The sequence below is a fragment of the Cryobacterium sp. PH31-O1 genome, assembly GCF_030063455.1.
GTDB lineage: Bacteria > Actinomycetota > Actinomycetes > Actinomycetales > Microbacteriaceae > Cryobacterium.
Window position 1 is genome coordinate 1 of the sequence record NZ_JASITB010000005.1, and the last position, 56,490, is coordinate 56,490.

Below are 56,490 nucleotides of genomic sequence, written 5' to 3' on the forward strand. Positions count from 1 at the left end.
GGGCGGAGTGGAGTGGGGCGGGGCGGAGTGGAGTGGGGCGGGGCGGGGCGGGATTGGGTGGGGCGGGACTAGCCCTGTACCAGGCGCTCATACCAGGCCAGCGCTGACTGGTCGGTGAGGCTCGCTACCTGATCGACAATGACGCGCTTGCGGCCGGCATCGTCGTCGGCAGCATGCCAATCCTCGCGAAAGCCGGGGTCGAGGTGTTCGTCGCCGGACTGGTGCAGGGTCTCGGCGAGCAGGGTGAGCACCTGCCGCTGCTGCACGTAGATGGGCTTGCGGGTGTTGCGGGTCATGACGAACGCGGCGACGATGCCCTTGAGCACCGAGATTTCGGCCTGAATCTCGCGCGGCACGATCACATTGGCGCCGAAGCGCAGCATGTTCGCGCCGGGGTGTGCCTCTTTGGTGGCGTGCACGGCGGCACCGCTGAACCGGCCGATGAGCTGGCTCGTGAGGTTCTTGAGGTGGCCCTGGTCGCGGCGCCCGGCGGTCCAGGAGTCCATCCAGACATCGAGCGAGTCGAGCCGGTTGAACGCGCTCGCCAGGTCGTCGGCGCTGGTCTCGTCGCCGATCCACTCAGACATGGTGGCCAAGAGTTCGTCATGATTGGTGCGGCTGCTCAGGGCCGCCACGTCGACATAACCGTTGACGATGGCGTCTTCGAAGTCGTGCACACTGTACGCGATGTCGTCGGAGAGGTCCATCACCTGGGCTTCGATGCAGAGCTGACGGTCCGGGGCACCCTCGCGCAGCCACTCGAACGCGGCCATATCGTCCTGATAGAAGCCGAACTTTGCCCGCCCGCTCGGGTCGTAGACCGAGGAGCATTCCGGCCAGGGATACTTGCAGCTCGCGTCAAGGCTCGCCCGGGTGAGGTTGAGGCCATAGCTGTGACCGTCAGGCCCGAAAACTTTGGGTTCGAGCCGGGTGAGCAGCCGCAGGGTCTGGGCATTACCCTCGAACCCGCCGATGTCCTCTGACCACAGGCTGAGCGCTTTCTCCCCGTTGTGACCGAACGGCGGATGCCCGATGTCGTGCGCCAGGCAGGCCGTGTCGACGATATCTGGGTCGACGTTGAGCCTCGACGCGATCTCGCGCCCGACCTGGGCAACCTCGAGCGAGTGGGTCAGCCGGTTGCGGGCGAAATCGAGCCCCGCCGTTGGGCTGAGCACCTGTGTTTTCGCTGCGAGGCGCCGTAGGGCGCTGGAATGCAGCAGGCGCGCCCGGTCGCGGGCGAAGTCGCTGCGCCGAGAATAGTGCTCTTCGGGAAGCCAGCGGGCCTCATCGGTCTCGCTGTATCCGGTTTTGTTAGCCACCGCTGGTGTCCCCTTCGCCCTCGGTCAAATTAAGTCGTTGCGCGCCGATGAGCTCCTGGGACTCGAGCCAGTGCTCGGGCAGCGACGGCTTCTTTGGAGTTCCGGCACGGCCGCGCGGCCCCTCGACGTCGGCGCCCGGGTAGGGCAGTGAGGCATCGAGCGTGCCGAGCAGGTCATCGAGTTGCGCCAGGGATTGCACCATGGCCAGGCTCGCGCGCAAATCACCTCCCACCGGGTATCCCTTGAAATACCAAGCGACATGCTTGCGGATGTCCCGGCAGGCCCGATCTTCGCTGTCGAAGTATTCGGTGAGCAGTTCGGCATGGCGGCGGAACGCGTTGATGACTTGGCCAAGGCCAGGCTCGGCTTTTAGCTGTTGGCCCCGGAACGCTGCGGCGAGGTCGCCGAACAGCCAGGGGCGGCCGAGGCATCCGCGGCCGACGACGACACCGTCGCAGCCGGTCTCGCGCACCATGCGCAGGGCGTCGTCGGCTGACCAGATGTCGCCGTTGCCGAGCACTGGAACGTCGATGATAGCGTTCTTGAGCTTGTCGATGGCGGACCAGTCCGCGTGGCCGGAGTAGAACTCGGCTGCCGTGCGACCGTGCAGGGCGATGGATGCGACACCGGCCCCGGCAGCCGCCTTGCCAGCTTCGATATACGTGAGGTGGTCGGCGTCGATGCCCTTGCGCATTTTCACGGTGAGCGGCACGGCGCCGGCCGCGCTCACGGCGGCCTCGACAATCTGACGGAATAGTCCGATCTTCCACGGCAGAGCCGCTCCCCCGCCCTTACGGGTGACTTTGGGCACCGGGCAGCCGAAATTGAGATCGATGTGATCGGCGCGGTCCTCGGCGACGAGCATCGTGACGGCCTCGGAGACCGTTTTCGGGTCGACTCCGTAAAGCTGAATGGATCGGGTGGTTTCGCTCTCGTGGTGGGTGATCAGCCGCATCGTCTCGGTGTTGCGCTCCACAAGCGCACGCGAGGTGATCATTTCGCTCACGAACAGTCCGGCACCGTATTCGCGGCACAGCCGACGGAACGCGGTGTTGGTGATACCGGCCATCGGCGCGAGCACCACGGGAACGTCGAGGGTAAGCGGGCCGATCGTCAACGGCGCGATGGTGGGCTGCGCGAGCGTATCAACGGTGGGAATGGGGGAAGTCATGTTGCGTCAATTCTCCCAGAAAGCGAGGGATCCGCTAATCGGCTTGGGCAAGACCGCAGACGGCGCACAAAAGCGCAGCTGCCCGGCCGGTTGAGTAGGCCGCGCGACAGCTGCGCTTTTGACGGCAGAAGTCGATTCAGCTGCAGCAACCGCCACCGCAGCAGGAGCCGGCGGCCTCGTCGGTTGCCGCGGCGGCACCGAGAAGTTCGATGGTGGGACGGCCGGCAGCATCGGTGAAGACGGGCGGGGTGGTAATGGTGTCGCTCATGGGTGTTCTCCTGATCAATAGGGTGAAGCGGATGCGGCCAGCTGGTACGCAGCTAGGCTACGCGAGTTCGTGGGGTACCGCTGCTACGCGGCGCTGTTGTCGTTCGCCGAACCGTCGGCCAAGCGGTCGGCCGTGCGGTCGGCACGGACCTGGTTGAGCGCCTGGGCAAACGTCGTCGGATCCTGCGCGCCCGAGATGCCATACCGACCGTCGATGACGAAGAAGGGAACGCCCTGAATGCCGTACGCACCGGCCTGGGCGACATCGGCCTTGACCGCTGAAAGGTGCTCATGCTCGGTCAGAGACCGCACAACGTCGTCGCGATCAAGCCCGATCTCGGCAGCCAGATCGGCAAGGTCTTGGATACGACCAACATGCCGACCGTCGATGAAGTAGGCCTTGAGCAGGCGTTCCTTCATGTCGAGCTGGCGGCCGTGGGCCTTGGCATAGTGCAGCAGTTCGTGCGAGATGACGGTGTTGGTCTGGTGCACCGAGTCGTAGTCGTAGTCGAGGCCGACACTGGCAGCAATCGCGGTGACGTTTTCGAGCATTTTCTGCACCTCGTCGACGGGCATGCCTTTGCGTTCGCTCAGGTAGTCGACGGCGTTGCCGACGTAGTCGACCGGGGTGTCGGGTGAGAGTTCGAAGCTGTGATATTCGACCTCGACAGTGCCGTCGAACAGTTCAACGCCGGCTTCGAATTTGCGTTTTCCGATGTAACACCAGGGGCACTGCACGTCAGACCAAATATCGACCTTGATCGGGTCGGCGCTGGTCAGGGTGCTCGTCGTGGGAGCTGTTTTTGAGGTTGTATTTGTGTCAGTCACACTCACGCCAACAGCGCGGTGGACCGTGATATTCCTTGCTGGGGACGCACTCAGGCAGTGGGAGTGTCGACGGCTCCTCCGTAGCGCCGGTTGCGCGACGCGTACAGTTCGACGGCGTGCCAGAGGTCGACCCTCGTGAAATCCGGCCACAGGGTGTCGAGAAAGACCATCTCGGCGTAGGCGCTCTGCCAGAGCAGAAAGTTGCTCGTGCGCTGCTCCCCCGAACTGCGCACGAACAGGTCCACGTCGGGCAGCTCCGGCACATAGAGCTGCCGAGCGATGGCCTTCTCGGTGATGCCAGAGGGCTTCAGCCTGCCGGCGGCGACGTCCTCGGCCAGCGCGCGCACGGCATCCGCTATTTCGGTGCGCCCGCCGTAGTTCACGCACATGGTCAGGGTGAGCACGTCGTTGCCGGCGGTGAGTTTCTCGGCGAATTGCAGTTCGTTGATGACGGATGCCCACAGCTTGGGTTTGCGCCCGGCCCACTTGATGCGCACGCCCCAGTCGTTGAGCTGGTCGCGGCGGCGATGCAGCACATCGCGGTTGAAGCCCATGAGAAAACGTACCTCGTCGGGCGAACGCTTCCAGTTCTCGGTGGAGAAGGCGTAGACGCTAAGGTGTTTGACCCCGATCTGGATGGCGCCGGCGACGACGTCGAGCAGGGCGGCTTCGCCGGCTTTGTGCCCCTCGACCCGGGTGAGACCCTGGCCGTTCGCCCAGCGGCCGTTGCCGTCCATGACCACGGCGACATGCTCGGGAACGACCTTGCGTGGCAGCTCTGGCGGGTACAGTCCGGTCCAGTCGAGCGGTTTGAATGGGACGGAATCGCGGTGCGTGAACGGTGCGTGCGCGGAGCCTTTGTGGCCGAACAAACCGGCCATCATCGGGCGACGTGTTCCAGCGAGCGAAGCCCGCGGCCCAAATGCCACTGCGTGTAGGCGGCCACGACGCCGGCCGCCTGGCTCTGGGTGCGTTCGGGGCTTGCGCTCGCGTGCTCCCAATCGCCGGTGAGCAGCGCGCTCAGCAGGCCGATCGTGGCCGCATCGAGGCGGGGCGAACCCGGCGCGGCGCAGGAATCACAGACGATCCCACCCAGCTGCACGACCATCGCGCTGTGCGGGCCACCGTCGCTGGACTGCGTGGCACCGCACCGGGCGCAGTCCTGAAAGCTCGGCGCCCAGCCGGCCATCGACACGGCGCGCAGCAGGTAGGAGTTGAGGGTGAGATGGGAACCGTGTTCCTGGCGGGACAGCGACCGCAGCGCGCCGACCAGCAGCAGGTATTGCTGCAGCGACCCCTCGGATTCGGTGAGCTTGTCGGCGGTTTCCACCATGACGCTCGCCGCGGTGTAGCTGCCATAATCGGCGGTGATCAGGGCGCCGTAGGAGCCAAGCGACTCGGCCTGCGTGATGATGTCGAGGTTGCGGCCCTCGTAGAGCTGAACGTCGGCGACCATGAAAGGCTCCAGCCGGGCGCCGAATTTGGAGCCGGTGCGGCGTACGCCCTTGGCGACGGCGCGCACCTTGCCGTGCGCTCTGGTGAGCATGGTGACGATGCGGTCGGCTTCGCCCAGCTTGTGGGTACGCAGCACAACGGCTTCATCTCGGTAGACAGGCACAGGTAATTATCCCACCTCGCCGCCGGGAGTGCGGTCACGGCGCGACCGCCGTCCGAACGATTGCCGCGACTCGCTGAAATTTTGTCACGAGTAGCCTTTGGCTCTGGTTTTTCGGCCCGGACGGGGGGAGACTTAGTCGCACGTAGTTCCCGTGGTATGGAGGTTTTCATGAAACCGGTCCAGGGCAGTTTGCCCGACATTATGCCCGTGCTGTCGCGTGGCAAGCACCGCACTCCCAAGAGCGGCGGCTGCTTCATGGAGTTCGCCTCCTACCTCGCCGGCGAGTCCTGGAGCGACCACCCCGCCTGCACCCATCCGGTGCTGGCGTCGCTGGCGCGCATGGTCAACGACTGCAGTTCCGACGACTCGAGGTCGCGACTCGCCCTGCTGATTCCGTCGGTGATCGGTCTGACCGGTTCCGACAAACGGATCGAGGTAATGATCGCCCTGCGTACCAGCTGCGAAGCGCTTCCGGTGGCGAGTCTGGAACGCCAGCGTGCGCTCGCCGTGGGGGTACTGACCTGCGAGCGGAACGCATCCGCTCTTGATCCGGCTCTGGCCGCGCGAGTACGCCCGCTCATTCGGGCTGCCCTCGATCAGGCACCCGATGCCGAACGCTGGGCCCGCGACTTCATCGGCAGCGTGCATTCCTGGTCACATACCAAGTTCACGCCGCGCACCGCCGACACGATCATTCGCGTCGGCGTGCAAGGCATCGGCGAGGCCTGCATCGCCGACCCTGACGCCCGGCTGTATACCCTGCTTGAGCGTGCCATCGACGACTGTCGCTCACTGCTCGGTGCGCGCACGACAGATCGAACCGTGCACCAGCATGCGCTGGCCTGACCGCCCTGGCCTCACACCAACGCTGGCCTGACACCACCCCTGACCGCACCCGGATGGTGCAGCGAAAGCCCAGACTCAGTGATGAGGCTGGGCTTTCGTGTGTGATCGACTGGTGCGAGCGGATGCGCGCTGCCTAGATGGCGGCCAGTTCCAGGTCGCCGACCTCGGCGCGGATGCCGCGGTTGACCGCGGAAACGACCGATTTGAGCGATGCGGTGGAGATGTCCGCGTCGATGCCGACGCCCCAGTAGCGCTTACCGTTCACGTCGAGCTCGACGTACGCGGCCGCTTGCGCGTCTCCGCCGGCCGAGAGAGCGTGCTCCACATAGTCGTACAGGGTGATCGCGATGCCGCGTTCGGCCATGACACCGAGGAATGCGTTGATCGGGCCGTTGCCGGAACCGGTGGCTGGCGTCACGGCGTCGCCGTCGCGCAGTTCGACGGCGAGGTCGACCGTTCCGGTCAGGTCGCTCGACGTGCGGGTGGAGTGCAGTTCGAATCGACCCCATTTGGCTTCGGGGTTCTTGATCGTGGCCGGCAGGTACTCGTCGTTGAAGATGTCCCAGATCTGCTCGCTCGTCACTTCACCGCCCTCGGCATCGGTTTTCGCCTGCACCACGCCGGAGAACTCGATCTGCAGCTTGCGCGGCAGGTCGAGGGCGTGGTCGGTCTTGAGCAGATAGGCCACGCCGCCCTTGCCTGACTGCGAGTTGACGCGGATCACCGCTTCGTAGCTGCGGCCGAGGTCCTTCGGGTCGATCGGCAGGTAGGGAACCGCCCAGACCAGATCGTCGACGGTGCAGCCCTGCTTGGCGGCGTCGGCGTCCATGGCTTCGAAGCCCTTTTTAATGGCGTCCTGATGCGAGCCGCTGAACGCGGTGAAGACCAGGTCACCGGCCCAGGGGTTGCGTTCGGGCACCGGCAGTTGGTTGCAGTACTCGGCGGTGCGCTTGATTTCGTCGATGTTGCTGAAGTCGATCTGCGGGTCGATGCCCTGCGTGAACAGGTTGACGCCGAGGGCAACGAGGTCGACGTTTCCGGTGCGCTCACCGTTGCCGAAGAGGCAGCCTTCGATGCGGTCGGCACCGGCCAGGTAGCCCAGCTCGGCGGCGGCGATCGCGGTGCCGCGGTCGTTGTGCGGGTGCAGCGAGATGAGGATGTTCTCGCGCTGGGTCAGGTGACGACTCATCCACTCAATGGAGTCGGCGTATACATTCGGGGTGGCCATCTCGACGGTGGCCGGCAGGTTGACGATGACCTTGCGTTCGGGCGTCGGCGCCAAGATTTCGACGACCTGGTTCGTAATGTCGACGGCGAAGTCGAGCTCGGTCCCGGTGAAGCTTTCCGGGGAGTACTCGTAGTAGATGATCGTGCCGGGAATGGTCGCTTCCATCTGCTTGCAGAGGCGTGCACCGAACAGGGCCAGGTCGACGATACCCGGCTTCTGCTCCCGAAAAACGACCTCGCGCTGCAGGACGCTGGTGGAGTTGTAGAAGTGAACGATGGCCTGCTTCGCCCCGGTGATCGCCTCGTAGGTGCGCTTGATCAGGTGCTCGCGCGCCTGGGTCAGAACCTGGATGGTGACGTCGTCGGGAATGGCGTTCTCGTCGATGAGGCTGCGCACGAAGTCGAAGTCGGTCTGGCTCGCCGAGGGAAAGCCCACCTCGATCTCCTTGTAGCCCATGCGCACGAGCAGGTCGAACATGATGCGCTTGCGCTCGGGGCTCATCGGGTCGATGAGTGACTGGTTGCCATCCCGCAGGTCGACGGCGCACCAGCGCGGGGCGACTGTGATGTGCTTGCTCGGCCAGGTGCGGTCGTCAAGGTCAACGGCGAACTGCTCGTGATACGGGCGGTAGCGGTGGATCGGCAGTGCGGATGCGGTCTGATTGTTCTTCATGGTCCTGTTTCCTCGTGTGTGTCGTACAGCCAACGACGAACTCCGCGACGAGGGAGGCCTTTAGATTAGGACTCGTCGCGGCAGCTAAGGAGGAGCACACCGTTCAACACGATGTCAGGCTAGCACCGTTTAGCAGCGTTGATGCCACGGTTCGCTGCCGCAGACCGCGGGAGCGGATGCATGATGACCTCGACTCGGTGCTGCCAACCGATTGCGTAGCCGCAATGTGCAGACAGCCACCCATCACGGGAATGGCGGTTACTGGTCGGCTCGACCGATGAGTCCGGTCGACCGCCGGTTTAGAAGCCGAGACGACCGAGCTGCTTCGGGTCGCGCTGCCACTCCTTGGCGATCTTGACCCGGAGGGAGAGGAAAACTCGCTTGCCGACGAGCGGTTCGATCTGCTTACGGGCCCGGGTGCCGACGTCCTTTAGCCGGCTGCCCGATTTGCCGATGATGATGCCCTTCTGGCTATCCCGTTCCACGAACAGGTTGGCGTAGATCTCGACCAGTTCCTGATCGTCGCGCTCAATGATGTCGTCGATCGTGACGGCGATGGAGTGCGGCAGTTCGTCGGTGACGCCCTCGAGCGCCGCCTCCCGAATGAACTCCGAGATGCGCGATTCGAGCGTTTCGTCCGTGACCGCGTCGGCCGGGTAAAGCGGGGCGTCGGCGTGCGGCAGCAGGCGCAACAGCTGGGTCGCAAGGGTGTCCAGCTGGATGCGGCTGGTCGAGGAGATCGGCACGATCGCCTCCCACTCGCGCAGCTGTGAAACCGCGAGCAACTGGTTGGCCACGTTGGTCTTGGAAGACGCATCGATCTTGGTGACGATGGCGACCTTCTTGGCGCGCGGGAAGGCATCCAATTGCTCGTTGATGAACTTGTCCCCCGGGCCAATCGGCTCGTTAGCGGGGATGCACAGTCCAATCACGTCGACACCAGCGAGGGTCGCCGTGACGAGGCTGTTGAGACGCTCACCGAGCAGGGTGCGCGGGCGGTGGATGCCGGGAGTGTCGACCAGGATCAGCTGGCCGTTCTTTTGATGCACGATGCCGCGAATGGCGCGGCGGGTAGTTTGCGGCTTCGACGAGGTGATCGCAACCTTCTCGCCCACCAGCGCGTTCGTCAGGGTGGACTTACCCACGTTGGGGCGTCCCACGAACGAGACGAATCCCGCTCGGTACCCGCTCGGGTGGGGCTCGGTTGCTCCGGTCATGACCGTTCTCCTTCATCATCTGACACTGTTTTTGGGGTACTCGTGGGTACCGTGAGGAATGCGGTCTGCGCATCGATCAAAGCCGCATCGCGTTCCACCAGCACTGTGCTGATGCGCTTGCGGCGGCCTTCGGTGCGCTCGGCGGTGAGGTTTAAACCGCTCACCGAGGCTACCGACCCGGCAACGGGCAACCGTCCGAGCGCTTTGGCCAGCAGACCACCCACCGAATCGACATCGTCGTCGTCGAGGTCGAGGTCGAACAGCTCGCCCAGTTCATCGACCGGCAAGCGGGCGCTCACCCGAAACTGCCCGTCGCCGAGGTCTTCGACCTCGACCACGTCGCGGTCGTATTCATCCGAGATGTCACCGACGAGTTCTTCGATCAGGTCTTCGAGGGTGACCAGTCCGGCGATTCCGCCGTACTCGTCGACGACCATGGCGAGGTGATTGGACTCGAGCTGCATCTGCCGCAGCATGTCGTCGGCCTTCTTCGACTCTGGCACGAAAACGGCCGGCCTGGCCAAATCCGCCACGGTGAGCTGGAGGGCGTTAATCGGCCGCTCGAACACCAGCCGGGCCACGTCACGCAGGTACAAGATGCCGGCGACGTCGTCGACCTCCCCGTCCAGCACGGGCAACCGGGAGGTACCGCTGCTCAGAAACAGGCCCATGGCCGCATCAATGCTCGCGTCGGCGTCGATGGTGATCATGTCGGTGCGTGGAATCATCACCTCGCGAACGACCGTCTCGCTGAATTCGAAGATGGAGTGGATGAGCTCCCGGTCTTCTTCTTCGATCACGTCGAGCTCGGTGGCCTCGTCGACCATGCTGAGCAGCTGGTCTTCCGAGGTGAAGGTGGCGAGTTTGGTGCGTCCCGGGGTGACCCGGTTGCCGAGGGCGACCAGCGCGTTGGCGATCGGGCCGAGCAGCACCCGGGCGATGTGTACGAGCAGGGCGGTCGCCGTCAGCAGGCCGACCGGGTGGGCGCGGCCGACGCTGCGCGGGCTCGCGCCGACCAGCACGAACGAGACCGAGGTCATGATGAGCGCCGATAGCAGCAGTGCCAGCCAGAGGGCGTCGATGGTTGTCGCGAAGACGAGGGTCACCAGCACGGCCGCGGTCGTCTCTGCGGTGATGCGAATGAAGTTGATGGCGTTGAGGTGCGCCCCGGCATCGTCGGCGATCGCCTGGAGCGATCGTTTCGCACGATGATTGGCGACCAGACCGGCAATGTCGGCGCGGGATTGGCCGGTGATCGCCGCGTCGACGGCGGCCATCAAACCGGCAAAAACGACCAAAACGACGGCCGAATAGATGAACCACACGATGTGCATCAGTGGCGTTGTCGTTCCTGCATAGCGAAGCCGATGAGAATGTCGCGCTGAATGCCGAACATCTCCTTCTCCTCCGCCGGTTCGGCGTGGTCAAAGCCGAGCAGGTGCAGCACACCGTGGGTCGTCAGCAGCAGCAGCTCGTCGAGGGTGCTGTGGCCTGCGGTCTCGGCCTGCTCCTTGGCGACCTGCGGGCAGAGCACGATGTCGCCGAGCAGTCCCGGCGGGGTCTCCTGCTCCTCGGTACCTGGGCGAAGTTCGTCCATGGGAAAGCTCAGAACGTCGGTGGGGCCCGGTTCGTCCATCCACTGCACGTGCAGCTGCTCCATGGCGCCCTCGTCCACGAGCACAATGGCGAGTTCGGCGTCGGCGTGCACGTGCATGGTATCGAGCGCGAAGGCAGCGAGGCGCAAAATGGCGGCCTCATCGACCGGAATGGTCGACTCGTTGTTGATTTCGATGCTCAACTGGAACTCCGTTTCGGGTTGCGGCCGGACGCAGCGCGCTGCGGGCCGCGGGCGGCGAATTCTCGGGCTTCAGCGCTCTCCTGGCGGAGGGCCTGCTTCTGCGCGTCGTAATCGGTGTACGCGTCGACGATGCGGCCAACGAGCGAGTGCCGCACCACGTCGGCGCTGCTCAGATAGGCGAAGTGGATGTCGTCGACCCCGTCGAGCACACGGGTGACCAGTTTCAGGCCGCTCGTTCCGGCCGGCAGGTCGATCTGGGTGATGTCGCCGGTAATGACCATCTTCGAGCCGAAGCCGAGGCGGGTCAGAAACATCTTCATCTGCTCCGGCGTGGTGTTTTGGGCTTCGTCGAGCACGACGAAACTCGCGTTGAGGGTGCGACCACGCATGTAGGCCAGCGGCGCCACTTCGATCGTGCCGGCGGCGAGCATCTTGGGAATCAGTTCGGGATCGAGCATCTCGCCCAGGGCGTCATAGAGGGGTCGCAGGTAGGGGTCAATCTTGTCGGTGAGGGTGCCTGGCAGAAAACCGAGCCGCTCACCGGCCTCGACCGCCGGGCGGGTCAGGATGATGCGCTCGACCTCTTTGTTCTGCAGGGCGCGCACCGCCTTCGCCATCGCAAGATAGGTCTTGCCTGTACCGGCCGGCCCGATGCCGAACACGACGGTGTTGTCGTCGATGGCGTCGACGTAGTTCTTCTGGCCGAGGGACTTCGCCCGGATGCTCTTGTTGCGGGCCGTCAGGATGGGGGCGCCGAGTTGGGCGGAGGGGCTCACGGAACTGTCGACGGCGAGCATCCGGGCGGACGTCGCGACCTCGGACTCACCGAGGTCGTGGCCGGTGCGCAGGGCGAGTTGCAGCTCGTCGATAAGGCGTCGCACGGCCGCGACGTCGTCGGCGCTACCGCCGAGGGTGACGTCGTTCCCTCGTACGTGCACATCGACGTTGGGGTAGGCGGCCTCGATGGTGCTGAGGTAGCGGTCTTCGGGGCCGAGCAGACGCACCATGGCAACGCCGTCGACGGAGAAGCGTAATTGCGCCTTACCGGGATCAGAGTGCGCCAAGCGAGTCCTCCCCCAGCGAGTCGGTCGGTGTTGAGCTGCCCAGGACGTGCGCGTGCACGTGGAACACGGTCTGGCCGGCGGCGGTCCCGGTGTTGAAGACCAGGCGGAATTGCCCGTTGGTGCGCTCGGCGGCGATCTGATCGGCCACCGCCACGAGTTCGGCGAGCAGGCTCGGGTTGCCGGCGGCGAGTTCTACGACGTTGTGATACTGCGGGTCTTTGGTGGTGACGACGACGTGCACCGGGGCTTTTGGTGCGATGTCGAGGAAAGCGATGATGTGTTCGGTCTCGGCCACGATCGTCGCCGGAATCTCACGCGCGATGATGCGGCTGAAAATGGACGGCTGGACGCCAGAAGAAGACATGCCTCTATCTTAAGCGGCGCTGCCAGCGGCCCGCACACCCAACGGCAAGCACTACCAGCGGCGCGCACACCCACTAGGCCGCACTACCAACGCCCCAGGGTCGCATTGAGAATCGCGAGGGCTGCGGGACCGGCGGTCGACGTACGCAGCACGGTGTCGCCGAGGCGTACCTGCGTGGCGCCGGCCTGCTCGAGGAGCAGCAGTTCGGCCGGGGAGATTCCGCCTTCCGGGCCGACGACGAGCAGAATGTCGCGGTCGTCGGTGGGCGGTGCCACCTCGGTGAGGCGACCGGTCGCGGTCGGGTCGAGCAGCAGCATCCGGGTGGTGCCGGCGAATACGGCAAGCTGTTTGGTGCTGGCCAACGGTGCGACGTTTGGCAGCCAGGCCCGGATCGACTGTTTGCTGGCCTCGCGCACGATGCTGCTCCAGCGTTCGTGGCCCTTGGCGATCTTCGGGCCCTCCCATTTGGTGATCGAGCGGGCAGCCGCCCATGGAATAACGCCGTCGACGCCGAGCTCGGTGGCAGCCTGAATGGCGAGTTCGTCACGGTCGCCCTTGGCCAGGGCCTGCACCAAGCGGATGCGCGGCGTCGCCGCCGGCGTCTCGCTCGCGTCGTCGACGCGCAGGGTCAACGACGCAGCCTCCGCCGTCAGCACCGTGCCCTGCAGCAGCAACCCGGCCCCATTGCCCAGGCGGAGCCGGTCTCCGGGACGCACCCGGCTGACCGTCACCGCGTGGCGCGCCTCGGCCCCATCGACAGAAACGACCTGCCCCGGGCGACTATCGATCGTGCGGAGCGTTTCTTGCAGGTAGAAATGTGCCACCTCAGCCGAGGAACCGGTCGCGCAGTTTGGCGAACAGGCCCTGCTGGTACTGGCTCAGGGAGGGCGCCGGGGCGGCATAGCGGGCGGCGAACTGCTCGATCAGGTCCCGCTCCTTGTGGTCGAGTTTGCTGGGCGTGACCACGTGGATACCGATCTTGAGGTCGCCACGGCCGCTGCCGCGCAGCTTGGTGATGCCGCGGTCCTTGATCGTGAGCACCTCTGAGCTCTGCGCACCGGGCCGGATCTCCACCTCGATGTCGCCGTCGAGGGCCTTCACTGTGACGCTCGTGCCGAGAATCGCGCTGGTCATGGGAACGTCGAGCGAGCACATGAGGTCGTCGCCGTCGCGACTGAAGACGTCGTGGTGGCGCACCTTCATCTCGAGGTACAGGTCGCCGTTCGGGCCGGCGGCCGGGCCGGCCTCGCCGCTGCCGGGCATCTGCAGGCGCAGGCCGGTGTCGACTCCGGCGGGAATGTCAACGGGAACCGTGCGGCGGGCGCGAACGCGGCCCTGGCCGGAGCAGGTCATGCACGGTGTGGCGATGATGGTGCCGTAGCCGCGGCAGGAACCGCACGGGCTCGACGTCATGACGTTGCCGAGCAGGGAGCGCACGGCGCGCTGGATGCTGCCGGTGCCGTGGCAGATGTCGCAGGTGATCGGGGACGTGCCGGGGGCGCAGCAGGAGCCCTGGCAGGTGGTGCAGACGATCGCGGTGTCGACCTCGAGGTCCCGGTGCGTGCCGAAGATGACCTCGTCGAGGTCGAGTTCCACCCGGATGAGGGCGTCCTGACCGCGTTCGCGGCGGGAGCGGGGGCCGCGACCGCTGCCGCCTCCGCCACCACCGAAGAAGGTCTCGAAGATGTCACCGAAGTTGCCGAAGTTCTGCCCGTCGAAGCCGCCGCTCTGGCCGCCCTGGTCATATTTCTGGCGTTGTTTTGGGTCGCTCAGCACGTCATAGGCGTGCGTGATGCTCTTGAACCGTTCGGACGCCTCGGCGCCGGGGTTCACGTCGGGGTGTAGCTCGCGGGCGAGGCGGCGGTACGCCTTCTTGATTTGATCGGTGGTCGCGTCGCGGTCAACGCCAAGCGCTTCGTAGTGGTCAGCCAAAGGTGGCTCTCCTTGAGGATATTGTTCGAATTGGGTCGGTGCCGCAGCGCGGCCAGGAAAAATCTAGGTCTCGCCGAGCAGGCGGGAGAGGTAACGGGCGACGGCGCGGACCGCCGCCATATTGTTGGAATAATCCATGCGGGTGGGCCCGAGCACACCGAGTCGGGCGAGGTTGCCGTTGGCGGTGTAGCCGCTGGTGAGCACGCTCGCCTCTGGCAGGCCGAAAGCCGCATTCTCGCGGCCGATGCTCACCGAGACGCCGTGCTGGTCGGTCTCCATTTCGCCGAACAGGCGCAGCAGCACCACCTGCTCTTCGATCGCTTCGAGCACCGGATAGATGCTCCCGGAGAAGTCGTCCTCGGTTCGCACCAGGTTCGCGGCTCCGGCCATGACGAGCTTGTCCTGGCGGTTCGCACCGACTTGGTCGGAGAGCGTATTCGTGATCAGGTCGACGATCGGCTGCAGCGCCGGGGATCCCGGCCAGACGCTCGCGGCAAGGGCCACACTCGCTTCGGCCATGCCGAGACCGACAACGGCCACATTCAGACGTGCACGCAGCTCGCCGAGCGTCTGCTCGTCGAGCGGCCGCGGCAGGTCAATCACCCGCTGCTCCACTCCGCCGGAATCGGTGATCAACACCGACAGGATGCGCTTGTCGGTCAGCGGGACGAACTCGATGTGGCGCACCTTGGCCCGGGACAGTGAGGGGTACTGCACGAGCGCAACCTGGTGCGTCAGCTGGGAGAGCAGGCGCACGCTGCGCACGAGCACCTCGTCGAGGTCGGCGGAGTGGCCGAGAAAGGTCTCGATGGCCTGACGTTGGGCCGGCGTGAGGGGGCGCAGGTCGGCGAGGTGGTCGACGAAAACCCGGTAACCCTTGTCGGTGGGAATGCGCCCCGAGGAGGTGTGCGGCGCCGCGATGAGCTCTTCCTCTTCGAGCAGGGCCATGTCGTTGCGAATGGTAGCGGCGGAGACGCCGAAGGAGTGCCGGTCGACGATGGATTTGGATCCGACGGGTTCACGGGAGGCGACGTAGTCCTGCACGATCACGCGCAAAACGTCGAGGCCACGGTCGGAAACCATTGCGCCCGCCTTCCTGATTTTTGGGGTACTGCTCCACTAAAGCGGATGCCCACCCCCGAGCGCGCCGGTGGGCATGCTGGAACGCAGGTTTGTCGGCACGTCGTTGGCACTCGCATCCGCTGACTGCTAAGTCTATCGCGACCGGCCGGGTTTCCACTGAGCAGGCCCATTGCCAGTATCCGGAAGCGAGCGTTTAATAGCCGCTATACGCTCCCACCGCTTTCTGCGAAAGGCACGATCATGAGCGATCCACAGGCACAACCACCAGGTGATCCCAGCTACCACGATCCCAACGGTCTCGATCCCAACAACCGTGAGCCCAATGTCGGGCAGCCGGGGTATGGCCAACCGCAGTACGCACAACCACCGGACGGCGGCCCGTACGCGAACCCCGTCGTTGCGGCTCCCCTCTCGGAGGCCGACGATCGCCAGTGGGCCTCGCTGGCACACCTCGGCGGCATCCTGAGTTTTCTGCCCGCCCTGGTCATCTGGCTGGTGTTCAAAGATCGCGGTCGTTTCACCAACACCGAGGCGAAGGAAGCCCTGAACTTTCAGATCACCCTGCTGATCGGATACGTTGCCATCAATGTGGCCTCGTTCATCCTGGCGATCGTCACCTTCGGTATCGGCGGGCTACTGATCGGTCTGGCCTGGCTGCTCTGGGTTGCCGGGGTGATTTTCTCGATCATGGGCTTTCTGAAGGCCAAGGACGGCCAGAATTACCGGTACCCGTTCGCCCTGCGCCTGATTAAATAGGCTGATCGCGCAGCCCCAGCGACGTTCGGGCGGCGGGACGATTAGTCTGGAGGTCACTGACACCGCCGTGCCAGTGACCGGGCGTAACACAGGAGGCCCCCATGTCTGAGCAGAACCCGTACCAGTCGACCCCCGCCAACCCGATGAGCCCGGCCGACGAGAAACTGTGGGCAACGCTGATCCACGTCGGTGGCATCCTCTTCAGCTTCCTACCGGCGCTGATCGGCTACCTCGTTCTCCGCGATCGCGGACCGTTCATTCGCGCGCACACCGCGACGGCGCTGAACTTTCAAATCTCGTACTACATCTACGCGGCAGTGCTGGTTCCCATCACCGTCGTGACGTTGGGCATCGGCGGCATTCTGTATGCACCGCTGGCAATCGTTGCCCTCGTGTTCATGATTCTGGCCGCGCTGGCCGCCAACCGCGGTGAAGGCTACAGCTACCCGCTCACGATCAAGTTCGTCAGTTGAGGCTGCTACCGGTCACTAGATCGACGCTCTAATCGCTGAGCCGACGCACCACAGCGTCGGCCAGAAGCCGTCCGCGCAGGGTCAGTTCGATTGTCCCGGTGAGGGCGGCTTTGGCATTGATAAGCTCGTCGGCGATGAGCCCGGCAACCTCTCGGCGACCGACCACCGACAGTGATGCGACCTGAATACCGGAGCGGATGCGGCTCTGCAGCAGGATGCGCTCAAGCTCGCGGGTCGGGGCGTCCAGTGTCTCGCGGCCAGCGGCCGGCGACAGGCCGGCGAGCATCCGTTCGGCGTAGGCCGCCGGATGCTTGACGTTCCACCAGCGCACCCCGCCGACGTGGCTGTGCGCGCCGGGGCCGACGCCCCACCAGTCCTGACCGGTCCAGTAAGCGAGGTTGTGGCGAGACCGGTGCGCGTCGCTCGTGGCCCAGTTGCTGACCTCGTACCAGTCGTAGCCGGCGGCGGCGAGCAGTTCGTCGGCGAGTTCGTAGAAATCGGCCTGCTGGTCGTCGTCGGTCGGGGCGATCTCGCCGCGGCGAATCTGCCTGGCCAGCTTGGTACCGTCCTCGACGATGAGCGAGTATGCGCTCAGGTGGTCCGGCTGCAGGCCGATCGCCTGTTCCAGGCTGGTGCGCCAGTCGGTGAGGGACTCCCCCGGCGTGCCGTAGATGAGGTCGAGGCTCACGTCGAGGCCCGCGGCGCGGGCCCATTCCACTACCAGCGGCACTCGCTCCGGGTCGTGGGTGCGTTCCAGGGTCGCGAGCACGTGCGGCACGGCGGACTGCATGCCGAACGATACCCGGGTGAAGCCGGCATCGGCGAGGGCGCCGAGGTAGGCGGCATCGACCGAGTCGGGGTTGGCCTCGGTCGTGACTTCGGCGCCGGCCTCGAGGCCCCACTGGTTTCGCACGGCGCCGAGCATTTTCACCAGGTCGGTCACCGGCAGCAGCGTGGGCGTGCCTCCCCCGAAGAACACCGTCGTCACTGGGCGGTCCGGCACGCCGGACTCGGTCAGAATGCGGCCGGCGGCCTGCACTTCGAGCACGGCCTGGCTGGCATAGTCGCTCTGTTTGACGCCGCGCAGTTCGGTCGCGGTGTAGGTGTTGAAATCGCAGTAGCCGCAGCGCACGCGGCAGAACGGCACGTGCAGGTAGACGCCGAAATCGCGACTGGCGGCGTTTTCGGCCGCCGAGGCGGGAAGGAGGCCGTTGTCGGGTGCCGGGTCGCCGACGGGGTGGGGTCCGGCCATGGGTGGTGCTCCAGTACGTGGTTCGAGTGAGGTAGCGCGTTATTTGATGGCGCCGACGGGGTGCAGGGCCCGCAGGTACAGCTTCGTGAACTTGGCCTGCTGAAAGCGCAGCACCGGCCACGCCAGGCGGGAGTACCAGGTACTGGCCCTTGAAAACGAGCGGATGGTCAACCAGACCGAGTCGTCATCCCGGTGTTCGACGATGAAGGATTCCTCGCCGCTTTCCGGGTGCCCGCCCATGGTGCCGTAGGCGAAACCGACGCGGGCGGCCTCGTCGATCACGTAGACGACGCGCACCGGCGCACTCACCTGGAACAGCCAGACCTTCATTCTGAGCGTCGCCGTCATGCCATTGGCGATGTATGGGGTGCCATCGGCGGCGAAGGTCGCTTCGTTGACCGGATGCTGCTGACCGGCCGCCGGGGTGCCGTCGGGCCCGAAGGTCACCGGGGTGTACTGCACTCCGGTGCCGTTTTCCAGGTCGGTCACCTCCATGCCACTGCCGCGCTGGATTCCCCAGGTCATCAGCAACTTGGTCGCGGCGTCAAAACGGTCCTGGGAGCTGCCGAGCTTGACGCTCTGCTCCATCGGGCGGTAGCCCTTGGGCGGATAGCTCATCAGGTCGGGCGCGAGCGTGCCGCCGATGGCGGCATAGCTCACGGCGGCGTCGGTAAAGGTGGCCCTGCGCATCCGCTTTACTTCTTGTCTTTCGTCTCGATGTCACCCGACAGCGCGGCGATGAATGCCTCCTGGGGAACTTCGACCCGGCCGACCATCTTCATGCGCTTCTTGCCCTCTTTCTGCTTCTCGAGCAGCTTGCGCTTGCGCGAGATGTCACCGCCGTAGCACTTGGCGAGCACGTCTTTACGCATCGCCGAGATGGACTCCCGGGCGATGATGTGGGCGCCGATCGCGGCCTGGATCGGCACCTCGAACTGCTGGCGCGGAATGAGCTTACGCAGGCGCCCGGTCATCAGCGCGCCGTAGGCATAGGCCTTGTCGCGGTGCACGATGGCACTGAACGCGTCGACCTGCTCGCCCTGCAGCAGGATGTCGACCTTGACCAGGTCGGCTTCCTGCTCGCCGGAGGGCTCGTAGTCGAGTGAGGCATAACCGGCGGTGCGGCCCTTGAGCATGTCGAAGAAATCGAACACGATCTCACCGAGCGGCATCGAGTAACGAATCTCGACCCGGTCTTCGCCGAGATATTCCATGCCGAGCAGTGTGCCGCGGCGGCTCTGGCAGAGTTCCATGATGACGCCGACGTAGTCTTTGGGCGCGAGGATGGCCGCCTTGACCATGGGCTCGAGTACCTTGGCGATTTTGCCGGTGGGGTATTCGCTCGGGTTGGTCACGGTGATGGTGCGTTTGTCGTCGGTGGTGACTTCGTAGGGCACGCTCGGCGCTGTCGTGATGAGGTCGATGTTGAATTCGCGTTCGAGGCGTTCGGTGATGATCTCGAGGTGCAGCAGGCCGAGAAAGCCGCAGCGAAAACCAAAACCGAGCGCAACGGATGTCTCCGGCTCGTACCCGAGACTCGCGTCAGACAGCTTGAGTTTGTCGAGCGCTTCGCGAAGCGCCGGGTAGTCGCTGCCGTCGATCGGATACAGGCCGGAGAAGACCATGGGCTGCGGTTCGTCGTAGCCGGGCAGCGCGTCGGTGGCCGGGCGCACCGCGGTCGTGATGGTGTCGCCGACCTTGGACTGGCGCACGTCCTTCACACCGGTGATCAGGTAGCCGACCTCGCCTACCTTGAGCCCCTTGCTCTCCACCGGTTCCGGCGAGATAACGCCGATCTCGAGGATCTCGTGGGTTGCCCGGGTCGACATCATCTGAATCTTCTCGTGGGCCTTCAGATGACCGTCGATCATGCGCACGTAGGTAACGACGCCACGGTAGCTGTCGTAAACCGAGTCGAAGATCATGGCGCGGGCGGCGGCATCCGGGTTGCCTTTCGGTGCCGGAATCATGGTCGTAGCAAGGTTGAGCAGTTCTTCGACCCCGGCGCCGGTCTTGCCGGAGACGCGCAGCACGTCTTCGGGGCGTCCGCCAATGAGGCTCGCCAGCTCACGGGCGTACTTCTCGGGGTCAGCGGCCGGCAGGTCGATCTTGTTGAGCACCGGAATAATCGTGAGGTCGTTCTCGAGCGCGAGGTAGAGGTTGGCGAGCGTCTGGGCTTCGATGCCCTGAGCCGCGTCAACCAGCAGGATGGCGCCCTCGCAGGCGGCGAGGCTGCGGGAGACCTCATAGGTGAAGTCGACGTGCCCGGGGGTGTCGATCATGTTGAGCGCATAGGTAACGCCGTCCAGCTCCCACGGCATGCGCACGGCCTGGCTCTTGATGGTGATGCCGCGTTCGCGCTCGATGTCCATGCGATCCAGGTACTGGGCACGCATCGACCGTTCGTCGACGACGCCGGTGATCTGCAGCATGCGGTCGGCGAGCGTGGACTTACCGTGGTCGATGTGGGCAATGATGCAGAAGTTGCGAATGAACTCGGGGGCCGTGGCGGCCGGTTCCAGCGCGTGAAGGGCTCTCGGTGACATAGTTCGTCTATTCTTCCATGCCCGGCGCGGGTTGACGGTCTCCCCGGGCTACCGGGTGTCGAAGCCGCCTGAAACGGGGAGGTCGTCGAGGGTGCCCTGCAGCTAGGCGCGCCTCGGGGCATCTGCGGTCAGGCCGATCGCCCGGGCGTAGGCGGAGCGGGCCTGCCCGACCCGTCCGGCCTGGGCGAGGGAAAAGGAGAGCAGCGCGGCGAGCCCGAGCACTCCGGCCTGCTGCGGCAACAGGGCAGCGAGGGTCGTCGCGAGGTAGAGCGCCTCGCCTGCGAGTGGATCGACCTCGCGAGACCTCGTCGCCTGCCAGTCGATGGCGTAGGCGCCGCGATGGCGTAGGCGCCTTAAATTGCTTCGAGAACGGGTGGCAGCCGCCCGGCAAGCTCGATCGCGTCGGGAACGGCGAACGGGATGCGGGAGCCCTGGATGCGCAGTTTGGCGCGCACGAGCCGCTGCGCGAGAGCCGAAGGCGCGAGGTGAAGGCGCGGCGGCGATCCGGGCCGAGTCGCTGCCGAGCACGCTCTGCAGCATGAGCGGGGTGCCGGTCGGCGCGGCGAGCACGGCGAGCAGGCGCCCGTAGGAGGCGCGGGCCACCTGCTCGGCCCGGCCCTTAGCATCCGTTTTCGTGCTGGTGTTCAGGCCTGGGCCGTGTCGCTGACCGGGCTCTGCCATTGTCCGTCCCGGAAGATGATGGCCGAGGGACGAATCTCCACCGCGCCGTAGAGCGCTGCGGGGCACTGTCGGGCCCAGCTGATGGCAGCGTCGAGGTCGGGCACCTCGAGCACGAACGTACCGTTGAGGCGTTCCTTGGTGTCGGCGAACGGGCCGTCCTGCACTTTCAGTTCACCGTCGCGCACCGAGATGGTGGTTGCGACGGCAACCTCCTGCAGGATGTCGGCGGACATGAGCACGCCGGCCGCATCGAGGGACTTCGCGTAGGCGTCGAAGGCCTTACGACCCCACTCCAGTGCTTCTTCGTCGACCTCGGCGTCGCCGGCTTCCTGGCTCATGACGAGCAGTGAGTACTGCATGGTGTGTCCCTTCTGGTAGTTGATACTGACACTGATATGACGATCGAGACAGGCCGGGATCGACACTGGCGGTCAAAAAACTTGAGGCGGGCCGGTTCGACGATCCGAACGCAGCCTCGGGGCTGATCGGGCAGCGGATGGTCAGCTCGTTCGGGCTGCGGCTGGTTAGGCTCACGCCATGGAGACGCGCAAAGCCCGTGTGCCCGTTCTGCTCGTGCACGGCATTCGGGCGTCGGCGACGATGTGGCGGTTCCAGGAGAAACGGCTGCGGGCAGCCGGGTACCCGGTGCTCGCGATCGATCTGCCCGGCCATGGGCAGCGGATGAGCGAGCCGTTCACGGTGCCGGCCGCGCTCGCCGCCATCGACGACGGGGTGGCGGCCCTCGGCGGCCGGGTGTTACTCGTCGGCCTGTCGCTCGGCGGTTATTACGCCGTGGCCTATGCCGCCCAGCACCCCGATCGGGTGGCCGGACTCATCGCGGCGGGCTGCAGCGCTGTGCCGCACGGTGTCTTGCTCGAGGGCTATCGGCTGGTGGCGAGGACAATTCACCGCCTGCCCGATCGAGGTTTGTGGCTGCACGAGACAATGGCCCGCCTGCTCTTGCCCGCGGCGGGGGCGCGCGATGTGCTCGCCGGCGGCGCCGCCCTCGACGTGATGGATTCCGGGCTGCGGGCGACGTCGACGCTGACTCCCCTGCCCAGCCTCGCGGCCTATCCGGGGCCGATCTGGCTGGTCAATGGTGCGTTCGACCACTTTCGCCTGCACGAGCGTCGGTTCCTGGCCGCGTGCCGCGACGGGAAGGTCGTCGTGGTGCCCAGGGCGACGCACCTGTCGAGCCTGGCCCAGCCTGAGCGCTTCACGGCGATCCTGCTCGGGATCGCTGGCCGGGTGTCGGCCGGTGCGCGCCCGGCCTGAGGCCGCGCCGCTGTGACACCGAAGGATCACGGCCGAGGGATCGCGTGACCGCGCCCGCTTTCGGTGGCCGCTACGGTAACCGGCGTAGCGCGCACCCAAATCGGGCGCGGTCATCCGCTCTGGGGGGGCGAATGGTTTGGGGGTGGGGGCAATTGCTGGTAGCGTTAGTAGTTGGCTTGCGTGTTGGGTCCCACCCCGCACGATTTTCGCCGTTCGAGCGCCCTCTACCCGCTGAGCGGCTGTCCATACAAGACTGTTCTGACCAGAACTTAACGAAAGCGTAAAAAACGTGGCAAATATCAAGTCGCAGATCAAGCGAATTGGCACCAACAAGAAGGCCCAGGAGCGCAACAAGGCCGTCAAGAGCGAATTCAAGTCCGCGATCCGCGCGACTCGTACCGCAATTGCCGCTGGCGACAAGGACAAGGCCGTTGTCGGTCTCGCCTTTGCTTCCAAGAAGCTCGACAAGGCCGTCAGCAAGGGTGTCATCCACCAGAACCAGGCCGCGAACAAGAAGTCGGCCATCGCGAAGGCTGTTTCCGCCCTCGTCTAATCTGTTCCGGCTCCACCCGCAGGTGGGGTGACGCTATCTGCCCAGAAGCGGATGCCGCTGCCCCGTTGCACAGAAAACCCCCGCCTTCCCGGCGGGGGTTTTCTGGTTGCGGCCCCGAGGTCAGCGACCCCACTAGACTGACGCGGTGAAGAGCACCCCACCGGCCAGTTTCACCCCCGACGACAGCGGTCCGCGTCGACGCGCGCACGCCCGCTTTCTTGCCGCGCTGCTCAGCGCGGCGGCCCTCGCGCTGGCGCTGTGGCTCGTCGCCAGCACGGGCGACGCGGTACCGGCCGCCACCCAGGCCCAACTGCTGGTCGCACTCGGCACCCTCGTGCTCCTTCTCACTGGAATCACGTTCTACCTTGCTGCTGCATCGATTTCCGGGCGCCGCAACGTCGATAGCGCTGGCGTCGATGCGTCTGCACGGGTGATCCGCAGCATCCGGGTGCTGTCGGCATTCGGCGCGGTGTTCGCCGTCGTCGCCGTGCTCGGTGTCGCCGGCCTCGGCGCGCTGCGCGTTTTCGCGCCCCCCGCCGACCGGCCCGTGTCGGTGCAATTCTCGGAGATCACCGGCCGGGTGCAGCTCGAATTCTGCCCGAGCCTGCCGTCAGCGTTCGAGGCATTGGCCACGCCCGCCGATCTGGCCGGCTCGTCCACCCTGCTGCCGATCTGGGTGGCCAGCCGGGTCTGCGGCAACCCGAGTTTTCAGAATGGAGTGTGGCTCTACCTGAACCGCTCCACCATCACTGTCGCGGACGCCGGCGACCGCTGACCGCTGACCATCGGCACCGTTGGCGGAGACCGCGCTACTGCTCGCCGCGACGGGCGATGACGCCGATCAGGCGTTCGAGGGCGAATACCGGGTCGCGGCCGGCACCCTTCACCGCGGCATCCGTTTCGGCCAGCACGAGGATGCAGCGAGCGAGGCCCTCGTCGTTCCAGCCACGCAGGTCTTTTTGCGCGCGTTCCACCTGCCAGGGCGCGAGGCCGAACTGGGCGCCGAGCTGGGCGGAGCCGCCGCGGGCGCCGAACACCTTGGCCATTGTGCGAATCTTCATGGCGAACGCGGCGACGATCGGCACCGGGTCGGCCCCCGACGAGAGCGCGTGTCGCAGGGTGATGAGCGCCTCGCCGTTGCGGCCGGCAATGGCCCAGTCGGCGACCTTGAACGCGTTGGTTTCGACCCGCCCGCCGTAATAGCGGTCGACCGTCGTTTCGGTCACCTCGCTGGTCGCATCAGCGATGAGCTGCTGGCAGGCGGCAGAGAGCTCGGCCAGGTCATCGGAGAACGCGGCGACGAGCTGCCGCAGGGCGCTGACCGTGACGCGCTTACCGGCCGCCTTGAACTCGTTGGAGGCGAATTCGTACTTCTCGGTGTCTTTCTTGAGTTCGGCGCAGACGATTTCAATGGCGCCGCCGAGACCGCTGCGGATCGTATCGAGCAGTTTCTTGCCGCGCACTCCCCCACCGTGCCGCAGTACGACGTAGGTGTCCTCGGCCGGGTTCTCGAGATAGTCGAGGGCCTCGGCCAGAAATGTGTCGCTGCACTTCTCGACATTGCTGACCCGAATCAGGCGCGGCTCGCCGAACAGGGACGGGCTCGCGAGCGTGAGCAGCTCGCCGGGCGCGTAGCTGTCGGCCTGCACATCGCTGATCTCCAGGCTCGGATCTTCTAATTTGAGAAAATCGCGCAGCTGGCGGATGGCCCGCTCGGCGAGGAAGGTTTCGGTGCCGGAGACCAGCACGATCGGCGCTGGACGCACCTGGTGCCAGCCGAGCTGGGGAATGACCGTGCCCTTATTCGTTCGGGCGGGCGCAGCCTTGCCGGCTCGGGAACCGGTGGTGGCGGGTCGTGCAGCCAATGCGCTCTCCTCGAGTTTGGTGGGGTCGATCAAGCCTAACCCGCACCACTGACCCGGCCGGCAGCATCCGGCGCCACCGCCCGCGGGGACGTGGGGATGGCGGGAGGACCGCGGTCGCCGACCATCTCAGTCCACAGCACGAGCGTGCCATTGGCACCCGGCGCGACGACGGCCATACCTTCCCGGTCGCTGCGCACCGAGAGTGTTCCTACCGCTGCGAGCGTTTTCAGCAGCGTGTCGGTGGGATGTCCGTAGCTGTTCGCGGCGCCAACCGAAATCAGTCCGATCCGCGCCCGCAGCTTTGCGTAGAGTTCAGGGCTCTGGTCGGCGGAGCCGTGATGTGCGACTTTCACCACGTCAACCCTCCCGGGCGGCGACACCCGCAGCAGCGCGTTCTGGGATTCCTCGCCCAGGTCACCAAGATAGATCGAACGGATGCCGCGCCCGTCGAACAGGATCGTGATACTACCCGGGTTTCCCACCTGCATCGTGGTCGCGCCGCGAATGGGCCAGAGGATGTTCCAGCGGAGCCCTCCAAGAGTGCCGGAGTCACCACGAGCGGCCTGACGCACCGTGGCGCCACCGGCGGCGAGACGTTCGTGCAGGCGCTCATCCTGGGCGTTCTCCGGCACCCCAACCAGCGCCGTGTCCACCTTGCCGATGACGGCATCGACCCCGCCGATGTGATCAAGGTCGTAGTGGGTGAGCACGAGCAGGTTGAGGCGAGAGATGCCGAGCGTGCCGAGGCAGTTCGATAGCAGCCGGGGGTCTGGCCCCACGTCGACGAGAGCGTACTGATCGCCGTCGCGCACGACCACGGCGTCGCCCTGGCCGATGTCGCAGGCGGCGATCTGCCAGTCGGGCGGAAAGGAGGCGACCCGGCCGATTCCGGTGCCGATGAGCGACCCGGCGTAACCACCCAGACCGATGAGCAGCACGGCGAGAACCGCCGCGGGCCAGCGGGCCGGTCGGGCCGTCGGCCCGCGCAGCACCACGACCAGCGTGAGCAGGGTGACGAACACGAGCAGCAGCACCCCCGGTGCACCGCCCGGCCAGGGCAACCGGGTACCGGGCAGCACCGACACGCCCTGGGCGATCGCCGCGATCCACGCGGACGGCAGCCAGGCCAGGCCGAGCAACGCTGCCGCCACACCGGGGAGGAGCGGCAGGCCCAGGCAGGCGATCAGTCCGACCACCGTCGCAATCGGCGCGGCCGGACCGGCGAGGATGTTCGCGGGAACCCCGTAGAGCGGCAGGCTCGGGTTCAACAGGATCAGCACCGGCTGGCAGGCGAGCTGGGCGGCCAGCGGAATGGCGATGATGGCCGCAAGGGCCGTCGGCATCCACTGGGCCAGCACGCGTGCCAGTGGGCCGGCGAGCACGAGAAGCCCGGCCGTCGCGAGCACCGACAGGGCAAAACCGTAGTTGCGGGCCAGCCAGGGATCACTCACGAGCAGGCCGATCACGACAGCGAGCAGGGTGGGCACACCACGTCCGGGACGACCGGCCCCGATCGACACCAGGGTGAGGGTGGCCATAACCGCCGAGCGCAGCACACTCGGCTCCGGGGTGACCAGAATGGTGAAGCCGAGCAGTGTCAGCAGCGACAGCGCGATGCGCCAGGAACGACGCAGCCGGAGGTAGCCTCCGAGCAGCATGATCGACGCGATCACAATGGCGCAGTTGGCCCCGGACACAGCCGTGAGGTGGCTTAGGGAGCTGGTCTTCATAGCGGAGTCGAGGGCGGGGCTGACCGAGCTCGTGTCGCCGATGGCCAGCCCGGGCAACAAATCTCCTCCGTCGCCGGGGAGGTTCGTCGCGGCCGTTGCGAAACGCGCGCGCAGATCATTAGCCCAGTGCAGCCACCACGGCGGTGGAGCGACACTGTGGGCCGTTTCGGTGGCGAACAGGAGGGCCACGGTGGCGTCACCGGCTTGGGTCATTCGCAGGGTGCCGCGAAGGGCCTGGCTGGTGCCGATCTCAGGTTCGGTGCCGCCTCCGGCTGCTTCGGCGAACACCACGACCGGGCTCGAGACGCGCGTTGTTCTCCCTCGGCTCTCGATCTCCGTCAGCGTGGCCCGATAGCGCACCCGCCCCGAGGTTCCGCTGCCAATGAACGCTTTAGCGGCGACCGGAACCGACCACACGGTGACGGTCGCCGTGACCGTTGCGTGTGATGCGGCGGCAGCACGCACCTCGGGCGGCAGCCGAATCGGCGCCCAGACGCCGACGGCGGTGGCCACGAGTGCTGCGCCGGCACAGCAGAGCACGACGCTGCCGCCCAGTTTCTGCCAGCGTGCAGCAGGAGGCGCCTTCGGCCACTGGCTGCGCCGCGGCATCCGGCTGACGACAAGCAGGGCGGTACACCCGCCGGCCACCAGCCACAGGGTCACGGCAACCATAGCGGCACCCCCTGGCACCGCTATCAGCAGGCCGGCGGTCAGCCAGACGGCCAGGGCCGGAAGCCCCAGCCGCAGGTCGAGGCTCATATGGTGATGAGGTCTTTGAGCGCTTCGAAGGTCTTGTCGCCGATGCCGGCGACATCACGCAGCCCGTCAACACTCGTGAACCGTCCGTTGGTCGTGCGAAAATCGATGATGCGCTGCGCCATAGTCGGGCCGATTCTGGGCAGAGAATCGAGGTCGGCCACCGTGGCGGTATTGAGGTTGACCTTGGCAGCGGGGGCGTTCGCTCCGCCCGAACCGGAACCGGCTGCAGCGGCGGGGATTGACGGCGGCACTTCGCCCTGACGGGGAACATAGAATTGCTCTCCGTCGCTGAGAATGCGCGCCAGGTTCACTCCGGCGGGATCCGCCTCGGGGGTCAACCCTCCGGCGGCGGCAATTGCATCCATCACCCGAGCGCCGTCGTGCAGCTCGAACAGGCCGGGCCGGGTGACCGCCCCAAGAACGTGCACGAACATGATGACGCCAGCGCCGGAATCGCCCGGCGCTGCGCTCTCCCCCGCGGCGAGCGGGTCTGCTGTCACGCTGCCCGAGGGAAGGGAGACTGTTGCTGACCCCACCGTGCGCTGCCCGGCCTGCTGACCGACGGCCGACACGATGACGGCCACGACGAGGGCCAGCAAAAGCAACACGACGGCCGCGCCGACGCCGACCCGAAGGCGCGGGCGCCCCCGGGCGGTGGGAGCGAGACGCTCCAGATCGAGCGGGGATCGGTCAGGCTGCATCTTTGCAGGCTAGGGGCGCGAGGCGTCCACCGGCCGTCGGCCGGAACATTCGTGCACAGACCTGTCGGGGGAACCTCTGTGGAGGAGGTCCCCGACCGTTAGCGGGTGCGCGTCAGGCGCGCGTGACGAACGAAACTAGCTTGGGCACGCGCACGATCACCTTGATGATCTCGCGATCACCGATCGAGCGGATGACCGCGGCTGAGTCCCGCGCCAGTTTCTCGAGGTCTTCGCTGGCGATTTTCGGCGAGACTTCGAGCAGGGTGCGCATCTTGCCGTCGACCTGCACGACCGCGGTGACCGATTCCTGCACGAGCAGGGTCTGCTCGGCCTTGCGCCACGGCACCAGGGCGATGCAGGGCTCGTAGCCAAGGTGCTCCCACATGTCTTCGGCGGTGTAGGGGGCGAACAGATTCAGCGCCATGGCGGTGGCCTCGGCGGCTTCGCGCACCGCGGCATCCGCTGGCCCGGCACCGGTGTCGATCACCTTGCGAGTGGCGTTGACCAGTTCCATCAGACGGGCGACGACGACGTTGAACTTGAACGACTCCACCAGGCCGGGTGCATCAGACAGGAAGCGGTGCGTGACGCGGCGCAGGGTAACGTCGCCGGTCTTCCAGTCCGCGTCCGGCGCGCTCGTGACGTCACGGGCGACGCGCCAGGCACGGGCCAGAAACTTGGCCGAGCCCACCGGCGAGACGTCGGCCCAGTCGATGTCATCTTCCGGCGGGCCGGCGAAGGCCATCGTGAGGCGCACGGCGTCGACACCGTGGCGTTCGATTTCCTCGGTGAAGTAGACCAGGTTTCCCTTGCTCTTGCTCATCTTGGAACCGTCGAGAATGACCATGCCCTGGTTCAGCAACGCGGTGAACGGTTCGGTGAAGCTCACATAGCCCTCGTCGAACAGAAACTTTGTGATAAAGCGCGCATAGAGCAGGTGCAGGATGGCATGCTCGACGCCGCCGACGTACTGGTCGACCGGTGCCCATTTCTCGGCTTCCTTCGGGTCGAAGGCCTTGGTGTCATCACTCGGGTTCAGGAACCGCAGAAAGTACCAGGAGCTGTCGACGAAGGTGTCCAGGGTGTCGGCGTCGCGCCGGGCGGGAGTGCCGTCGATCGGGTTGGGCACGTTGACCCAGTCCGTAGCGCCACCCAGGGGTGAGGTTCCCCTGGGTTTCAGATCGAGGCCGTCGGCGGGCGGCAGCAGTACCGGCAGCTGGTCGTCCGGCACCGGTATCTCGGCACCATCGGCGCCGTGAATGATCGGGATCGGAGCGCCCCAGTAGCGCTGCCGGGAGACGAGCCAGTCGCGCAGGCGATAGTTCTTCGCTGCACGGCCGAGCCCGTCGGCGGCCAGCTGCTCGATGGTGCGCTTGATGGCGGTGATCTTGCTCAGGCCGTTCAGCGGACCGGAGTTGATCAGACGGCCTTCGCCAGCGAGGGCGATACCGGTGCTGAGCGGGTCGAGCTCCGGCAGCTCTTCGGTGCCGTCGAGCATGCCCGGCGTGATCACCGGGATCATGCCGGTGGCCGGTGAGTTGGTGTCAACGACGACGCGCACGGGCAGGTTGAAGGCGCGAGCGAAGTCGAGGTCGCGCTGGTCGTGGGCCGGAACGGCCATGATCGCGCCGGTACCGTAGTCGGCGAGCACGTAGTCGGCCGCCCAGATGGGAAGGCGTTCGCCGTTGACCGGGTTGATCGCGTATCGACCGAGGAACACGCCGGTCTTGGGCCGATCGGTGGCCTGACGCTCGATCTCGGTGCTGCGCTGTACCTGCACGAGGTACTCCCCGAACGCGGCCTGCACTTCTGAGCCTGCACCGGCGACCAGTTCGGCGGCGAGGTCGGAGTCAGGCGCGACGACCATGAACGTGGCACCAAACAGGGTGTCTGGCCGGGTGGTGAACACGGTGACACGTTCCGTGCGGCCCTCAATCGCGAAGTCGACGTCCGCTCCGATGGAGCGTCCGATCCAATTGCGCTGCATGTTGAGCACCTTGGCCGGCCAGGTGCCCTCGAGCTGGTTGAGGTCGTCGAGGAGACGGTCGGCGTAGTCGGTGATCTTAAAATACCACTGGGTGAGCTTCTTCTTCACGACGACGGCGCCGCTGCGGTCGCTCGTTCCGTCGGCCAACACCTGCTCGTTGGCGAGCACGGTCTGGTCGATCGGGTCCCAGTTGACCCAGCTGTCCTTGCGGTAGGCGAGGCCCTTCTTGTGTAGTTGCAGAAACAGCCACTGAGTCCACTTGTAATATTCGGGGTCGCTCGTGTGCAGTTCGCGGCTCCAGTCGAAGCTGGTCGCGTAGAGCTTCATGCTCTTCTTCTGCTGCGCGATGTTGTCGTAGGTCCAGCCGCGCGGGTCGATGCCGCGTTTGATGGCGGCGTTCTCGGCCGGCAGCCCGAAGGAGTCCCAGCCAATGGGGTGGAGCACGTTGAAGCCCTGATGGCGCCAATAGCGGGCGACAACGTCGCCGAGCGCGTAGACCTCGGCGTGTCCCATGTGCAGGTCGCCGGAGGGGTAGGGGAACATATCGAGCACGTACTTGCGAGGACGGGTATCACCCTCGGCGCTGGTCTTGAACGGGGCGAGCTCCTCCCAGATCGGTTGCCACTTCGTCTGGATGGCTGCGAAGTCATACACTTCTTCGTCGCTCTCGTCGCGCGCGTCAACGCTTACGCTTTCGTGCTCGTGTGCCACGTGACTCTCATTCATTGCAGGGATGGTTCGGGTGCACTGCGGTGCATGCGCTCGGGCACACGCGCGACAAATGGCACGTGCACACCCCTTAGATTACTAGGGCGCGGCGACACCGAGGGTCGCCAGCAGTGCGGCCGCCTTGATTCGGGTCTCCTCAATCTCTTCAGCGGCGGTGGAGAGAGCGGTGATTCCGCCGCCGGTGCCGATGCTCGCGCCAGCGGGATCGAGTACGATACTGCGGATCACGATGGCCAGATCGGCGGTGCCGCCGAGCCCGATGTAGCCGAACGCACCGGAATAGATGCCCCGCGGGCCACGCTCGAGTGCGTCGAGAATGGTCATCGCACTTTGTTTCGGCGCGCCCGTCATTGAGCCGGCCGGAAAGCACGCCTCGATGGCGTCCGGCACGGTGACGCCCGGCGACAGTTGCGCCTCGATGGTGCTGACCAGCTGGTGTACGTGCGGGTAGCTCTCTACCGCGAGCAGCGTCGAAACGGCGACCGTGCCCAGCTCGGCGATGCGTCCGAGGTCGTTGCGCATGAGATCGACGATCATCAGGTTTTCGGCGCGTTCCTTGTCGCTCGTGGCCAGTTCGAGTTTGAGTCGGTCGTCTTCACCCGGTTCATTCGAGCGCGGGCGAGTGCCCTTGATTGGCTTGGTACGAATGCGCCGATCCGGGCCGACGTGCAGAAACTGCTCGGGGCTCGCGCTCAGCAGCGCCAGCTCGCCGAATCGCAGCAGCCCTCCGTGGTGGCTCGGACTGCCAGCCCGCAATACCCCATAGGTGTCCACCGGATGCCAGCTCCCCGGTACCCGGATCTCGTTGGTCAGGCAGAGCTGGTAGGCATCGCCGTCATGGATGGCGGCCAGGCAGGCCTCGATCAGGGCGGCATAGTCGCTGGGGTAATGACGCCAGCGCGGGGCAGCGGATGCCGCCACGGGGTTCGGCACGGCTACCGGACCGGTCGCGGCCGGAATCGGCGCCGGAATCACCGCCAGGGCAGCAACGGTCTGGTCGAACCAGTCGGCGACGGCGGTGGCGCACTCGGCCGCGTTCGGGCGGGCCACCAGCGTCACCGTGCGCTCGTGATGGTCGAATCGCATCAGGCGGTCGATTTCGAGCAGGGCCGCATCGGGGTAGCGTGACGGATGCACGGGCGTGCCGACGGTGCATGACCCGAGTTCGTAGCCGAGCCAGCCGACCCAGCCGAGCTCGAACCCGTCGCCCGCGGTCGTCAGGTCGTGGCACCCGGTCAGATCGCGACGCAGGAACTCGAAAATTGTTTCGTGAGTGACGACCGGCGGCGCAGCATCCGCTGGGTGAACGTACCCACTGGTCACCGTTCCCTGCGCGACCGACGCCGTGACGAATCGGGAACGCGGCGAGGCAGCCCCGAGATAGCTGACGCCGGTGCGCGCTCCGGGGCCGGCATCGAGCCAGAACGAATACCGGTCAGTGCTGTAGAGCGAAGAGAAAACGGCCGCGGGGTCCCACCAGCCGGCCAGGAGCTTGCTCTGCACGGTGCCGGTCACCAGACCAGCCTAGCTTCGCGGCGCTGGGACATCGGCGGCGCCACCGGCGACGACACCGACGCCGGTCGGGGCGACCTTGTCGAATCGCGTTCAACACGTAGGCTGGGAGAAATGAATGACATCCTCACCTGGATTCTAGACACCGTCTCCGGCGTCGACCCGGTCATTCGAACGCTACTGGCCTTTCTGGGCATGCTGCTGGAGACCTCGGTACTGGTGGGCCTGGTCGTGCCCGGCGATACCATCGTGATCGTGGCCAGCACGGCGGTCACCGGCCCGGTCGAATTCGTCACCCTCGTGCTGGCCGTGATCGTGGGCGCTGTGGCCGGGGAGAGCGTCGGTTTCGCCCTCGGGCACCACTTCGGGCCGTTCATTCGGGGCAGCCGATTCGGCCGACGCATCGGCGAACGCAACTGGATCCGCGCCGAGAATTACCTCGACCGGCGCGGCGGCGTGGCCGTGTTCATCTCCCGGTTCCTGCCGGTTTTGCACTCGCTCATTCCGGTGACCGTCGGCGCGAGCCGCATGCGGTACCGCACTTTCATGGCCTGGACGGTCCCCGCCTGCGTCGTCTGGTCTCTGGCCTACGTGAGTGTCGGGTCGGCGGCGGCGGGCGGCTACCGGGAACTGAGCGGGCAACTGCACTTCGCCGGCTACCTCTTCGTCGGCGTGATCGCCCTGTTCGTGCTGCTCGTGTATCTGGTTAAGAAGTGGCTGCATCGCCGCGAACTGCTCCACATGGACTGACGGCTGTGGCCGCTGCGCTGCGGGCCGGCAGGGTCACCCTGGCCGTCACGAGGTCGTCGGGCACTGGTGTGTGCGAGATGAGCAGCACCGCGCGGTGGTCGTCGGCCGCCGCAGTGAGCATGTCGCGCACGAGGGCGTCCGCCCCTGCACTGTCCACGTTGGCGGTTGGCTCATCGACGATGAGCACCGGAAAGTCGGCGAGCAGAGCCCGCGCGAGCGCGATGCGCTGGGCCTGCCCCCCGGAGACGAGCGCCCCACGCTCGCCGACACGGGCGTCGAGGCCGCCGCGCCGCGCGGCCCAGTCGGCCAGTCCGACTCGGGCCAGCACGGCAAGAAGTTCGGCGTCGGTGGCGGTATCGCGGGCGAACAGCAAATTTTGACGGATGCTGTCGTCAAACAACCACGGGCGCTGCTCGCACAGTCCGACCATGCGCCGCACCTCGGTCTGAGCGAGCAGCCGCGCCTCGACCCCGCCGAGCCGGTACGAACCGGTGTAGTCGAGAAACCGAACGAGTGCCTGGGCGAGGGTGGTCTTGCCGGCGCCGCTCGGCCCGGCGAGGTGCACGCGGTCGCCCGGAGCCAGGCGCAGGCTCACGCCAGCCACGCCGGGTTTCTCCTGGCCGGGCCAGTGCGCGCCGAGGTCGGTCAGTTCGAGCACGAACGCGTCCCGGTCGTGCCGAAGCAACGCCCGCGGATCCAGCACGTCGACGGGAATTTCAGCGGGCGGGGAAGCCGGCACGACATCAGCCACGCGCCGCGCGCTGACCCGCACCTGACGCCAGGCCGACGCGGCGAGGGGAATCATGCCGAACACCTCGAACACGGCCATCGGTACGAGCACGGCCACGACCAGGGTCGGGGCGAGCAGCTCCGGGCTGAGCAGCCCGCCACCGGCATCGAGCGCCGGGATACCGAAGTAGAGTGCGCCGAGCGTCGCGGTACCGGCGAACAGCGAGACGACGGCCGACTGCACGCCCACCCCGACCGACCGACGCAGAGTGGCGCGGCGCAGGCGCGCGTCGGTGCGAGCGAGCTGAGCCAGGCGCGGATTCAGGGCGTCGAAGGCGGTGAGCACATCGAGGTTCTCGATGACTTCAAGGACTTCATCCGCGAGGGCTCCGCGCAGCGGGGCGAGCTCGCGGTCGGCCCTGGCGGCCAGTCTGGCGGAGAGGACCGTTCCGAGCACGGCGGCAAGCAGCAGGCAGACGAGCAGGGTGAAGCCAGCGGCCGGAACGATCAGCCAGATTCCGACCACGCTCAGCAGGGCGGTCGCGCTGCCCACGAGGAGCGGCTGCACGACGCGCAGCGGGAGGTCCTGCAGGTCGTCGACGTCACGCACCAGGCGGGTGAGCAGGTCGCCTCGCCCGGTGCTCGCCAGCCCAGCCGGGGCGACCGGAACGATGCGCCGAAAGATGCCCAGGCGCAGCTCGGCGAGCTGCCGGAACGCGGCATCATGACTGGACAATCGTTCCAGATAGCGAAACACCGATCGAAAGATGGCGAACGCTCGTACCCCGACGACGGCCATCCCGAGAAACGCCAGCGACGGCATTTCGGCTGCACGGGTGATCAGCCAGGCCGAGCAGGCCAGCAGCGCCACCGCCATGACGGCGCTCGCGATGCCCGCCAGCAGCCCCGGTGCAAACCAGCGCGGGCGCGGCTGGGCGAGGCGCAGCACGTCGCGGGTGGCCGCGTCAAGCGTCGGGTCAGACATGAGTGAGCTCCTGCAACTCGATCACGTGGTCGGCCGCGGCCACAACGGCCGCACGGTGGCTGACGACGATCACGACGCGCCCCTGATCGGCCAGGCGGCGCAGCCCGGCGATCAGACCGGCCTCCGCGTCGGCGTCGAGCGCCGAACTCGGTTCGTCCAGGATCAGCACGTGACAATCGTTCGCGAGCGCACGGTAGATGGCCCTGGCTGCGGCGACGCGTTGCGCCTGACCGCCCGACAGACCGTCACCGTTGATCCCCAGAACCGTGGCCGGCGAGACATCAGCGGCGCCAGCCCAGTGCAGCGCCTTCGCCACCAGGACCGGGGCTGGCACCGTCTGCGCTGACACCGTCGGGTCAGCGGATGCTGCGCCGAGCGCCACATTCTCGGCGACCGTTCCCCGAAAGAGGCCCGGCTTCTGGCCCGCCCAGGCGAGCCACGACCGCCCCGGCCCGGCCGGCACAGCCACGCCGCCGAGGGTGAGGGCACCGGTCACTGGCACAAAACCGAGCAGGGCCGCCACGAGCGTGGACTTGCCGACGCCGCTCACACCGCGCACTACGCTCAGCTCGCCCGGGGCGAATTGGGCGTGCAGCTGGTCGATCACGACGGTGTCCCCACGCCGCACGGAGACGCCCACCAGGCGGAGCGCTCCCGAACCGGATCCGGAACCGAGCTCATCGGCCGGCCTGGCGGTGCGCGCGGCCGGGACAGCGACATCCGCTGTCGAAGCCGCGGGAGCCGCCGGCCGCGAAACTCTCGAAGCAGCCGATTCGGCTTCGTCGTCGAGAATTGAGAACAACTCTTCGGCGGCGGCGAGTCCGTCGGCCGCGGCGTGAAATTGTGCCCCCACCTGGCGCAGCGGCAGAAAGGCTTCCGGCGCCAGCAGCAGAACGAACAGGCCGACGCTGAGCACCAGCGCGCCGTCGATGAGCCGCAGGCCGATCGACACGGCGATGAGTGCGACCGAGAGGCTCGCGGCGAGCTCGAGCACGAAGCCGCTCAGAAACGACACCCGCAGCACCTTCATGGTGCGGGTTCGGTATTCCTCCGTGATGGAACGGATGCGATCGAACTGGCGCCGTTCCCGGCCGTAGATCTTTAGGGTGCCAAGGCCCCCGACGACATCGAGAAATCCGGTGGAGAGGCGTTGCAGCGCCTGCCACTGCTCCTGCTGCACCGCCTGGGTGACGCGGCCGATGAGAATCATGAAAACGGGAATGAGCGGCAGCACGACGATGACCGTGAGGCCGCTGGCGAGGTCTTGCCAGAGGATTACGCCGATCAGAATCGGTGTGGCGATCGCCGTCAGCAGCAGCTGCGGCAGGTACCGGGCGAAGTAGTTGTCGAGCGCGTCGAGGCCGGTCGTCACGACGGTCGAGAGCCGTGCGCTCTGCCGGGAGGCAACCCAGTCGGGACCCCGCTCGGCGATCTTGGCCATCGCCAGGGCCCGCAGCTGGCTCTTGACCTGGGCGGCGCCGCGGTTGGCCGAGACTTCCAACAACCAGATGAGCACCGAACGCAACACGACGACCCCGGCCAGGGCCGCCAGGGTCGGCATGATCTCGGTGAGGAGCTGCCCCGCCACCATCAGCGTGATCGCCCGGGTCAGCAGCCAGGCGAACGCGATGACGACGAGGGTTTGCGCCAAGCCGAGCAGAGCGCCGATCAGAAGAAATCGGCGCGCTGCTCGGGCATAACGAAGAAGGCGAGGGTCGAGGGGGCGCACTGCTTTAGTGTACGGCGACCTCAATCTGGGCCCGCCCGATGCGCTTGCGGAACACCCAGTAGGTCCAGCCCTGGTAGAGCAGGATGACGGGCATCCCGATCAGTGCGGTCCAGCTCATCACGCCGAGCGTGTACGCCGACGACGACGCGTTCGCGATGGTCAGGCTGTTCGCCGGGTCGTTGCTGGCCGGCATGACGTCGGGGAAGAGCGACCCGAACAGGGTCAGCACGGCGAACGCGATCGTGCCGGCCATCAGGCCAAAGGCGAGCCGTTCGGCGCCGCGCAGGTTGGCCAGGAACGATGCGATCAGCGCCACGGCGGCGAGGGCGGCGAAAACAGCGGATGCCAGGGTGCCGTACGCGAGGGTCGTCCAGGCCAGGAAGCTGGCCGCGACGACGATCGTGACGATTCCGGCCCTGGTGGCCAGCTTGCGAGCCCGAACGCGGATGTCACCCTCGGTCTTGAGCGAGATGAACACTACACCGTGTAGGAAGAACAGCAGCAGCGTGGTCACGCCGCCGAGCAGAGCGTACGGATTGAGCAGGTCGAAGAACGTACCGGCGTAGTCGTGGTTAACGTCGAGCTTGACGCCGCGAACGACGTTGGAGAAGGCCACACCCCAGAGCAGAGCCGGTACGGCCGAGCCGACGATGATCATGCCGTCGAACCACTTCTTCCACACTGATTCGGGGCGCTGGTGCCGGTATTCGAACGAAACGCCGCGCAGGATCAGTGCTACCAGAATGAGTAGCAGGGCCAGGTAGAACCCGCTGAACATGGTTGCGTACCACTCCGGGAAGGCGGCGAACAGTGCCGCGCCGGCTACGATAACCCAGGTTTCGTTGAGGTCCCAGACCGGACCGATGGTGTTGATGAGAACGCGGCGATCGGTGTCGTCTTTGCCAAGAAAAGGCAGGGACATACCGACCCCGAAGTCGAAGCCGTCGAGTACGAAGTACCCGATGAACATCGCAGCGATGATCCAAAACCAGAGAATTGTAAGATCCATCTTGTATTCCTGCTAACCGTTCTAGTAGACCGTGACAGCTTGCTTGACGACACCGGATTCAGCGTCGAGAACCGGAGCATCGTCCGGGCCCTTCTGAACGGCCTTGAGGATGAGCTTGAACTCGACCACCGCGAGAATGCCGTAGAGCAGGGTAAAGACGATCAGCGAGATCAGGATTTCCAGACCGGTCACACCGGGCGAGATGCCGTCTTCGGTGCGCATGAGACCAAAGACAATCCAGGGCTGACGTCCCATTTCGGTGAAGGTCCAGCCGACGCTCATGGCGAGCAGCGACATCGGGAAGCTCCAGATGGCGACCTTCCACATCCACGGTCGAGCGGGCTTGGCGGCACTCTTGCGGGTGAAGAACAGGCCGGCAACAGCAACCAGCATGTGGGCCAGGCCGAGCCCGATCATCCAGCGGAACGCCCAGTAGGTGATCCAGATGGTCGGGGTGTAGTCGCCGGGGCCGTAAGCCTCGACATACTGCGCCTGCAGGTTATTGATTCCTTCAACGGTGCCATCCAGGGTGTGCGTCGACAGGAACGAGAGCAGGTAGGGAACGCGCACCGAGAACAACTCACTCACACCGTCGGGCGTGCCGAGGGTGAAGATGGAGAACGAGGCGTTCGCGCCTGTCGCCGTGACGTACATGGCCTCGGCCGAGGCCATCTTCATCGGCTGAACTTCGGTCATGATCAGGCTGAGCTGGTCACCGGAGAGCGTCGTGAGAATTCCGGCGATGATCATCATCCACATGCCGAACTTGAGCGCCGGCCGCATGGTGTCGAAGTGCTGGTTGCGGGCGAGGTGCCAGGCGGCGACCGAGATGATCAGGCCGGCTGAGACCATGAAGCACGCAAAGATTGTGTGCGGAAAGGATGCCAGCACGATCGGGTTGGTGAGCAGCGCCCCGATGCTGGTGAGCTCTGCGCGCCCCTTTTCTTCGTTCATGACATAGGCATCCGCGATCGGGTTCTGCATGAACGCGTTCGCCGCGAGGATGAAGTAGGCCGAGGTGATCGTACCGATCGAGGTCAGCCAGATGGTGGCGAGGTGCACCTTCTTGGGCAGCTTGTCCCAGCCGAAGATCCAGAGGCCGATGAACGTCGCCTCCAGGAAGAACGCCAGGATGCCCTCGAACGCGAGCGGGGCGCCGAAAACGTCGCCAACGAAGCGAGAGTAGTCCGACCAGTTCATGCCGAACTGAAACTCCTGCACGATTCCGGTCACGACGCCCATGGCGAAGTTGATCAAGAAAATCTTGCCGAAAAAGTGCGTCAGCTGCAAGTATTTAGCTTTATCGGTGCGCACCCACGCCGTTTGGAAGATGGCGACAGTCAGGGCCATTCCAATGGTGAGTGGGACGAAGAGAAAATGGTAAACGGTCGTGAGACCAAACTGCCACCGTGAGAGGAGTAAAGGATCCAACCACTCGTTCATGTGCCCTCCAGCAAGTTGTGTTCCGCGCGTTTACTTTTCTACGCTCGGTAAAACACTACTCTTCTACAACTCGTAGAAATCACAGTTTCGCAGCGTAATGTTAACAACATGGGAAGTTTGGGTGTGCTCGAAAGGCTAATGATGGATGTCCTGTGGGACTCTGCTTCCTCGTTGACGGCCAACGAACTTAAAGATGCCTTGATCAACCCTCAGATTTCGGAGCGGCCGGCTAAGCCGCTGGCGACGACCACCATTTTGACCGTGCTGTCCCGCCTCGAGGCCAAGGGCTTCGTCACCCGGGATCGCACTGTGCGCCCACACGCCTATACCGCCGCCATGAGCCGGGCCGCCCACACGGCCGGACTGATGCACGAGGTACTCGGTCAGGTTCCAGACCGTCACGCGGCCCTCGTTCGTTTCATCGGCGGTGTCACCCCGCAGGAGGCCGAAACCCTGCGCCAGCTGCTCGGCACGGCGACCGCCGACAACGACTGACCCCGCCAGAATCAGGCAGTACTCGCCGTGATCACCGCCGCCGCCCTGCTCGGCGTCATCGCCGTGCTGTTGGCCTGGCCGGTGCCGCTGGCATTGGCTCGCGCCGACTGGACGGCCCGCTCCCCCGGCGTGGCTCTCGTGCTCTGGCAGGCCATCGCGCTGTCGGGCGGCCTGTCGATGATCGGATCGCTGCTGCTCTACGGTCTCATTCCCTTCGGAACCGACCTCGGCGACAGTGTGAGCGCCGTCAGCGGTGATCTTAGGGCTGGAACCCTTCCGGTCGACACGGGTGTCACCCACGTGCTCGCACTCGGAGCGGCCATCCTGCTCGGCGCGCACCTGCTGCTGAACCTGCTGGCGACGTTCCTGCGGGCTGAGCGCCAACGCCGCCATCACCACGCTCTCATCGCGCTGCTCAGCGATCCGCTGCACGGCCAGCCCGGCATGCGCGTCCTCGACCATCCGGCCCCCGTCGCGTATTGCCTGCCGGGAGCCGGGCATTCAGCGACCGTGCTCTCCAACGGTCTGCTGCGCCTGCTCGATGCAGACCAGGTGCGTGCGGTCATCGCCCACGAACAAGCCCACCTCGTGCAGCAGCACCACCTGGTGCTGCTCGCCTTCAAGAGCTGGCACAGCGCCCTGCCGTGGTTTCCCATCGCAAATCGCGCCGAGAACGCCGTCGCGCTGCTGGTCGAGATGCTCGCGGACGATCATGCCCGCCGCGTCGTCGACGATCACACCCTGGCCCGCGCGATTGCCCTCGTGGGCTTGGCACTGGCCGGTTTCGCCGCACCCTCCACCAGTGAAGCGGATGCGGCGGATCACGCCGTCGCATCCGCTTCACACGCTCACGGCCCCGCAGCCGAACCCGAACACCCAGCGCACCAGGTGACGAAACGTGTGGCACGCCTGATGAACACAACGGCGCCGCTGCACTACCCGGCAACGGTCGGAGCGCTCGCAACCGCGGCGGCGCTCCTGACCGTGCCTGCGCTCATTCTGCTCGGGGCCTGACCAATATCAGGCCGGGCCCACGCTGACCTCTAGATCAGGTTTTCTTTCTTGAGCCATTCGGTCGCGATTTTGTCGGCCGCGAGCTGATCGTTCACGCTCTGTGCGTTGAGCGCTACGAGCGTGTCTGCGGTCAGCGCGGCGTTAACCTTGTTGAGAACGGCGGCGGCCTTGTCGTCGACCTTCGCAGAGACAATGGGAACCACGTTCGACGGGAAGAACAGGCCGTCCGGGTCCTCGAGGGCAACGAGATTGCCGGAGTCGAAGGCCGGACTTGCCGTGTAGATGTTTGCGAGCTGAATGTCACCGTCTTCGAGTGCCTTGACGGTAAGCGGGCCACCACCGTCTTCAACCGGCTTGAACCCCGCTGTCACGATGCCGTATTTGTCGCTCAGAGCTGTCGGTCCGTAGGGGCGGGTCTCCAACTCCGAGTTGCCACCGACCGTTATCGGCTCGGTGACGTTCTTGAGCGAGGCGATGTCGGTGAGGTTGTACTTGTCGGCGAAGGCCTTGGTGACGGTCCACGTGTTCTGGTCCGAGGCATCCGCACGGTCCAGCGCCTGCAGCCCCGACGGAAGAGCCTTGGTGAGGGCGCTGTAGACCGCGTCGGGAGTGCCACTGGTCGCGGTATCGTCGAGGACTTGGAGCAGGTCTCCGGTGTACTCAGGGAATACGTCAATCTTGCCCGAGGTAATGTCGGGCAGGTACACCTCGCGCTGGCCGATGCGGAACTGGCGGTCGACGGTGAAACCATCGGCTTCGAGGGCCTGAGCGTAGATCTCGGCGATGATTTCGTTCGAGTAGTAGTCCTGAGACCCAACCACGAGCGTGCTGGATTCAGCGGATGATGAGCTACCGCTGCCCAAAGGGTCACCGGATGCACACCCTGCAAGGGCGACGACGGCCCCAACCGCGACCGCGCCAATCAGCGCGAGTCGGCCTCTATTTGCTGTGAACATTTTTTTGTCCTTCCTCGATGGCGGATTCCATCACCGGGCGAGGCCGGGAAGACCTGGTCCGGATGTCTGTGGGGCGTCCGGCCAGGACGCCGCGGGGCACTACGAAACGCTGGGTCAGCGCGAAGAGACCCTCGAGTGCGAGTGCCATCAGAATGACCAGAATCGACCCGCCGAGCATCTCGGCGTAGTCGCGAGTCTTCAGGCCAGCGAAGAGGTAGCGACCGAGCCCGAAATCGGCGACGTAGGCGGCCAGGGTGGCGGTGGCGACGACCTGCAGGGCTGCTGAGCGGAGCCCGCCAATCAGCAGGGGCAACCCCAGCGGCACCTCGACCTGACGCACAATCTGCACCTCGGACATACCAACCGCTCGTGCCGCGTCGATGGTGCGACGATCTATGGCTTCAAAGCCGGTGTAGGCCCCGGCAAGAATCGGCGGTACGGCGAGAACGGTCAGCGCGATGTACGGCGCGTTCAGCCCGATGCCGATCGAGAGCGCCACGAGCGTGAGAAGGCCGAGGGTGGGGATCGCCCTAAAGGCTCCGGCCGAGGCTACGGCCACGCTCCGCCCGCGCCCGGTGTGGCCGATCAGAAACCCGAGCGGAATGGCGATGGCCGAGGCGATAACCAGTGTGACCACGGTGAAGCCGAGGTGCTGAGCGAGACGCAGCGGAATGGCGTTGAGCCCCACATAGTTGGCTGGGTCGACGAGCCATTGGAGTGCCTCAGCGAAGAAATTCATCGGGCGATCTCCCTCGACCGATTCTCGCTTGCCGGGGTCGCGGCTGTGGATACTGATCCGGCCGCATTGTCCGTCACGGTCGTCGCCGCCCGCGAACGGGTCCACGGCATGAGAAGACGCCCGGCATAGACCAAAAGGGCATCAAAGACGAGCGCCAGCACGACGGTCGCCACGATCCCCGCAATGATTTCGGCCTGGATGCCCCGCTGGAATCCATCGGTGAACAGGCTGCCAAGGCTCTGGACTCCGATTACGGCACCCACCGTCGCCAGGCTGACGGTGCTGACGGCAACAACGCGCAGGCCGGCAAGCAGTACCGGCCCTGACAGTGGCAGCTCCACCTGCCAGAATTCGGTCCAGGTTGAGAAACCGACCGCGGATGCGGACTGCCGCACGTCCAGATCAACCGAGGCGAGGCCATCCGCTACGACGCGCACCATGAGCGCCACGCCATACAGCGTGAGAGCGATGACGAGGTTCAGGGGTGAGCGAGTGCTGGTTCCGACGATGATGGGAAGAATGATGAAAAGCGGCAGGGACGGGATGGCGTAGAGCAGCCCGACCACCGTCAGAATGACGCCGCGGCTGGCCCGGTAGCGGTGGGCCAGCCACCCGATCGGCAGGGCAATGATGAAGCTCAGAACGATCGCGGGCACGCTGAGCACGACGTGATCGAGGGTGCGATCCCAGATGAGATCGAGGTTGGCCCAGATCCACGTCACCGCGGATCACCACCCTGCGCCGAAGCACCCGACCCCGCGAGGGGACCGGCCTTTGAACCGGGGACGAGCACCCCTGCAAGCCGGCCGTCGCCGTCGACGAGAACGTCACCTGCGCCGTGGTTCTCGAGGTGGAGCGATCTCTTACCCCGCTCCGCCCCAACAAATGTTGACACGAAATCGTCGGCCGGATTGGCGAGAATCTCCCCCGGAGAACCAACCTGGGCCACCTTGCCACCGGTGCGCAGAATAACGACCTGGTCGCCGAGCAGGAAGGCTTCGTCGATGTCGTGGGTGACGAAGACCACGGTCTTGCCGAGTTCATGTTGCAGCCGCAGCAGCTCCTGCTGCAGTTCGGCGCGTACGATCGGATCCACGGCACCGAATGGCTCATCCATGAGCAGAATATTGGGATTGACGGCGAGCCCGCGAGCAACACCGACGCGCTGCTGCTGACCGCCCGACAACTGGCTCGGGTAGCGTTCAGCGAGTGACCGGTCGAGACCGACCGTGTCGAGCAGCTGGAGTGCCTCGTCGCGGGCCTTCTTCCTGGACATCCCCCGCAGCATGGGTACGGTGGCGACGTTGTCAACGACCTTGCGGTGGGGCAGCAGCCCCGAGTTCTGCATGACGTAGCCGATGCTCCGCCGCAGCTTGACCGGATCGAGGGTGCCGATATCCGCTCCGTCGATGTCGATGGAGCCGCTCGTCGGGTCAACCATACGATTGATCATTCGCAGCAGCGTCGTCTTGCCCGACCCAGAGGTGCCCACGAACACGGTGGTCTTGTGCGAGGGCAGAACCAAGCTGAAGTCATCGACGGCGACCGTGCCGTCGGGGAAACGTTTGGTCACCGAGTGGAATTCAATCATCCTGGTGGCGCGCTCCTCGCATCGGGTCGGTTGGGGTCAACACACAGCAGATGCTAACCCAATCACTATTCGCGGCGACAGGCAAAACAGATTGCGCAAAAAGATTTATCCGGTAGCGAACGGAGCGTTCTGCGCAGAAAAAAATTGCCGGGCACTCCGTGGTGCGCCCGGCAATCAGCGACGATCAGGACGCGGTGGCGAGAAGGCTTAGCGCGTGCGGGCTGTAGAACCCGTCGAGGTAGTTACGCAGCACGAGACGGCACTCGGCAATAAAGCGCTCGTCACCGACCGGATCGGTGTGGAAGGCCCGCGCGAGGAGGGCATCCGCCATTTCGACGGCAACTTCCAGGCGGAAGATCAGCTCGTCGCCGGCCGGCAGGTCGAACTCGTTCACGAGGACCTCGGCGAGGCGACGCGCGAAGAAGTCGGCATCCGCTACGGCGTCGGCGATGGGAGCGCCATCACGGTCGTCGAAGTTAACGATGCGAAAGCCGGGTTCGGAGCGGTACAGGCCGACGAAAGCCGTCACGACACAGTCCACCGCGTCCCACCAAGAGGTGAGGGTGCTCGCACCGAGCTCGTCGACAACGCGCTGCCGAAAGCGCACCACGGCGCGCTCGTGCAGGGCGTGCAGAACGGCGACCCGGTCTGGGTAGTAGCGGTACACCGTGCCGATGGAAGCACCAGCACGTTCCGCGATCATCGCGGTCGTGATGCGGTCGAAACCGACCTCGTCCACGACGGCGGCAGCCGCATCGAGCAAACCGGACAGACGTGCAGCGCTGCGCTGCTGAATCGGCTCGGTGCGCACCTGCTGAAGTGCTGCACCGGTCTCTTCACCTAATAAGCCACCAAGCGACATTTATCCCCCTTGAAGATAAGTCATCATCCTACGGGGTAAAACCCCTTTCCCACAGAGCTGATCTGGGGATGCACAGCAAACGTGGCAGAATGAAGGCGTGCCAGAGTCCTCAGACGCCACGCCGCGTGCTCCCAGTCCCGAGCGAATCATGCACCGCGCAGCCCGCATCGAAGACTGGTTGCACGACCGCCGCGAGCATTCCGCCCGTCGCCGCGGGTATCAGCCGACCGTTATTCCTTATACCGGCTATGGCTCCACCGCCTGGGTGCGCATCCTCTGCCGGGTGCTCCTGACCAAGCCGGACAAGCCCTCGAAACGTCAAAAACGCCCCCGCGCGGATGGCCGTGATGCCGGCATTCGGGGCTGGCGCAGCTTCACGAGCGTTCCCGTCAACGATGTGACGGTCACGATTGAGATCGACGGCCAGACGCATCGCGTACAGGCGGATCGCGGCGGAGTCGTCGACACCGTGGTTCCGGTTTCGTTACCGGCCGGCTGGCACGTTGCCCGGTTGCACACCGAATTCTCGGCCCTGGCCGAGGCCCCGCTCTTCATCGTGGCGCCCACCGTCGGCTACGGCGTCGTCTCCGACGTCGACGACACCGTGATGGTCACCACGCTCCCCCGCCCGCTGCTCGCCGCGTGGAACACCTTTGTGCTCGACGAACATGCCAGGGTGCCAACGCCCGGCATGGCCGTGTTTCTGGAACGTCTGGCATCGAACACGCCAGGAGCCCCGGTGATCTACCTCTCCACCGGTGCCTGGAATGTGGCCCCGACCCTGTCGCGCTTTCTCTCCCGCAACCTCTACCCGGCCGGGGCGCTGCTGCTGACCGACTGGGGCCCCACCCACGACCGGTGGTTCCGCAGCGGGAGCGCCCACAAACGAGACAACCTGCGCCGGCTCGCCGAGCAGTTTCCGCACATGCGCTGGTTTCTGATCGGCGACGACGGCCAGCACGACGAGGCCATCTACAGCGACTTTCAACGTGACTATCCCGGCAGCGTCGCGGCCGTGGCGATCCGTCAGCTGTCCCCGAGCGAAGCGGTGCTCGCCGGTGGGCGCTCGCGTGACGCCGTGCTGATCGAGGGCGGCCCCGAGGCACCGTGGGTGTACGGCCCCGACGGATCCAGCCTCGCCAACCAACTCGCCGAACACGGCCTCCTCTAAGCGCAAACGGTCACGAGCCAGGTCCCCCCCCTCGAGGCGCCCCTTGGCCAGGAATGGCGAATTGCCCAGCACCAGGAGTGGTTCCTGCCGGGCGACTAGTGACCGGAGGTCGCCAGGAGGCGGTCGAGCCCCCGGTTGATCTGGCGGGCCCAGAGCGGACCGCGGTAGAGGAACGCCGTATAGCCCTGCACGAGGGTGGCGCCCGCCGCGAGACGTTCGGCCACCTGGGCGGCTGTGTCCACGCCGCCGACGGAGATGACGCAAAATTCCTGCGGCACGACGGCGCGAATCTGCTGCAAGACGGCGAGCGACCTGGCGTGCAGCGGGGCGCCGGACAGACCGCCGGCGCCGGCAGCGACGATGGTGGCGGCATCCGCTCGCAGACCGCTGCGAGACAGAGTGGTGTTAGTGGCGATGATGCCGTCGAGGCCGAGCTCAACGGCCAGGGCCGCGATGCGGGCGACTTCGGCATCCTCGAGGTCGGGGGCGATTTTGACGAGCAGCGGGGTGGCACCGGCGGCGCCCTTGACCGCGATCAGCAGCGGGGCGAGCTGGTCGAGTTCCTGCAGTCCGCGCAGGCCAGGGGTGTTGGGTGAACTCACGTTGACCACGAGGTAGTCGGCCAGGGGGGCAAGGGTGTGCGCGCTCCGCAGGTAGTCGGCCGTGGCATTCTCCACGGCGGTGACGCGGCTCTTGCCGATATTGATGCCGAGAACCGGGCGGCCGGCCACGGTGCGCACGCGGGTCAGCCGGGCGACGGCGGCGGCAGCACCGTGGTTGTTGAAGCCCATGCGATTAATGACCGCACGGTCGGCCACGAGGCGAAACAGGCGGGGTGTGGGGTTGCCTGGCTGGGCCACGGCGGTGAGCGTGCCCACCTCGACGTGGCCGAAGCCCAGCTGGCCGAGGCCGAGCACGGCCTCGCCGTCTTTGTCGAAACCGGCCGCGACGCCGAAGGGCGACGTGAAGTGCAGGCCGAGGGTGTTCACGCCGAGGTCGGTGCGAGGCCGGGTGAACCGGTGCACGAGGCGCCCGATGCCGAGTGTTGGCAGCAGCCGGATGACGGTGAAAGCGAGGTGGTGGGCGCGCTCCGGATCGATCCGGCTGAGCACGAGCTTGAAGAACAGCGGATACATCGAGCCCTAGGGTTTGTTGGCGGTTGGGGCGGTGCCGGGCGAAGCGGCATCCGCGGTCGTGCGGGCCTTGGACCGCGTGGTGTGCTCGGTGCGCAGCTGGGTGATAGCTGTCTCGAAGTCGTCGAGGGAGTCGAAGCCTTGGTAGACGCTCGCGAACCGCAGGTAGGCGACCTCATCAAGGTCACGCAGCGGCGGCAGGATGGCCAGACCGATATCGTTGGCGTCGATCTGGGAGGCACCGGTCTGGCGGATGGTTTCTTCGACCTTCTGGGCCAGCATGGCGAGGTCGGAGTCGGTGACGGGCCGCCCCTGGCAGGCCTTGCGCACGCCGGAGACGATCTTCTCGCGGCTGAACGGTTCGACCACGCCGCTGCGCTTGATGATGTTCAGGCTCGCCGTCTCGGTGGTGCTGAACCGGCGACCGCATTCCGGGCACTGCCGACGGCGGCGAATCGACAGTCCGTCGTCGCTCGTGCGCGAGTCAACGACTCGGGAATCGGGGTGGCGACAGAACGGGCAGAACATGGTGCTGCCAGCCTAGCGGTCGACCGCGAACCGGGCCGTAACGGCGTCGCCGTGGGCCGGCAGGGCCTCGGCGTTGGAGAGAGCCGTAATGTGATCAGCAACACCCTGCAGCGCCTCGCGGCTGTAGCGCACGACCTGCTGCGGTCGCAGAAAGGTGTAGGCGCCGAGGCCGGAGGAAAACCGGGCCTGTCCCCCGGTGGGCAGCACGTGGTTGGATCCGGCGACATAGTCACCGAGGCTCACCGGCGAATACGGGCCGAGGAAGATCGCCCCGGCGTTCTCGATCGTTTCGAGCACCGTGTCGGGATCGCTGGTCTGAATCTCGAGGTGTTCCGGCCCGAAAGCGTTGCTGAACGCGGCCGCGACCTGCAGGTTGTCAACGAGTACGATCGCCGACTGGCGGCCGCGAAGCGCCGCCGTCACTCGTTCGCTGTGAGTAGTGGATACCGCCAGCGCGCTTAGTCGCGCCGCGACGGCGTCGGCGAGTTCGGGCGAATCGGTCACCAGCACGGCCGCGGCGAGTTCGTCGTGCTCGGCCTGGCTGACCAGATCGGCGGCGACCAGCAGCGGATCGGCGGCGGCATCCGCTATCACGAGGATGTCGGTCGGGCCGGCCTCTGAATCGATGCCGGCCTGGCCTCGAATGAGTCGCTTGGCTGCGGCGACATAGACATTGCCGGGGCCGGTGACGATCTGCACCGGCTCCAGCCCGATGTCTTCGACACCGTAGGCGAGGGCGCCGATGGCACCGGCGCCGCCCATCGCGTAAATCTCGTCGACTCCGAGCAGGCCGGCGACGGCGAGGATGGTGGGGTGCACCCGACCGTCGAAGTGGCTCTGCGGCGGCGAGGCGAGGGCGATCGACCGCACACCAGAGACCTGCGCCGGCACAACGTTCATGACGACGCTCGAGGGGTAGACGGCCTTGCCACCGGGAACGTAGAGGCCGACCCGGTTCACCGGCTGCCAGCGCTGCGTGATGGTGGCCCCGGCTTCGATCGTGGTGGTCACGTGCGCGGGCACCTGCGCGGCGCTGGCCAGGCGCACCCGTCGAATGGTCTCGGTGATGGCCGTTCGTACGGCCGGGTCCAGTCCGGCGACCGCGTCGGTGATGTGGCTCTCGGGTACGCGCACCTGGCCGGGGCGCACCCGATCGAGGCGCTCAGCCTGGTCGAGCAGGGCCGCCCCGCCGCGCTCGCGCACGTCGGCGATCAGCTCCGCCGCGATGTCGGCGGCGTCGGCGACGCTGGTCAGGGCGCGCGGAACGGAAGCCAGAAGCGCGGCCGGTGTCGGCTCGCTTCCGCGAAGGTCAATAGTCTGGATCATCGTGCCCCAGCCTATCCGTGAACCCGCGTCACAATCCGCGGGCGGGAATAGGCTGACGTTGAAACAGATTGTTGGTTGAGTATGCAAAGCAACGTTGAACCCTCCGTAACCGTTCCCGTCCCAACCCCGGTGCCCGCGATTCCCCTGTACGCGGCGCCTCCACTCGCCGCCGACCCGAATGCTCCCGACGACCTGGCCGCGTTCAAACACGCGTTTCGCCGCCATGCCGCCGGGGTCGCGGCGATCACGACCCTGGCGCCCGATGGCACCCCGGTCGGCTTCACAGCCACGTCCTTGGCGTCGCTGTCCGCCGTTCCGCCTCTGGCGACGTTCAACATGGCCCGGTCGGCGAGCTCGTGGGTGGCGATAGCCGCCGCCGACCGCGTGGTCATTCACATGCTTGGCGCCCACAATCGTGCCGTCGCCGAGAAACTCGCCGGCCCACACGCCGCCCGCTTCATCGGCGAGCATTGGCAGCCCGGCCCCTACGGGCTCCCGGTGCTGGCAGGCGTCACCAGCTGGATGATCGGTCGCATCGTGGAACGGGTGTCGGTGCACAACAACGCTGTCGTCGTCGTGCAGATCGAGGGCGGCGGCATGGGCACCGACGATGAGGCCCTGCTCTACCACGAGCGCACCTACCGGGTACCTGGCGCCGCCGTCTAGGAGCGGGACTTCCCCGCAGCCAGCTTCTCGGCAGCCAGCTTCTCGGCTGTCAGCTTCTCGGCGGCCTTGCGACGGCGACGCTCGGCCTCGACCACCGCGGCCTGCTCGGGGGTCGGTGCGGTCCCGCCAAGATGCGCGGGCTGCCACCACTGGCCGGCGCCCGGCACCGGGTACTCCGCCTGCACCGCGTCGACGAGGTGCTGCAGGGTATCGTGTAATCGCAGGGTGGCCGCGGTGACGTCCTCGACGCCGGCGGCGGCATCCGCTCTGAAGGGCTCACCCCAACGGATGCTGACCGGCACGCCCAGCCGCTCCCGCAGACTGGACCGGTGGTTCTTGGTCATTAGTCGATGGCCGCCCCAGACGGCGACCGGGATGATCGGCACGTTCGCGGCCTGCGCCATACGCACCGCCCCGGTCTTGAGTTCACGCACGGTGAACGAGGCGTTGACGCCGCCCTCGGGGAACACACCGAGCAGCTCACCGGCGCCCAGGGCCGTCACGGCCTGGGCGTATGCGTCACCGCCACTGTCCATGTCGACCGAAATGTGTTTCATACCGCGCAGCAAAGGCCCGACCAGCGGCTGGTCGAAGGCACCCTTCTTGGCCATGAAGCGGATATGCCGCCGATTGTGCCGCCAGGTGACCCATTCGACCAGGGCGAAGTCGAGGTAGCCGAAATGGGTGATGGCGAGCACGGCGCCGCCGGTGGCTGGCAGATGTTTGAGGCCGGTCACGGCCGGGCGCACCCGGAGCAGGCCGAACAGGGCGCGCCCGGCGCCGATGGCGGTCGAATAGATCGGCTCTCGCTTGTGCATGGTGCCAGCCTAGGCTGGCACCCTGTCATTAATCTGCGGCCACGGCCGAAGAATCAGGTGAGGCAGTTCGGGCCGAGGATGCTCTTGAGTTCGCCGAACAGGTCGGCGCTCACCTTTACCCGATACGGCAGCTCGAACACCCGCGCCACATCACCCTTGACCAGCTTGAGTCGCACCTCGGCCTCGCCGGCGTGGCGCGTAAGGATCTCGCCGAGCGCACTCACCGTGTCGGTGGTCGCCCTGGCCTCCCCCACCGTGATCGAAACCATGCTCTGGTCGGAGCCCTGACCGAGCTCGGGCTGAAACACGCTGAACGCGTGCAGGTTCATTCCGTCGTCGCGCAGGCTGACCCGGCCGCGCACGACCACGACCGAGTCGCTGATCAGTTCCGGCGCGAACTCGAGGTAGGCCTTGCCCATGAACATCGCGGTGATCTCACCACCGAAGTCTTCGACCTGGATCATGCCGTACTGGTTGCCCGACTTCTTCGCGATGCGGTGCTGCACGCTCGTGATCAGGCCGGCCACCGTCACCGTGTCGCCGTCTTCGGTCGACTCAGACGCGATCAGGTCGGCGATCGTGGTGCTGGCATGCTTGGCGAGCGGAATCTCCAGCCCGGCGAGTGGATGGTCGGACACGTACAGCCCGAGCATGTCGCGTTCGTAGGCGAGTTTTTCTTTCTTGCTCCATTCGGGGCGGTCGGGCACCTGCTCGGTATCTTGGGGTTCGTCGAACAGGCTGTCGAAGTCGAACCCGATATTGCCGTTACTCTCTTCACGCTTGATCTTCACGGCAGACTCGACGGCGGACTCGTGGATCTCGACCATGCCGCGTCGGGTCGCGCCGAGCGAGTCGAACGCCCCGGCCTTGACGAGCGATTCGATCGTGCGCTTGTTGGCGACCGGCAGCGGCACCTTGCGCAGAAAGTCATGGAATGACTCGAAGCGGCCCTTCTCCTCGCGGGCGCCGCGAATGGCCTCAACCACGTTGAAGCCGACGTTGCGCACAGCTCCCAACCCGAAGCGGATGTCGGTGCCCACCGCCGCGAAGAACCCGATCGACTCGTTCACGTCGGGTGCCAGCACCTGGATGCCCATGCGGCGACACTCGTTGAGGTAGAGCGCGAGCTTGTCCCTCGAATCGCCGACGCTCGTCAGCAGCGCCGCCATGTATTCGGCCGGGTACACCGCTTTCAGGTACGCGGTCCAGTAGGAGAGCACCCCGTAGGCGGCGGAGTGCGCCTTGTTGAAGGCGTAGTCGGAGAACGGCAGCAGAATGTTCCAGACCGTGGTGACGGCGTCCATGGAGTAGCCACGGTCCTGCATGCCCTTCGAGAATCCCTCGAACTGCTTGTCCAGCTCGGACTTCTTCTTCTTACCCATGGCGCGGCGCAGCAGGTCGGCTTCACCGAGCGTAAACCCGGCTAGCACCTGTGCGATCGACATGACCTGCTCCTGATACACGATCAGGCCGTAGGTGGTGCCGATGACCTCTTTCAGGGGCTCTTCGAGCTCCTGGTGAATGGGAATGATCTCCTGCACACCGGTTTTGCGCAGCGCATAGTTGGTGTGCGAGTTGGCGCCCATGGGCCCGGGACGGTACAGGGCGATGACGGCCGAGATGTCTTCGAAGTTGTCGGGCTTCATGAGCCGCAACAGGGCACGCATCGGCCCGCCGTCGAGCTGGAACACGCCGAGCGTGTCGCCGCGGGCGAGCAGTTCGTAGGCGGCGGGATCTTCGAGGCCGAGGTCTTCGAGTACGGGCCGGTGACCACGGTTCACGGCGATGTTGTCGAGGGTGTCGTCGATGATCGTGAGGTTGCGCAGCCCCAAAAAGTCCATCTTGATCAGTCCGAGGGCTTCGGAGGCCGGGTAGTCGAATTGCGTGACGACCTGGCCATCCGCTTCACGTTTCATGATGGGAATAATGTCGATGAGCGGGTCACTGGACATGATCACGCCGGCGGCGTGCACGCCCCACTGGCGCTTGAGGTTTTCCAGGCCGAGGGCGGTATCGAACACGGTGCGGGCTTCCGGGTCGCTCTCGATCACGGCGCGAAAGTCGGCCGCTTCGCGGTAGCGCGGGTGATCCTTGTCGAACATGCCGGTGAGGGGCACGTCCTTGCCCATGATGGCCGGCGGCATGGCCTTGGTGAGTTTGTCGCCCATGCCGAAGGGAAATCCGAGCACCCGGGAGGCGTCTTTCAGGGCCTGCTTGGCCTTGATCGTGCCGTAGGTGACGATCTGAGCGACGCGTTCCTCGCCGTACTTCTCGGTGACGTACTTGATCACCTCACCGCGACGACGCTCGTCGAAGTCGACGTCGAAGTCGGGCATAGAGACGCGGTCGGGGTTGAGGAAGCGTTCGAAGATGAGGCCGTGCACGAGCGGGTCGAGGTCGGTGATGCCCATCGCATAGGCGACCATGGAGCCGGCACCCGAACCGCGGCCGGGGCCAACGCGGATCCCCTGCTGCTTGGACCACATGATGAAGTCGGCGACGACGAGAAAGTAGCCGGGGAATCCCATCTGCACGATAATGCCGATTTCGTAGTCGGCCCGTTTGCGAACATCGGCGGGGATGCCCTTCGGGTAGCGTTTGGCCAACCCGATCTCGTTCTCCTTGACGAACCAGCTTTCCTCGTTCTCACCCTCCGGGCAGGGAAACCGGGGCATGTAGTTGGCTTTGGTGTTGAATTCCACTTCGCAGCGCTCGGCGATGAGCAGCGTGTTATCGCAGGATTCGGGGTGGTCGCGAAACAGATGCCGCATCTGCGCGGCGGTCTTGAGGTAGAACTCGTTGGAGTCGAACTTGAACCGGTTCGGGTCGTCGAGGGTCGACGCGGACTGCACGCACAGCAGCGCGGCGTGAGCAGTGGCGTCGTGGGCGTGCGTGTAGTGCAGGTCGTTGCTGGCCAGCAGCGGCAGGTCGAGCTCCTTGGCGAGCTTGAGCAGGTCGGTCATGGTGCGGCGTTCGATGTCGATGCCGTGGTCCATAATTTCGCAGAAGAAGTTCTCCTTGCCGAAGATGTCCTGAAAGTCGCCGGCGGCCTTCTTCGCTTCTTCGTACTGGCCGAGGCGCAGGCGGGTCTGCACCTCGCCACCGACGCAGCCGGTGGTACCGATCAGGCCGGTCGAGTACTGGCTGAGCAGCTCGCGGTCCATGCGGGGTTTGAAGTAGTAGCCCTCGAGGCTCGCCTTCGACGACAGCCGGAACAGGTTGTGCATGCCCGCCGTATTCTCGGAGAGCAGCGTCATGTGGGTGTACGAGCCGGCGCCGCCGACGTCGTCCCGGTTCTGCCCGCTAGTCCCCCAGCGCACCCGGGTCTTGTCACGCCGATCAGTGCCGGGGGTGATGTAGGCCTCTGTGCCGATGATCGGCTTAATGCCGGCGTCCGTCGCGCTCTTCCAGAAGTCGAAGGCACCAAACACGTTGCCGTGGTCTGTGATCGCGACCGCCGGCATTCCCTGCTCGACGGCGGCATTGATCAGGGGTTTCACCCGGGCGGCGCCGTCCAGCATGGAGTATTCGCTGTGCACGTGCAGGTGTACGAAATTGTCGGTGGCGGTTACTGGGTTACTCACAATGACTCCGACGAGTTGATGAAACGGTTAGGGACGAGTCCCGGGTCAGTCTCCGCGCAGCACCGCGAGGGCGTGATTGAGGTCGGCCGGGTATTCGGCGTTGTAGGTGACCCATTCATGGCTGTCCGGGTGGGTGAAGGCCAGCTGCTTGGCGTGCAGCCACTGACGTTTCAGACCGAGCCGGGCCGTGATCGACGGATCGGCACTGTACATGGCGTCACCGACACACGGATGCCGTTGCGCGGTCATGTGCACGCGGATCTGGTGGGTGCGCCCGGTCTCCAGATGCACCTCGAGCAGCGAGGCCGAGGGGAAGGCTTCGAGGGTCTCGTAGTGGGTGATCGAGGGCTTGCCGTCGGCCATCACCGCGAACTTCCAGTCCGACCGCGGGTGGCGGCCGATCGGGGCGTCGATGGTGCCGGTGAGCGGGTCGGGGTGCCCCTGAACGACGGTGTGGTAGATCTTCTCCACCTCGCGGTCGTGGAACGCTTTCTTGAGCGCGACGTAGGCCGTCTCGGATTTGGCGACAACCATGAGTCCGCTCGTGCCCACGTCGAGCCGATGCACGATGCCGGCACGTTCGGCTGCGCCCGAGGTGGCAATACGGTAGCCGGCGGCGGCGAGGGCGCCGGGAACGGTCGGGCCGGTCCAGCCGACGCTCGGGTGCGCGGCGACTCCGGCCGGCTTGTTGATGACGACGATGCTCTCGTCGTCATGTACGACGGTGAGGTCGGGCACGGCGATGGGGATGATGCGCACCGGCTGCTTGGGCTGCCAGGTCACTTCGATCCAGCTGCCGGCTCGCAGTCGATCGGACTTGCCGACGATGGTGCCGTCGAGCACGACGCCACCAGCTTCGGAGACCTCGGCGGCGAAGCTGCGCGAGAATCCGAACAGCTTGGCCAGGCCGGCGTCAACCCGCACACCCTCCAGGCCGTCCGGAAGAGGCAGCGATCGCCGTTCCGGTGGGCTGCTCAGGTCGACGGGACCACTCACGGCAGGGCCTCGGCCCCGGGAGCTGGCCGGTCGCTGGTCGTCGAATCGGGGGCGGTGGTCTCGCTGGTGCGTGTATCGGGGGTCACAGCATCCGTTATAGAGAGAGAAGTTTCGCCAGGCACGGCCGTTGCGACGGGTGCTGTCGCGGTCTTGCTGACGGCCACGACCTTGTTGCCGTCGAGGCCGATGCCGCGGATGGTCAGGATCATGAAGATGATCATGCTGGTGACGATGGCCATGTCGGCGACGTTGTAGATCGCCGGCAGCAGCCAGGGGGTTGAGATGAAGTCGACCACGTGCCCGACTCCAAAGCCCGGTTCGCGTAGCAGCCGGTCGGTCAGGTTGCCGAGTACTCCGCCGAGAAGCAGACCGAAGACAAGGCCCCAGGCCAGTGAACGGATGCGCCGGGCGAACCAGACGATGAACACCACGACGGCACCGGCGATGATCGAGAAGATCCAGGTGGACCCGCTCGCAAGCGAGAATGCCGCGCCCGGGTTCCGAACGAAGTGTAGTTGCAACACATCATTCAGAACCCGAATCACGGAACCCTCGGTCATCGAGGCGACGACGAGGTACTTGCTGTATTGATCGAGGGCGTAAATGCCCAGCGCGACGAGGGCTAGAACGATAAGCGCTCGCGAACGCTTCTTCGTTCGGGCCCTAGGCTCCAAAGCCCTGGAAGCTGGGCTTCGGCGCGTTGGTATCAGCCGTGGAGCCAACCGAGCTCGCGTCGAGGTCGTGCAGCTGACCCTCGATGTAGCTCTTGAGTTTCAGGCGGTATTCGCGCTCGAACGTGCGCAGCTCGTCGATCTTTCCTTCGAGGGTAGAGCGCTCCTTGTTGAGCTTTTCCACCTGGATGCGCTGCTGGGTTTCGGCTTCGGCGATGACGCGTGCCGCGGTGGCGTGGCCCTCGGCGATCAGGGCGTCGCGCTTCTCGGCGCCTTCCTTGACGTGCTCCTCGTGCAGGCGGCGAGCCAGCTGCAGCAGGTTGGTCGTACCTGCCGTCTCATCGATCGGCGTTACAGCGGCAACAGCGGCGACCGGAGCGGCGACGACGGGCTCGACCACGACAGGTTCGGCCGAAGCGGCGGCGACCGGGGCGGACTCGGCTGAGGGGGAAGCGCCCCCACCGACCTGGCCGCGCAGTTCCTCGTTCTCCTTGGTCAGGCGACGCAGTTCGACGACGACCTCGTCGAGAAAGTCATCGACCTCGTCCTGGTCGTATCCCTCACGGAACTTGGTCGACTGGAACCTTTTGTTGACTACATCTTCCGGAGTTAGCGCCATGGCTTTCCACCCTCAAAACTTGAATTTATTGTGAACATTTGACTGACCTGAGCCAATGAGTGGCTCAAGTATTTTCTTTGACTACGGGCTGCCAACGAGCGAGTGCGGGCTCACGGCCAACCAGTCATCCGACAAGGATACATGCCCCGGTCGGACGATTACAGTAAGCCCGACAGGGACATGCCCACGATGCAGCAAAGCATCGTCAGCGTGAAGCCGAAATCCAAGGCGATGGGCCCGATGCGAAGCGGCGGGACCAGACGACGGAAAAATCGAACCGGCGGATCGGTCAGCGTGTAAACGAGTTCGACGGCAACGAGAAGGGCGCCCTGCGGACGCCAGGCTCGGTTGACTCCGCGTACGAGGTCGATGATGAAGCGACCCCAGAGCACGAGGAAGTACATGAAGAACAGGAAATAGAGAAGATTCCCCAGGATCGGTATACCAGTC

General features: G+C 65.8%; 54 protein-coding genes (1 of these 54 only partly in view). 11 read left to right on the top strand and 43 right to left on the bottom strand.

Features of this window, described 5'->3' with window-relative positions:
- Positions 1–68: 68 nt before the first annotated feature.
- From QMK31_RS11165 to recO, 6 genes are all read right to left on the bottom strand, one after another.
- Positions 69–1,319, bottom strand: a complete 1,251-nt coding sequence (locus tag QMK31_RS11165; RefSeq protein ID WP_283501029.1) for a deoxyguanosinetriphosphate triphosphohydrolase — start codon at positions 1,317–1,319, stop codon at positions 69–71.
- Entirely contained in the window at positions 1,312–2,490 is a 1,179-nt protein-coding gene (dusB, locus tag QMK31_RS11170) for a tRNA dihydrouridine synthase DusB (RefSeq protein WP_283501030.1), read from the bottom strand. Before dusB ends, QMK31_RS11165 begins: the two co-directional genes overlap by 8 nt.
- Positions 2,491–2,626: 136 nt before the next feature.
- The gene (locus tag QMK31_RS11175; protein ID WP_283501031.1) at positions 2,627–2,758 is read right to left on the bottom strand and encodes a hypothetical protein; all 132 of its coding nucleotides are present in this window, start codon (positions 2,756–2,758) and stop codon (positions 2,627–2,629) included.
- An 83-nt stretch (positions 2,759–2,841) separates the two neighbouring features.
- The gene (locus QMK31_RS11180; RefSeq protein ID WP_283501032.1) at positions 2,842–3,585 is read right to left on the bottom strand and encodes a DsbA family oxidoreductase; all 744 of its coding nucleotides are present in this window, start codon (positions 3,583–3,585) and stop codon (positions 2,842–2,844) included.
- Positions 3,586–3,635: 50 nt separating this feature from the next.
- Positions 3,636–4,469, bottom strand: coding sequence for an isoprenyl transferase (locus QMK31_RS11185; RefSeq protein WP_283501033.1), 834 nt, complete (start codon positions 4,467–4,469; stop codon positions 3,636–3,638).
- Positions 4,466–5,203, bottom strand: a complete 738-nt coding sequence (gene recO / locus QMK31_RS11190; protein ID WP_283501034.1) for a DNA repair protein RecO — start codon at positions 5,201–5,203, stop codon at positions 4,466–4,468. Before recO ends, QMK31_RS11185 begins: the two co-directional genes overlap by 4 nt.
- 168 nt (positions 5,204–5,371) lie before the next feature.
- Here recO and QMK31_RS11195 point away from each other — a divergent pair, with 168 nt between their 5' ends.
- Entirely contained in the window at positions 5,372–6,049 is a 678-nt protein-coding gene (locus tag QMK31_RS11195) for a hypothetical protein (RefSeq protein WP_283501035.1), read from the top strand.
- A 133-nt stretch (positions 6,050–6,182) separates the two neighbouring features.
- Here QMK31_RS11195 and leuA read toward each other — a convergent pair whose 3' ends face one another.
- The 9 genes from leuA to hrcA all read right to left on the bottom strand — a co-directional run bounded on the left by leuA (position 6,183) and on the right by hrcA (position 15,407).
- The gene (leuA, locus tag QMK31_RS11200) at positions 6,183–7,949 is read right to left on the bottom strand and encodes a 2-isopropylmalate synthase (RefSeq protein ID WP_283501036.1); all 1,767 of its coding nucleotides are present in this window, start codon (positions 7,947–7,949) and stop codon (positions 6,183–6,185) included.
- 299 nt (positions 7,950–8,248) lie between these two features.
- Positions 8,249–9,166: a GTPase Era gene (era, locus tag QMK31_RS11205; RefSeq protein ID WP_283501037.1), complete on the bottom strand. Its 918-nt coding sequence runs from the start codon at positions 9,164–9,166 to the stop codon at positions 8,249–8,251.
- Complete coding sequence (locus QMK31_RS11210) at positions 9,163–10,500, bottom strand: hemolysin family protein (protein WP_283501038.1); 1,338 nt, start codon at positions 10,498–10,500, stop codon at positions 9,163–9,165. The genes era and QMK31_RS11210 overlap by 4 nt, the downstream gene beginning before the upstream one ends.
- The gene (gene ybeY, locus QMK31_RS11215) at positions 10,500–10,964 is read right to left on the bottom strand and encodes an rRNA maturation RNase YbeY (protein ID WP_092112383.1); all 465 of its coding nucleotides are present in this window, start codon (positions 10,962–10,964) and stop codon (positions 10,500–10,502) included. The genes QMK31_RS11210 and ybeY overlap by 1 nt, the downstream gene beginning before the upstream one ends.
- A complete protein-coding gene (locus QMK31_RS11220) occupies positions 10,961–11,971 on the bottom strand; it encodes a PhoH family protein (protein ID WP_283501303.1) in 1,011 nt (336 codons plus the stop codon). Before QMK31_RS11220 ends, ybeY begins: the two co-directional genes overlap by 4 nt.
- Positions 11,972–12,014: 43 nt before the next feature.
- A complete protein-coding gene (locus QMK31_RS11225; protein ID WP_283501039.1) occupies positions 12,015–12,392 on the bottom strand; it encodes an HIT domain-containing protein in 378 nt (125 codons plus the stop codon).
- A gap of 83 nt (positions 12,393–12,475) precedes the next feature.
- Entirely contained in the window at positions 12,476–13,216 is a 741-nt protein-coding gene (locus QMK31_RS11230; protein WP_283501040.1) for a 16S rRNA (uracil(1498)-N(3))-methyltransferase, read from the bottom strand.
- A 1-nt stretch (position 13,217) separates the two neighbouring features.
- On the bottom strand, positions 13,218–14,324 hold the full coding sequence (gene dnaJ, locus QMK31_RS11235) for a molecular chaperone DnaJ (RefSeq protein WP_283501041.1): 1,107 nt from the start codon (positions 14,322–14,324) through the stop codon (positions 13,218–13,220).
- Positions 14,325–14,387: 63 nt separating this feature from the next.
- Positions 14,388–15,407 carry a heat-inducible transcriptional repressor HrcA gene (gene hrcA, locus QMK31_RS11240; protein WP_283501042.1) on the bottom strand — a complete coding sequence of 340 codons (1,020 nt, stop codon included), beginning with the start codon at positions 15,405–15,407 and terminating at the stop codon, positions 14,388–14,390.
- Between the two features lie 240 nt (positions 15,408–15,647).
- Here hrcA and QMK31_RS11245 point away from each other — a divergent pair, with 240 nt between their 5' ends.
- Both QMK31_RS11245 and QMK31_RS11250 read left to right on the top strand, forming a co-directional pair.
- Positions 15,648–16,163, top strand: coding sequence for a DUF4870 domain-containing protein (locus QMK31_RS11245; RefSeq protein WP_283501043.1), 516 nt, complete (start codon positions 15,648–15,650; stop codon positions 16,161–16,163).
- 101 nt (positions 16,164–16,264) lie between these two features.
- Positions 16,265–16,636, top strand: a complete 372-nt coding sequence (locus QMK31_RS11250) for a DUF4870 domain-containing protein (protein WP_283501044.1) — start codon at positions 16,265–16,267, stop codon at positions 16,634–16,636.
- A 28-nt stretch (positions 16,637–16,664) separates the two neighbouring features.
- Here the strand turns inward: QMK31_RS11250 and hemW are convergent, their stop codons facing one another.
- The 5 genes from hemW to QMK31_RS11275 all read right to left on the bottom strand — a co-directional run bounded on the left by hemW (position 16,665) and on the right by QMK31_RS11275 (position 21,474).
- A complete protein-coding gene (gene hemW, locus QMK31_RS11255; protein ID WP_283501045.1) occupies positions 16,665–17,888 on the bottom strand; it encodes a radical SAM family heme chaperone HemW in 1,224 nt (407 codons plus the stop codon).
- A gap of 39 nt (positions 17,889–17,927) precedes the next feature.
- On the bottom strand, positions 17,928–18,578 hold the full coding sequence (locus tag QMK31_RS11260) for a DUF1990 domain-containing protein (RefSeq protein ID WP_283501046.1): 651 nt from the start codon (positions 18,576–18,578) through the stop codon (positions 17,928–17,930).
- Positions 18,579–18,583: 5 nt separating this feature from the next.
- On the bottom strand, positions 18,584–20,434 hold the full coding sequence (lepA, locus tag QMK31_RS11265; protein ID WP_283501047.1) for a translation elongation factor 4: 1,851 nt from the start codon (positions 20,432–20,434) through the stop codon (positions 18,584–18,586).
- A gap of 102 nt (positions 20,435–20,536) precedes the next feature.
- Positions 20,537–21,115, bottom strand: a complete 579-nt coding sequence (locus QMK31_RS11270; protein ID WP_283501048.1) for a hypothetical protein — start codon at positions 21,113–21,115, stop codon at positions 20,537–20,539.
- Positions 21,079–21,474 carry a YciI family protein gene (locus QMK31_RS11275; protein WP_283501049.1) on the bottom strand — a complete coding sequence of 132 codons (396 nt, stop codon included), beginning with the start codon at positions 21,472–21,474 and terminating at the stop codon, positions 21,079–21,081. Before QMK31_RS11275 ends, QMK31_RS11270 begins: the two co-directional genes overlap by 37 nt.
- Before the next feature lie 178 nt (positions 21,475–21,652).
- On the opposite strand from QMK31_RS11275, the gene QMK31_RS11280 reads away from it, so the two are divergent.
- The 3 genes from QMK31_RS11280 to QMK31_RS11290 all read left to right on the top strand — a co-directional run bounded on the left by QMK31_RS11280 (position 21,653) and on the right by QMK31_RS11290 (position 23,718).
- Complete coding sequence (locus tag QMK31_RS11280) at positions 21,653–22,390, top strand: alpha/beta fold hydrolase (protein WP_283501050.1); 738 nt, start codon at positions 21,653–21,655, stop codon at positions 22,388–22,390.
- 289 nt (positions 22,391–22,679) lie between these two features.
- Positions 22,680–22,943: a 30S ribosomal protein S20 gene (rpsT, locus tag QMK31_RS11285; protein WP_092339797.1), complete on the top strand. Its 264-nt coding sequence runs from the start codon at positions 22,680–22,682 to the stop codon at positions 22,941–22,943.
- Between the two features lie 145 nt (positions 22,944–23,088).
- Complete coding sequence (locus tag QMK31_RS11290) at positions 23,089–23,718, top strand: hypothetical protein (RefSeq protein WP_283501051.1); 630 nt, start codon at positions 23,089–23,091, stop codon at positions 23,716–23,718.
- Positions 23,719–23,752: 34 nt separating this feature from the next.
- Here the strand turns inward: QMK31_RS11290 and holA are convergent, their stop codons facing one another.
- From holA to QMK31_RS11315, 5 genes are all read right to left on the bottom strand, one after another.
- A complete protein-coding gene (holA, locus tag QMK31_RS11295) occupies positions 23,753–24,808 on the bottom strand; it encodes a DNA polymerase III subunit delta (protein WP_502853016.1) in 1,056 nt (351 codons plus the stop codon).
- A gap of 35 nt (positions 24,809–24,843) precedes the next feature.
- Complete coding sequence (locus QMK31_RS11300; protein ID WP_283501052.1) at positions 24,844–27,297, bottom strand: ComEC/Rec2 family competence protein; 2,454 nt, start codon at positions 27,295–27,297, stop codon at positions 24,844–24,846.
- Entirely contained in the window at positions 27,294–27,998 is a 705-nt protein-coding gene (locus QMK31_RS11305; protein ID WP_283501053.1) for a helix-hairpin-helix domain-containing protein, read from the bottom strand. The genes QMK31_RS11300 and QMK31_RS11305 overlap by 4 nt, the downstream gene beginning before the upstream one ends.
- Positions 27,999–28,110: 112 nt before the next feature.
- A complete protein-coding gene (gene leuS, locus QMK31_RS11310) occupies positions 28,111–30,711 on the bottom strand; it encodes a leucine--tRNA ligase (protein WP_283501054.1) in 2,601 nt (866 codons plus the stop codon).
- Between the two features lie 81 nt (positions 30,712–30,792).
- Positions 30,793–32,229: an anthranilate synthase component I family protein gene (locus tag QMK31_RS11315; protein WP_283501055.1), complete on the bottom strand. Its 1,437-nt coding sequence runs from the start codon at positions 32,227–32,229 to the stop codon at positions 30,793–30,795.
- A gap of 111 nt (positions 32,230–32,340) precedes the next feature.
- Between QMK31_RS11315 and QMK31_RS11320 the strand changes: the two genes are divergently transcribed.
- On the top strand, positions 32,341–32,976 hold the full coding sequence (locus QMK31_RS11320) for a DedA family protein (protein WP_283501056.1): 636 nt from the start codon (positions 32,341–32,343) through the stop codon (positions 32,974–32,976).
- Here QMK31_RS11320 and cydC read toward each other — a convergent pair.
- The 4 genes from cydC to QMK31_RS11340 are packed head-to-tail and all read right to left on the bottom strand — an operon-like array spanning position 32,933 to position 38,871.
- The gene (gene cydC / locus QMK31_RS11325) at positions 32,933–34,690 is read right to left on the bottom strand and encodes a thiol reductant ABC exporter subunit CydC (RefSeq protein ID WP_283501057.1); all 1,758 of its coding nucleotides are present in this window, start codon (positions 34,688–34,690) and stop codon (positions 32,933–32,935) included. The two genes, QMK31_RS11320 and cydC, sit on opposite strands and share 44 nt — an antisense overlap.
- On the bottom strand, positions 34,683–36,419 hold the full coding sequence (gene cydD / locus QMK31_RS11330) for a thiol reductant ABC exporter subunit CydD (RefSeq protein ID WP_283501058.1): 1,737 nt from the start codon (positions 36,417–36,419) through the stop codon (positions 34,683–34,685). Before cydD ends, cydC begins: the two co-directional genes overlap by 8 nt.
- A 4-nt stretch (positions 36,420–36,423) precedes the next feature.
- Positions 36,424–37,428: a cytochrome d ubiquinol oxidase subunit II gene (cydB, locus tag QMK31_RS11335; protein ID WP_283501059.1), complete on the bottom strand. Its 1,005-nt coding sequence runs from the start codon at positions 37,426–37,428 to the stop codon at positions 36,424–36,426.
- Positions 37,429–37,449: 21 nt separating this feature from the next.
- On the bottom strand, positions 37,450–38,871 hold the full coding sequence (locus tag QMK31_RS11340; protein WP_283501060.1) for a cytochrome ubiquinol oxidase subunit I: 1,422 nt from the start codon (positions 38,869–38,871) through the stop codon (positions 37,450–37,452).
- A gap of 108 nt (positions 38,872–38,979) precedes the next feature.
- Here QMK31_RS11340 and QMK31_RS11345 point away from each other — a divergent pair, with 108 nt between their 5' ends.
- Together QMK31_RS11345 and QMK31_RS11350 are read left to right on the top strand one after the other, a co-directional pair.
- Positions 38,980–39,366 (top strand): BlaI/MecI/CopY family transcriptional regulator, encoded by a 387-nt coding sequence (locus QMK31_RS11345; protein WP_283501061.1) that lies wholly within the window; start codon positions 38,980–38,982, stop codon positions 39,364–39,366.
- A gap of 27 nt (positions 39,367–39,393) precedes the next feature.
- Complete coding sequence (locus tag QMK31_RS11350; protein ID WP_283501062.1) at positions 39,394–40,380, top strand: M56 family metallopeptidase; 987 nt, start codon at positions 39,394–39,396, stop codon at positions 40,378–40,380.
- Between the two features lie 29 nt (positions 40,381–40,409).
- Here the strand turns inward: QMK31_RS11350 and QMK31_RS11355 are convergent, their stop codons facing one another.
- The 5 genes from QMK31_RS11355 to QMK31_RS11375 form a co-directional block, all read right to left on the bottom strand.
- Positions 40,410–41,336, bottom strand: a complete 927-nt coding sequence (locus tag QMK31_RS11355; protein ID WP_283501063.1) for an ABC transporter substrate-binding protein — start codon at positions 41,334–41,336, stop codon at positions 40,410–40,412.
- Entirely contained in the window at positions 41,320–42,075 is a 756-nt protein-coding gene (locus tag QMK31_RS11360) for an ABC transporter permease (RefSeq protein ID WP_283501064.1), read from the bottom strand. The genes QMK31_RS11355 and QMK31_RS11360 overlap by 17 nt, the downstream gene beginning before the upstream one ends.
- The gene (locus QMK31_RS11365; protein ID WP_283501065.1) at positions 42,072–42,797 is read right to left on the bottom strand and encodes an ABC transporter permease; all 726 of its coding nucleotides are present in this window, start codon (positions 42,795–42,797) and stop codon (positions 42,072–42,074) included. The genes QMK31_RS11360 and QMK31_RS11365 overlap by 4 nt, the downstream gene beginning before the upstream one ends.
- Positions 42,794–43,666, bottom strand: a complete 873-nt coding sequence (locus QMK31_RS11370) for an ABC transporter ATP-binding protein (RefSeq protein WP_283501066.1) — start codon at positions 43,664–43,666, stop codon at positions 42,794–42,796. The genes QMK31_RS11365 and QMK31_RS11370 overlap by 4 nt, the downstream gene beginning before the upstream one ends.
- Before the next feature lie 184 nt (positions 43,667–43,850).
- Positions 43,851–44,528 carry a TetR/AcrR family transcriptional regulator gene (locus QMK31_RS11375; RefSeq protein ID WP_283501067.1) on the bottom strand — a complete coding sequence of 226 codons (678 nt, stop codon included), beginning with the start codon at positions 44,526–44,528 and terminating at the stop codon, positions 43,851–43,853.
- Between the two features lie 148 nt (positions 44,529–44,676).
- Between QMK31_RS11375 and QMK31_RS11380 the strand changes: the two genes are divergently transcribed.
- Entirely contained in the window at positions 44,677–45,699 is a 1,023-nt protein-coding gene (locus tag QMK31_RS11380; RefSeq protein WP_283501305.1) for an App1 family protein phosphatidate phosphatase, read from the top strand.
- A gap of 95 nt (positions 45,700–45,794) precedes the next feature.
- On the opposite strand, the gene QMK31_RS11385 is transcribed toward QMK31_RS11380, so the two are convergent.
- Genes QMK31_RS11385 through hisD form a run of 3 tightly spaced genes read right to left on the bottom strand, consistent with a single transcriptional unit; the run spans position 45,795 to position 48,686 of the window.
- Entirely contained in the window at positions 45,795–46,835 is a 1,041-nt protein-coding gene (locus QMK31_RS11385; RefSeq protein WP_283501068.1) for a quinone-dependent dihydroorotate dehydrogenase, read from the bottom strand.
- A gap of 6 nt (positions 46,836–46,841) precedes the next feature.
- Positions 46,842–47,360 carry a transcriptional regulator NrdR gene (gene nrdR / locus QMK31_RS11390; protein WP_283501069.1) on the bottom strand — a complete coding sequence of 173 codons (519 nt, stop codon included), beginning with the start codon at positions 47,358–47,360 and terminating at the stop codon, positions 46,842–46,844.
- Between the two features lie 12 nt (positions 47,361–47,372).
- Positions 47,373–48,686: a histidinol dehydrogenase gene (hisD, locus tag QMK31_RS11395; protein WP_283501070.1), complete on the bottom strand. Its 1,314-nt coding sequence runs from the start codon at positions 48,684–48,686 to the stop codon at positions 47,373–47,375.
- 81 nt (positions 48,687–48,767) lie between these two features.
- Between hisD and QMK31_RS11400 the strand changes: the two genes are divergently transcribed.
- On the top strand, positions 48,768–49,352 hold the full coding sequence (locus QMK31_RS11400; RefSeq protein ID WP_283501071.1) for a flavin reductase family protein: 585 nt from the start codon (positions 48,768–48,770) through the stop codon (positions 49,350–49,352).
- On the opposite strand, the gene QMK31_RS11405 is transcribed toward QMK31_RS11400, so the two are convergent.
- From QMK31_RS11405 to QMK31_RS11430, 6 genes are all read right to left on the bottom strand, one after another.
- Positions 49,349–50,170, bottom strand: a complete 822-nt coding sequence (locus tag QMK31_RS11405; RefSeq protein WP_283501072.1) for a lysophospholipid acyltransferase family protein — start codon at positions 50,168–50,170, stop codon at positions 49,349–49,351. The genes QMK31_RS11400 and QMK31_RS11405 overlap by 4 nt on opposite strands.
- Before the next feature lie 53 nt (positions 50,171–50,223).
- Positions 50,224–53,691, bottom strand: coding sequence for a DNA polymerase III subunit alpha (gene dnaE, locus QMK31_RS11410; protein ID WP_502853115.1), 3,468 nt, complete (start codon positions 53,689–53,691; stop codon positions 50,224–50,226).
- Between the two features lie 108 nt (positions 53,692–53,799).
- Positions 53,800–54,750 (bottom strand): RluA family pseudouridine synthase, encoded by a 951-nt coding sequence (locus QMK31_RS11415; protein ID WP_283501074.1) that lies wholly within the window; start codon positions 54,748–54,750, stop codon positions 53,800–53,802.
- Positions 54,747–55,424 carry a signal peptidase II gene (lspA, locus tag QMK31_RS11420; RefSeq protein WP_283501075.1) on the bottom strand — a complete coding sequence of 226 codons (678 nt, stop codon included), beginning with the start codon at positions 55,422–55,424 and terminating at the stop codon, positions 54,747–54,749. The genes QMK31_RS11415 and lspA overlap by 4 nt, the downstream gene beginning before the upstream one ends.
- Positions 55,414–56,040: a DivIVA domain-containing protein gene (locus QMK31_RS11425; RefSeq protein WP_283501076.1), complete on the bottom strand. Its 627-nt coding sequence runs from the start codon at positions 56,038–56,040 to the stop codon at positions 55,414–55,416. Before QMK31_RS11425 ends, lspA begins: the two co-directional genes overlap by 11 nt.
- Before the next feature lie 158 nt (positions 56,041–56,198).
- Positions 56,199–56,490, bottom strand: partial view of a YggT family protein gene (locus tag QMK31_RS11430; protein ID WP_283501077.1) — the 3' portion only. 2 nt of this gene lie beyond the right edge of the window; the window shows 292 of its 294 coding nt (coding positions 3–294); the start codon is cut by the window's right edge — 1 of its three bases falls inside, at position 56,490; the stop codon is at positions 56,199–56,201.

What these genes read in the sequence shown, in the direction of transcription:
- hemW (WP_283501045.1), bottom strand. Translation starts at nt 17,888, where the DNA reads ATGGCCGGACCCCACCCCGTCGGCGACCCGGCACCCGACAACGGCCTC.
- QMK31_RS11425 (WP_283501076.1), bottom strand. Translation starts at nt 56,040, where the DNA reads ATGGCGCTAACTCCGGAAGATGTAGTCAACAAAAGGTTCCAGTCGACC.
- leuA (WP_283501036.1), bottom strand. Translation starts at nt 7,949, where the DNA reads ATGAAGAACAATCAGACCGCATCCGCACTGCCGATCCACCGCTACCGC.
- dnaE (WP_502853115.1), bottom strand. Translation starts at nt 53,691, where the DNA reads ATGCTGGACGGCGCCGCCCGGGTGAAACCCCTGATCAATGCCGCCGTC.
- cydC (WP_283501057.1), bottom strand. Translation starts at nt 34,690, where the DNA reads ATGTCTGACCCGACGCTTGACGCGGCCACCCGCGACGTGCTGCGCCTC.
- hisD (WP_283501070.1), bottom strand. Translation starts at nt 48,686, where the DNA reads ATGATCCAGACTATTGACCTTCGCGGAAGCGAGCCGACACCGGCCGCG.
- QMK31_RS11375 (WP_283501067.1), bottom strand. Translation starts at nt 44,528, where the DNA reads ATGTCGCTTGGTGGCTTATTAGGTGAAGAGACCGGTGCAGCACTTCAG.
- lepA (WP_283501047.1), bottom strand. Translation starts at nt 20,434, where the DNA reads ATGTCACCGAGAGCCCTTCACGCGCTGGAACCGGCCGCCACGGCCCCC.
- QMK31_RS11405 (WP_283501072.1), bottom strand. Translation starts at nt 50,170, where the DNA reads ATGCACAAGCGAGAGCCGATCTATTCGACCGCCATCGGCGCCGGGCGC.
- QMK31_RS11260 (WP_283501046.1), bottom strand. Translation starts at nt 18,578, where the DNA reads ATGCGCAGGGCCACCTTTACCGACGCCGCCGTGAGCTATGCCGCCATC.
- dusB (WP_283501030.1), bottom strand. Translation starts at nt 2,490, where the DNA reads ATGACTTCCCCCATTCCCACCGTTGATACGCTCGCGCAGCCCACCATC.
- QMK31_RS11385 (WP_283501068.1), bottom strand. Translation starts at nt 46,835, where the DNA reads ATGTATCCGCTGTTCTTCAAGCTCGTGCTCAGCCGGATCGATCCGGAG.
- QMK31_RS11360 (WP_283501064.1), bottom strand. Translation starts at nt 42,075, where the DNA reads ATGAATTTCTTCGCTGAGGCACTCCAATGGCTCGTCGACCCAGCCAAC.
- QMK31_RS11305 (WP_283501053.1), bottom strand. Translation starts at nt 27,998, where the DNA reads ATGCAGCCTGACCGATCCCCGCTCGATCTGGAGCGTCTCGCTCCCACC.
- QMK31_RS11210 (WP_283501038.1), bottom strand. Translation starts at nt 10,500, where the DNA reads ATGCACATCGTGTGGTTCATCTATTCGGCCGTCGTTTTGGTCGTTTTT.
- QMK31_RS11195 (WP_283501035.1), top strand. Translation starts at nt 5,372, where the DNA reads ATGAAACCGGTCCAGGGCAGTTTGCCCGACATTATGCCCGTGCTGTCG.
- QMK31_RS11175 (WP_283501031.1), bottom strand. Translation starts at nt 2,758, where the DNA reads ATGAGCGACACCATTACCACCCCGCCCGTCTTCACCGATGCTGCCGGC.
- QMK31_RS11280 (WP_283501050.1), top strand. Translation starts at nt 21,653, where the DNA reads ATGGAGACGCGCAAAGCCCGTGTGCCCGTTCTGCTCGTGCACGGCATT.
- QMK31_RS11185 (WP_283501033.1), bottom strand. Translation starts at nt 4,469, where the DNA reads ATGATGGCCGGTTTGTTCGGCCACAAAGGCTCCGCGCACGCACCGTTC.
- nrdR (WP_283501069.1), bottom strand. Translation starts at nt 47,360, where the DNA reads ATGTTCTGCCCGTTCTGTCGCCACCCCGATTCCCGAGTCGTTGACTCG.
- QMK31_RS11300 (WP_283501052.1), bottom strand. Translation starts at nt 27,297, where the DNA reads ATGAGCCTCGACCTGCGGCTGGGGCTTCCGGCCCTGGCCGTCTGGCTG.
- QMK31_RS11270 (WP_283501048.1), bottom strand. Translation starts at nt 21,115, where the DNA reads ATGGCAGAGCCCGGTCAGCGACACGGCCCAGGCCTGAACACCAGCACG.
- QMK31_RS11380 (WP_283501305.1), top strand. Translation starts at nt 44,677, where the DNA reads ATGCACCGCGCAGCCCGCATCGAAGACTGGTTGCACGACCGCCGCGAG.
- QMK31_RS11245 (WP_283501043.1), top strand. Translation starts at nt 15,648, where the DNA reads ATGAGCGATCCACAGGCACAACCACCAGGTGATCCCAGCTACCACGAT.
- QMK31_RS11225 (WP_283501039.1), bottom strand. Translation starts at nt 12,392, where the DNA reads ATGTCTTCTTCTGGCGTCCAGCCGTCCATTTTCAGCCGCATCATCGCG.
- QMK31_RS11250 (WP_283501044.1), top strand. Translation starts at nt 16,265, where the DNA reads ATGTCTGAGCAGAACCCGTACCAGTCGACCCCCGCCAACCCGATGAGC.
- QMK31_RS11400 (WP_283501071.1), top strand. Translation starts at nt 48,768, where the DNA reads ATGCAAAGCAACGTTGAACCCTCCGTAACCGTTCCCGTCCCAACCCCG.
- QMK31_RS11340 (WP_283501060.1), bottom strand. Translation starts at nt 38,871, where the DNA reads ATGAACGAGTGGTTGGATCCTTTACTCCTCTCACGGTGGCAGTTTGGT.
- era (WP_283501037.1), bottom strand. Translation starts at nt 9,166, where the DNA reads ATGACCGGAGCAACCGAGCCCCACCCGAGCGGGTACCGAGCGGGATTC.
- leuS (WP_283501054.1), bottom strand. Translation starts at nt 30,711, where the DNA reads ATGAATGAGAGTCACGTGGCACACGAGCACGAAAGCGTAAGCGTTGAC.
- QMK31_RS11320 (WP_283501056.1), top strand. Translation starts at nt 32,341, where the DNA reads ATGAATGACATCCTCACCTGGATTCTAGACACCGTCTCCGGCGTCGAC.
- QMK31_RS11220 (WP_283501303.1), bottom strand. Translation starts at nt 11,971, where the DNA reads ATGGTGCGTCTGCTCGGCCCCGAAGACCGCTACCTCAGCACCATCGAG.
- QMK31_RS11275 (WP_283501049.1), bottom strand. Translation starts at nt 21,474, where the DNA reads ATGCAGTACTCACTGCTCGTCATGAGCCAGGAAGCCGGCGACGCCGAG.
- QMK31_RS11355 (WP_283501063.1), bottom strand. Translation starts at nt 41,336, where the DNA reads ATGTTCACAGCAAATAGAGGCCGACTCGCGCTGATTGGCGCGGTCGCG.
- QMK31_RS11370 (WP_283501066.1), bottom strand. Translation starts at nt 43,666, where the DNA reads ATGATTGAATTCCACTCGGTGACCAAACGTTTCCCCGACGGCACGGTC.
- cydB (WP_283501059.1), bottom strand. Translation starts at nt 37,428, where the DNA reads ATGGATCTTACAATTCTCTGGTTTTGGATCATCGCTGCGATGTTCATC.
- QMK31_RS11345 (WP_283501061.1), top strand. Translation starts at nt 38,980, where the DNA reads ATGGGAAGTTTGGGTGTGCTCGAAAGGCTAATGATGGATGTCCTGTGG.
- hrcA (WP_283501042.1), bottom strand. Translation starts at nt 15,407, where the DNA reads ATGGTTTCCGACCGTGGCCTCGACGTTTTGCGCGTGATCGTGCAGGAC.